Annotated in this window: 53 protein-coding genes (2 of these 53 running past the window's edge); 26 read left to right on the top strand and 27 right to left on the bottom strand. The window is 69.9% G+C overall.

The genetic code is table 11. The features are described from left to right. Positions 1–1346, top strand: the 3' portion of a protein-coding gene (locus ACGFNI_RS16960) for a YibE/F family protein (RefSeq protein WP_393684471.1). 67 nt of this gene lie to the left of the window's left edge; the window shows 1346 of its 1413 coding nt (coding positions 68–1413); its start codon lies off the left edge, out of view; it ends in the stop codon at positions 1344–1346. A 194-nt stretch (positions 1347–1540) separates the two neighbouring features. Here the strand turns inward: ACGFNI_RS16960 and ACGFNI_RS16955 are convergent, their stop codons facing one another. The 4 genes from ACGFNI_RS16955 to ACGFNI_RS16940 form a co-directional block, all read right to left on the bottom strand. After that, positions 1541–1966, bottom strand: a complete 426-nt coding sequence (locus tag ACGFNI_RS16955; RefSeq protein WP_227050771.1) for an SsgA family sporulation/cell division regulator — start codon at positions 1964–1966, stop codon at positions 1541–1543. Between the two features lie 104 nt (positions 1967–2070). Then, positions 2071–2838, bottom strand: a complete 768-nt coding sequence (locus ACGFNI_RS16950; protein ID WP_393684469.1) for an IclR family transcriptional regulator — start codon at positions 2836–2838, stop codon at positions 2071–2073. Positions 2839–3575: 737 nt separating this feature from the next. Further along, complete coding sequence (locus ACGFNI_RS16945) at positions 3576–3794, bottom strand: DUF5326 family protein (protein WP_393684467.1); 219 nt, start codon at positions 3792–3794, stop codon at positions 3576–3578. A gap of 258 nt (positions 3795–4052) precedes the next feature. After that, positions 4053–4370 carry a cupin domain-containing protein gene (locus ACGFNI_RS16940; protein ID WP_393684465.1) on the bottom strand — a complete coding sequence of 106 codons (318 nt, stop codon included), beginning with the start codon at positions 4368–4370 and terminating at the stop codon, positions 4053–4055. A 48-nt stretch (positions 4371–4418) separates the two neighbouring features. Between ACGFNI_RS16940 and ACGFNI_RS16935 the strand changes: the two genes are divergently transcribed. The 4 genes from ACGFNI_RS16935 (at position 4419) to ACGFNI_RS16920 (ending at position 7124) form a co-directional block, all read left to right on the top strand. Further along, positions 4419–4799, top strand: coding sequence for a phage holin family protein (locus ACGFNI_RS16935; RefSeq protein WP_393684463.1), 381 nt, complete (start codon positions 4419–4421; stop codon positions 4797–4799). 73 nt (positions 4800–4872) lie between these two features. Next, positions 4873–5370, top strand: coding sequence for a low molecular weight protein-tyrosine-phosphatase (locus ACGFNI_RS16930; protein WP_393684654.1), 498 nt, complete (start codon positions 4873–4875; stop codon positions 5368–5370). Further along, entirely contained in the window at positions 5367–6497 is a 1131-nt protein-coding gene (locus tag ACGFNI_RS16925) for a cystathionine gamma-lyase (RefSeq protein ID WP_393684461.1), read from the top strand. The genes ACGFNI_RS16930 and ACGFNI_RS16925 overlap by 4 nt, the downstream gene beginning before the upstream one ends. A gap of 147 nt (positions 6498–6644) precedes the next feature. Then, positions 6645–7124: an NUDIX domain-containing protein gene (locus ACGFNI_RS16920; RefSeq protein ID WP_393684459.1), complete on the top strand. Its 480-nt coding sequence runs from the start codon at positions 6645–6647 to the stop codon at positions 7122–7124. Positions 7125–7144: 20 nt separating this feature from the next. Here ACGFNI_RS16920 and ACGFNI_RS16915 read toward each other — a convergent pair whose 3' ends face one another. The 3 genes from ACGFNI_RS16915 to ACGFNI_RS16905 form a co-directional block, all read right to left on the bottom strand. After that, positions 7145–7984 carry a pyridoxamine 5'-phosphate oxidase family protein gene (locus ACGFNI_RS16915; RefSeq protein WP_393684457.1) on the bottom strand — a complete coding sequence of 280 codons (840 nt, stop codon included), beginning with the start codon at positions 7982–7984 and terminating at the stop codon, positions 7145–7147. Positions 7985–8033: 49 nt separating this feature from the next. Then, positions 8034–9815: a globin domain-containing protein gene (locus ACGFNI_RS16910; protein ID WP_393684456.1), complete on the bottom strand. Its 1782-nt coding sequence runs from the start codon at positions 9813–9815 to the stop codon at positions 8034–8036. Positions 9816–10281: 466 nt separating this feature from the next. After that, positions 10282–10917, bottom strand: a complete 636-nt coding sequence (locus ACGFNI_RS16905) for an HAD family hydrolase (RefSeq protein WP_393684454.1) — start codon at positions 10915–10917, stop codon at positions 10282–10284. Between the two features lie 149 nt (positions 10918–11066). Here ACGFNI_RS16905 and ACGFNI_RS16900 point away from each other — a divergent pair, with 149 nt between their 5' ends. Next, positions 11067–11606 (top strand): DUF2269 domain-containing protein, encoded by a 540-nt coding sequence (locus ACGFNI_RS16900; RefSeq protein ID WP_393684453.1) that lies wholly within the window; start codon positions 11067–11069, stop codon positions 11604–11606. Between the two features lie 37 nt (positions 11607–11643). Here ACGFNI_RS16900 and ACGFNI_RS16895 read toward each other — a convergent pair whose 3' ends face one another. Further along, the gene (locus ACGFNI_RS16895; protein WP_393684451.1) at positions 11644–12900 is read right to left on the bottom strand and encodes an MFS transporter; all 1257 of its coding nucleotides are present in this window, start codon (positions 12898–12900) and stop codon (positions 11644–11646) included. A 158-nt stretch (positions 12901–13058) separates the two neighbouring features. Here ACGFNI_RS16895 and ACGFNI_RS16890 point away from each other — a divergent pair, with 158 nt between their 5' ends. Beyond that, on the top strand, positions 13059–13583 hold the full coding sequence (locus ACGFNI_RS16890; RefSeq protein WP_393684449.1) for a MarR family winged helix-turn-helix transcriptional regulator: 525 nt from the start codon (positions 13059–13061) through the stop codon (positions 13581–13583). A 184-nt stretch (positions 13584–13767) separates the two neighbouring features. Next, on the top strand, positions 13768–14220 hold the full coding sequence (locus ACGFNI_RS16885) for a GNAT family N-acetyltransferase (protein ID WP_393684447.1): 453 nt from the start codon (positions 13768–13770) through the stop codon (positions 14218–14220). Here the strand turns inward: ACGFNI_RS16885 and ACGFNI_RS16880 are convergent. The 8 genes from ACGFNI_RS16880 to ACGFNI_RS16845 all read right to left on the bottom strand — a co-directional run bounded on the left by ACGFNI_RS16880 (position 14204) and on the right by ACGFNI_RS16845 (position 23308). Then, positions 14204–14923: a TetR/AcrR family transcriptional regulator gene (locus ACGFNI_RS16880; RefSeq protein ID WP_393684445.1), complete on the bottom strand. Its 720-nt coding sequence runs from the start codon at positions 14921–14923 to the stop codon at positions 14204–14206. The genes ACGFNI_RS16885 and ACGFNI_RS16880 overlap by 17 nt on opposite strands. 615 nt (positions 14924–15538) lie before the next feature. Then, a complete protein-coding gene (locus tag ACGFNI_RS16875; RefSeq protein ID WP_393684444.1) occupies positions 15539–16675 on the bottom strand; it encodes a pyridoxal-phosphate-dependent aminotransferase family protein in 1137 nt (378 codons plus the stop codon). Between the two features lie 146 nt (positions 16676–16821). Next, the gene (locus tag ACGFNI_RS16870; RefSeq protein ID WP_393684443.1) at positions 16822–18324 is read right to left on the bottom strand and encodes a serine hydrolase domain-containing protein; all 1503 of its coding nucleotides are present in this window, start codon (positions 18322–18324) and stop codon (positions 16822–16824) included. Between the two features lie 464 nt (positions 18325–18788). Further along, the gene (locus tag ACGFNI_RS16865; protein WP_393684441.1) at positions 18789–19661 is read right to left on the bottom strand and encodes a phosphotransferase; all 873 of its coding nucleotides are present in this window, start codon (positions 19659–19661) and stop codon (positions 18789–18791) included. Positions 19662–19765: 104 nt separating this feature from the next. Continuing rightward, a complete protein-coding gene (locus tag ACGFNI_RS16860) occupies positions 19766–21052 on the bottom strand; it encodes an MFS transporter (protein WP_393684439.1) in 1287 nt (428 codons plus the stop codon). Next, positions 21049–21537 carry a MarR family winged helix-turn-helix transcriptional regulator gene (locus tag ACGFNI_RS16855; protein ID WP_393684437.1) on the bottom strand — a complete coding sequence of 163 codons (489 nt, stop codon included), beginning with the start codon at positions 21535–21537 and terminating at the stop codon, positions 21049–21051. Before ACGFNI_RS16855 ends, ACGFNI_RS16860 begins: the two co-directional genes overlap by 4 nt. A gap of 110 nt (positions 21538–21647) precedes the next feature. Beyond that, positions 21648–22652 (bottom strand): NmrA family NAD(P)-binding protein, encoded by a 1005-nt coding sequence (locus ACGFNI_RS16850; protein ID WP_393684435.1) that lies wholly within the window; start codon positions 22650–22652, stop codon positions 21648–21650. After that, a complete protein-coding gene (locus ACGFNI_RS16845; protein WP_393684433.1) occupies positions 22649–23308 on the bottom strand; it encodes a polysaccharide deacetylase family protein in 660 nt (219 codons plus the stop codon). Before ACGFNI_RS16845 ends, ACGFNI_RS16850 begins: the two co-directional genes overlap by 4 nt. Positions 23309–23497: 189 nt before the next feature. On the opposite strand from ACGFNI_RS16845, the gene ACGFNI_RS16840 reads away from it, so the two are divergent. Both ACGFNI_RS16840 and ACGFNI_RS16835 read left to right on the top strand, forming a co-directional pair. Continuing rightward, a complete protein-coding gene (locus tag ACGFNI_RS16840) occupies positions 23498–23890 on the top strand; it encodes a winged helix-turn-helix transcriptional regulator (RefSeq protein ID WP_393684431.1) in 393 nt (130 codons plus the stop codon). Positions 23891–24716: 826 nt separating this feature from the next. Then, positions 24717–24962 carry a hypothetical protein gene (locus ACGFNI_RS16835; RefSeq protein WP_393684430.1) on the top strand — a complete coding sequence of 82 codons (246 nt, stop codon included), beginning with the start codon at positions 24717–24719 and terminating at the stop codon, positions 24960–24962. 12 nt (positions 24963–24974) lie between these two features. On the opposite strand, the gene ACGFNI_RS16830 is transcribed toward ACGFNI_RS16835, so the two are convergent. Then, positions 24975–25544: a TnsA-like heteromeric transposase endonuclease subunit gene (locus ACGFNI_RS16830; RefSeq protein ID WP_393684429.1), complete on the bottom strand. Its 570-nt coding sequence runs from the start codon at positions 25542–25544 to the stop codon at positions 24975–24977. Positions 25545–25833: 289 nt separating this feature from the next. Further along, positions 25834–27306, bottom strand: a complete 1473-nt coding sequence (dnaB, locus tag ACGFNI_RS16825; RefSeq protein ID WP_227047947.1) for a replicative DNA helicase — start codon at positions 27304–27306, stop codon at positions 25834–25836. A 464-nt stretch (positions 27307–27770) separates the two neighbouring features. On the opposite strand from dnaB, the gene ACGFNI_RS16820 reads away from it, so the two are divergent. Next, positions 27771–29108: an MATE family efflux transporter gene (locus ACGFNI_RS16820; protein WP_393684428.1), complete on the top strand. Its 1338-nt coding sequence runs from the start codon at positions 27771–27773 to the stop codon at positions 29106–29108. 40 nt (positions 29109–29148) lie between these two features. Further along, positions 29149–30006 carry a trypsin-like serine peptidase gene (locus tag ACGFNI_RS16815; RefSeq protein WP_393684427.1) on the top strand — a complete coding sequence of 286 codons (858 nt, stop codon included), beginning with the start codon at positions 29149–29151 and terminating at the stop codon, positions 30004–30006. A 70-nt stretch (positions 30007–30076) separates the two neighbouring features. On the opposite strand, the gene rplI is transcribed toward ACGFNI_RS16815, so the two are convergent. The 4 genes from rplI to rpsF form a co-directional block, all read right to left on the bottom strand. Next, entirely contained in the window at positions 30077–30523 is a 447-nt protein-coding gene (rplI, locus tag ACGFNI_RS16810; RefSeq protein WP_393684426.1) for a 50S ribosomal protein L9, read from the bottom strand. 18 nt (positions 30524–30541) lie between these two features. Then, positions 30542–30778, bottom strand: a complete 237-nt coding sequence (rpsR, locus tag ACGFNI_RS16805) for a 30S ribosomal protein S18 (RefSeq protein WP_003978893.1) — start codon at positions 30776–30778, stop codon at positions 30542–30544. A 105-nt stretch (positions 30779–30883) separates the two neighbouring features. Beyond that, complete coding sequence (locus ACGFNI_RS16800) at positions 30884–31483, bottom strand: single-stranded DNA-binding protein (RefSeq protein ID WP_393684424.1); 600 nt, start codon at positions 31481–31483, stop codon at positions 30884–30886. 81 nt (positions 31484–31564) lie between these two features. Then, entirely contained in the window at positions 31565–31855 is a 291-nt protein-coding gene (gene rpsF, locus ACGFNI_RS16795) for a 30S ribosomal protein S6 (protein ID WP_003978891.1), read from the bottom strand. Between the two features lie 229 nt (positions 31856–32084). Between rpsF and ACGFNI_RS16790 the strand changes: the two genes are divergently transcribed. The 3 genes from ACGFNI_RS16790 to ACGFNI_RS16780 all read left to right on the top strand — a co-directional run bounded on the left by ACGFNI_RS16790 (position 32085) and on the right by ACGFNI_RS16780 (position 34770). Next, positions 32085–32387, top strand: coding sequence for a hypothetical protein (locus ACGFNI_RS16790; protein ID WP_393684422.1), 303 nt, complete (start codon positions 32085–32087; stop codon positions 32385–32387). A 172-nt stretch (positions 32388–32559) separates the two neighbouring features. Continuing rightward, complete coding sequence (locus ACGFNI_RS16785; RefSeq protein ID WP_393684420.1) at positions 32560–33678, top strand: lipid II:glycine glycyltransferase FemX; 1119 nt, start codon at positions 32560–32562, stop codon at positions 33676–33678. Positions 33679–33738: 60 nt separating this feature from the next. After that, positions 33739–34770 carry an alanine racemase gene (locus tag ACGFNI_RS16780; RefSeq protein WP_393684418.1) on the top strand — a complete coding sequence of 344 codons (1032 nt, stop codon included), beginning with the start codon at positions 33739–33741 and terminating at the stop codon, positions 34768–34770. Positions 34771–34866: 96 nt separating this feature from the next. Here the strand turns inward: ACGFNI_RS16780 and ACGFNI_RS16775 are convergent, their stop codons facing one another. Next, positions 34867–36345, bottom strand: a complete 1479-nt coding sequence (locus tag ACGFNI_RS16775) for a glycosyltransferase family 87 protein (protein WP_393684416.1) — start codon at positions 36343–36345, stop codon at positions 34867–34869. A gap of 132 nt (positions 36346–36477) precedes the next feature. Next, positions 36478–39132, bottom strand: a complete 2655-nt coding sequence (locus tag ACGFNI_RS16770) for a transglycosylase domain-containing protein (RefSeq protein ID WP_393684415.1) — start codon at positions 39130–39132, stop codon at positions 36478–36480. Between the two features lie 361 nt (positions 39133–39493). Here ACGFNI_RS16770 and ACGFNI_RS16765 point away from each other — a divergent pair, with 361 nt between their 5' ends. The 4 genes from ACGFNI_RS16765 to ACGFNI_RS16750 all read left to right on the top strand — a co-directional run bounded on the left by ACGFNI_RS16765 (position 39494) and on the right by ACGFNI_RS16750 (position 43361). Then, on the top strand, positions 39494–40168 hold the full coding sequence (locus ACGFNI_RS16765; RefSeq protein WP_393684413.1) for a PadR family transcriptional regulator: 675 nt from the start codon (positions 39494–39496) through the stop codon (positions 40166–40168). Positions 40169–40214: 46 nt separating this feature from the next. Next, the gene (locus tag ACGFNI_RS16760) at positions 40215–41297 is read left to right on the top strand and encodes an inositol-3-phosphate synthase (protein WP_393684412.1); all 1083 of its coding nucleotides are present in this window, start codon (positions 40215–40217) and stop codon (positions 41295–41297) included. Between the two features lie 78 nt (positions 41298–41375). Then, the gene (locus ACGFNI_RS16755) at positions 41376–42653 is read left to right on the top strand and encodes an MFS transporter (RefSeq protein WP_393684410.1); all 1278 of its coding nucleotides are present in this window, start codon (positions 41376–41378) and stop codon (positions 42651–42653) included. A gap of 96 nt (positions 42654–42749) precedes the next feature. Next, on the top strand, positions 42750–43361 hold the full coding sequence (locus ACGFNI_RS16750) for a hypothetical protein (protein WP_393684408.1): 612 nt from the start codon (positions 42750–42752) through the stop codon (positions 43359–43361). Positions 43362–43477: 116 nt separating this feature from the next. Here ACGFNI_RS16750 and ACGFNI_RS16745 read toward each other — a convergent pair whose 3' ends face one another. Next, the gene (locus tag ACGFNI_RS16745) at positions 43478–44959 is read right to left on the bottom strand and encodes a CCA tRNA nucleotidyltransferase (protein WP_393684406.1); all 1482 of its coding nucleotides are present in this window, start codon (positions 44957–44959) and stop codon (positions 43478–43480) included. Between the two features lie 242 nt (positions 44960–45201). Here ACGFNI_RS16745 and ACGFNI_RS16740 point away from each other — a divergent pair, with 242 nt between their 5' ends. From ACGFNI_RS16740 to trxA, 7 genes are all read left to right on the top strand, one after another. Beyond that, positions 45202–47484, top strand: a complete 2283-nt coding sequence (locus tag ACGFNI_RS16740; RefSeq protein ID WP_393684404.1) for a DUF6049 family protein — start codon at positions 45202–45204, stop codon at positions 47482–47484. Positions 47485–47530: 46 nt separating this feature from the next. Further along, entirely contained in the window at positions 47531–49777 is a 2247-nt protein-coding gene (gene murJ / locus ACGFNI_RS16735) for a murein biosynthesis integral membrane protein MurJ (protein WP_393684402.1), read from the top strand. Positions 49778–49884: 107 nt separating this feature from the next. Next, complete coding sequence (locus tag ACGFNI_RS16730; protein WP_393684400.1) at positions 49885–51579, top strand: protein kinase family protein; 1695 nt, start codon at positions 49885–49887, stop codon at positions 51577–51579. Positions 51580–51772: 193 nt separating this feature from the next. Next, entirely contained in the window at positions 51773–52468 is a 696-nt protein-coding gene (gene sigM, locus ACGFNI_RS16725; RefSeq protein ID WP_393684398.1) for an RNA polymerase sigma factor SigM, read from the top strand. Beyond that, a complete protein-coding gene (locus tag ACGFNI_RS16720; RefSeq protein WP_393684396.1) occupies positions 52465–53382 on the top strand; it encodes an anti-sigma factor family protein in 918 nt (305 codons plus the stop codon). Before sigM ends, ACGFNI_RS16720 begins: the two co-directional genes overlap by 4 nt. Before the next feature lie 114 nt (positions 53383–53496). Beyond that, entirely contained in the window at positions 53497–54471 is a 975-nt protein-coding gene (gene trxB, locus ACGFNI_RS16715; protein ID WP_393684395.1) for a thioredoxin-disulfide reductase, read from the top strand. A gap of 48 nt (positions 54472–54519) precedes the next feature. Continuing rightward, positions 54520–54846: a thioredoxin gene (trxA, locus tag ACGFNI_RS16710; protein ID WP_227047927.1), complete on the top strand. Its 327-nt coding sequence runs from the start codon at positions 54520–54522 to the stop codon at positions 54844–54846. 75 nt (positions 54847–54921) lie between these two features. On the opposite strand, the gene ACGFNI_RS16705 is transcribed toward trxA, so the two are convergent. Both ACGFNI_RS16705 and ACGFNI_RS16700 read right to left on the bottom strand, forming a co-directional pair. Further along, complete coding sequence (locus ACGFNI_RS16705) at positions 54922–55539, bottom strand: GNAT family N-acetyltransferase (RefSeq protein WP_393684393.1); 618 nt, start codon at positions 55537–55539, stop codon at positions 54922–54924. A 306-nt stretch (positions 55540–55845) separates the two neighbouring features. After that, positions 55846–56723, bottom strand: the 3' portion of a protein-coding gene (locus ACGFNI_RS16700; RefSeq protein WP_393684391.1) for a ParB/RepB/Spo0J family partition protein. The gene runs 220 nt beyond the window's last position; only the last 878 of its 1098 coding nucleotides appear in the window; its start codon lies off the right edge, out of view — the gene reads right to left on this strand; it ends in the stop codon at positions 55846–55848.

Here is a 56723-nt window from a genome sequence, read left to right as displayed (position 1 = left end):
CGCCCGTCTCCCGGCATCTGCGCAAGGTCATCGCCGCGGTGCTGATCCCGTTCGCCGCCGCCGTGGTGGTCGGCCTCGCGGTGCTGTGGCCGGGCGGCGCGCCCGATCACCGGCCGTCCGGCGTCGGCTTCGACCAGCCGACCGAACAGGCCAGGGTGACCAAGGTGGAGGAGGTCAACTGCGCCGACGTGCACGCCGAGCAGCAGCAACAGCCGACGACTCCAGGCGGCCAGCCGACCGGGGGAGCGGAGCGGGGGAAGCCCTGCGAACGCGCGACGGTCGAGGTCACGTCGGGCGGAAACGCCGGCCGGACCTTCCAGGCGGTCGTGACACCGGACGCGCTGCGGCACTACACGACGGGGCAGGAGGTCGTCGTCGCGTACTCCCCCAAGGCGCCCAAGGATCTGCAGTACTCGATCAGCGATGTGGACCGCACCTTGCCCATGTGGGTACTGGCCGCGATCTTCGCGTGCGCCGTCGTGATCGTCGGGCGGCTGCGCGGGGTACTGGCGCTGGTCGCCCTGGCGGCGAGCTTCGGGGTCCTGACGCTGTTCATCCTCCCGGCCATCCTTCAGGGATCGAATCCCCTGCTGGTGGCGGTGATCGGCGGCAGCGCCATCATGCTGATCGCGCTGTACATGTGCCACGGACTGACGGCCAGAACCTCGGTCGCGGTGCTCGGCACGCTCGCCTCGCTGCTGCTGATCGGGCTGCTCGGCTCGGTCTTCATCGGCTGGGCGCTGCTGACCGGCAACACGGACGACACGACGGGGCTGGTGCACGGGCTGTACCCCGGCATCGAGATCCGCGGACTGCTGCTGGCAGGCATCATCATCGGCTCGCTGGGCGTGCTCGACGACGTGACGGTCACCCAGACCGCCGCGGTGTGGGAACTCAAGGAGGCCGACCCGTCGGCGGGATGGCGCAAGCTGTACGGCGCCGCCATGCGGATCGGGCGGGACCACATCGCCTCCGTCGTGAACACCCTCGTACTCGCCTACGCGGGCGCGGCGTTGCCGCTGTTGCTGCTGTTCTCGATCGCACAGAGCAGCGTGGGCACGGTCGCCACCAGCGAGGTGGTCGCCGAGGAGATCGTCCGGACCCTGGTCGGCAGCATCGGTCTGGTCGCGTCGGTACCCCTGACGACACTGCTCGCGGCGCTGGTCGTCTCGGCCGACCGCAGGCCCCAGGCCGCTCCGGGGGACGAGAGCGGAGCGGAGGACGGCACCTGGGGCACGGACGGCGCGACGGAAACCGGCACGGCCGTGGGACGGGCGGCAGCGCGACGCGGCGCACGGGCGACACGAGGGTCGCGTGGGACGCGCGGCCGGCGCCGCAAGGCATGACGGAGCCGCGGCCGGGGGCCGCACCGGCCCGCTGACGTCCACCGACCGGCGCGGAAACCGGCGCAGCAGGCATCGGGCCGACGCGGCATCCCCTGGGCGAGCGGGATCCGGCGCCCTCTTCGTCACGGACCCGCCCGGCGCACCGAGACAACGCCCGACCCGAAAGGGCCGGGGGAGGACCGGGCGGCGGTGGGTCAGCTCGCCTTGGACGCCTCCGTCAAGATGCGGTCCAGCACGGCTTCCAGGGTGTCGCACACCTCTTCCGCGCCGAGCGGCACCAGCCGGTCCGTCCGGTCGAGGAACGCCACCAACGGCGGTGCGCTGACGCGGAAGAGTGCGCGTTCGGCGCCGACCTGGAGGCTGATGAAGACGTCGCTGAGATGCCCGCCGGAGGCAGGCTCGACGCGTACGTCGCCCTCCCCCGACGGCCCGCTCAGCCCGTCGAGCAGCAGCTCACGGCTGAAGGCCCACGTGACGGGCACATCGCCGGGCAGGTCGAAGGTGAGGCGTACGGCGTACGGATCGGCGCTGTCGAAGTCCAGCTCCACCGGGATCCGGAAGGCGAGTTCCTCCGAGACGAGGAAGCTCATGATCACTTCTGCCTGAACTGTGTCGGTCATCAACCACTGCCCCGCACTTGATCGGAGATGGCCGGGATTCGTCCCCCGTAGCCCTATTGACGCCATCGTCTGTCACGTGCCAGCAGATCACAAGGAGTGAGTTTTCAGATACTGATAGAGAAGGCGAGTGTCGTTAGTGTCGCCTCCGCCATTTTCCGTAGTCGGTCCGTGACAGAGCGCAATCGGTGCAGTTCTCCGGCAGGGAGAGAAACGGCCAACGCCGCGACCGCGGAGCCGACCTGGACGGGAATCGCGGAACATACGGTGCCGAGGGCATATTCCTGATGCTCATACGCGACCTGGCCACGACGCACCGTATCCAAACGGTGCAGCAGATCGTCCTCAGTTCGTACGGAAAAGGGGGTTATCGACTGCACCGGGTAACGGGACAAATGTTCCTTACGCGCCGCCTCGTCGAGTTGGGCGAGCAGGCACTGCCCGATCGCATGCGCATGCGCGGTGGCGCGGAAGTCCACCCACTCCTCGACCGGCGGCCGGCCCGGCTCGTTGGAGACGGCCAACACCTCCACTTCACCCTCGCGGTAGACAGCGAAGTAGACGGCGGCGTTCAACTTCTTGCTCACCACGGCCAGCGCTTCGGCGAGTTGATGGCGCTGACGACGGTGCGCCCCGGCGCGGCCGATGGAGTCGGCGGCCTCACCGAACACGAAGACGCCGTTCTCCCGGCGCAAATAGCCCTCGTGCGTCAGAGTGCGCAGCAGGTGGTACGTCGTCGGCAGCGGCAGCCCGGCCTCCCGGGCGAGTTGCTTGGCCGGCGCCCCTTCGGGGTGCGCGCCGACCGCCTCCAGCAGCCGCAGCGCACGCTGTACCGATCCGATCAAGGTGGGGTGGGAAACGGATTCACCGCTCACGACTGCCAACGTCAACCCCCAGGTCCGATCGCCATGGGGCACGGGGGCCCCGGTCGCGGGATCGTTCCCGCGTCGCGCGCGTCTCCCAGGGCCGCCCCATCCTCGACGTCCGGCCCGATCTCGCTTCACTCGGTATTTTCCGGAACGTCAGCATCCGGAAGACGCCTGCGACGGCACTCTAACTCGGCGGATCGGAGTGGTAACCCGATCGGCCTGCGAGTTAACTCACCTGGCGCACTCCTTGACCGACAGTGACCATGGCGAGGGCGCCGCACACCGCCCGTGAAGGCCCAACACCCCGCTCAGGCAACGCAGTACGGGAAAAGGCCGCACATCTGCGCGAGGGCTGGGGTGGGGAGGGGGTGGGTGGGGAGGGAGGGGTCTGGGGTGAGCGGCTGGCTCCCGTTCCCTCCCCCGCCCCCACCCTCCCCACCCACCCGCTCCGACGCAGCATGGCCCCACGCTGGGCTGGCGCATGCGCCTGCACAGGAACCGGACGCCGGACGGCGGACACCGGACGCCGGACACCGGACGCCGATGCGGTCTGCTCCCCGACGCAGCACCGACGCCGTTGCCGCTCCCGCCAGTTCGTCCGTTCCGTTCAGTTCGTCCGTTCAGTTCGTCCGTTCCGTTCGCCCGTTCAGAGCGCCCGCCACGCGACGGTGCCCCGTTCCTGGAGCGGAGCGGGGCACCGGGTGCGCGGGGACGACGGCGTCGGTCGGTCGTCGGTGTGCGGTCTACCAGTCGCCCTTCGACGACGAGGAACCGCTGAACCTGCGTACCAGGTAGATCACTCCGGCGATCAGCGCCACCGCTATCAGGATCTTGAACAGCAGGCTGATCAGGAAGCCGACCGCGCTGGCGATCAGACCACCGAAGACGACGAGCAGGATCACGGGCACCACGACCCAGGTGACCCACCACGGAAGCCCTGCGAGTATCCCCTTACCAGCCACTGCTCTGCCCTGCTTTCTCTGTCTGTTGCGGTCCCCGGCCGTCCCGCGCGCTCTGCCGCGCGCTCAAGCCGTCGCCGCGCCGATGCCGGTGCGGTTCCGTACCGACTGCCGTGTGCGGTTGCCCTGTGCGGTCGCCGTGCCGTCGGCTGCGGCCCGCTCCCCTACCACCACGATGCTAGGGTTCCGCGGCTCGCTGTGGGGGCTTCGGATCCCCGGCGCTCCCCTGAGCTGTCCCCTACGGGTTCGGGGGCGCGACCCTCAGCTCTCGGGCGGAGAGAAGACCACCATGACCCTCAGGTCCTCGCTGATGTGATGGAACTTGTGCGGCACTCCGGCCGGTACGTACACCACGCTGCCACGCGCCACGGACTGCGTCTCCGAGCCGACGGTGATCGCCGCACGGCCGCTCACCACGAGATACACCTCGTCCTGGGCGTGCGGCTGTTGCGGGTCCGCGCTGCCTGCGTCGAGTGCGTACAGACCGACCGACATGTTGCGTTCCCGGAGGAACTGCAGATACGCACCGTCGTTCGCGGCCCGCTCCGCTTCCAGCTCTTCCAGTCTGAAAGCCCTCATGTCGTTCGCACCCCTCAATGATTCGGACTCGTCTGCGACGATCTCACCATGAAGAATTTTCTGGTCAAGACGATCGCCAACGCCGCGGCGCTTGCCGTGGCCGTCTGGTTGCTGGAACCGGACATCTCACTGACGGGACACAACACCGGCCGCAAGGCACTGACGTTGATACTCGTCGCGCTGATCTTCGGGGTGGTCAACTTCATCGTCAAACCCGTGGTGAAACTGCTGTCCTTCCCGCTGTTCATCCTCACCCTCGGATTGATCACTCTCGTCATCAATGCGCTGATGCTGTTGCTGACATCGTGGCTCGCCGGCACCTTCAATCTCGCCTTCCATGTGGACGGATTCTGGACCGCGGTACTGGGTGGCGTGATCGTCTCGGTCGTCTCCTGGGCGATGCACGTCCTGCTGCCCGACGAGGACTGACCGGGAGCACCGACACGTGAACGCCGTATTCCGCGTCTGCTTCGTCTGTACCGGCAACATCTGCCGCTCGCCGATGGCCGAGTCCGTCTTCCGCGCCCACGTCGCGGACGCCGGGCTCGGCGGCCTGGTCGAGATCGGCAGCGCGGGCACCGGCGGCTGGCACGAAGGGGACGGAGCCGATCCGCGTACCGTCTCCGTCCTCACGTCGGCCGGCTACTCCCTCACGCACCGGGCACGGCAGTTCACCGCCTCCTGGTTCGCCGGACTCGACCTGGTCATCGCGCTGGACAGCGGGCACCTGCGCACGCTGCGCCGGCTCGCACCCGGCCCGGACGACGCCGCCAAGATCCGTCTGCTGGGCTCGTATCAGGACGCCGACGGGCCGTGGCGGGAACGCGACGTGCCCGACCCCTACTACGGCGGGCACGACGGCTTCGAGGAATGCCTGGCGATGATCGAGGCGGCGACCGACGGCCTCCTGGAGGAGGTGCGCGCCGCCCTGGCCGCCAAGAGGCAAGGGCGCGTCCCGCTCCACTCACCGCACCACCCGCAGAAGAAGGAGGACGCATGACGGGCGACGGCACACGCGTCGTACGGGCCGGGCTTCCGGAGCCCGAGGCTTACGAACCTGCCCTCCCCGGGCCGGTCTTCGCGGCCCACTTCCACCTCCCGGGCGACGCCGAAGGCCCCTACACCTACGGCCGGGTGTCCAACCCGACGTGGACCCGCCTGGAGACCGCCATCGGCGAGCTGGAGTCGCCGGACGAGCCCGCGCACACGGTGGCGTTCGCCTCCGGGATGGCCGCGATCAGCGCCGTCCTCTTCTCCCAACTGCGCGCGGGCGACGCGGTGGTGCTCCCCAACGACGGGTACCAGCTGCTGCCCGCCGTCCGCACCCGCCTGGAGAGCTACGGCATCGAGGTCCGTACCGCGCCGACCGCGCACGACGCCCAACTCGGCGTGCTGGACGGCGCCCGGCTGCTGTGGCTGGAAACCCCCTCCAACCCCGGCCTGGACGTCTGTGACATCCGGCGGCTGGCCGCTGCCGCGCACGAACGTGGCGCCCTGGTGGCCGTCGACAACACCCTCGCCACCCCGCTCGGCCAGCGCCCGCTCGACCTGGGCGCCGACTTCTCCGTCGCCAGCGGCACCAAGGCGCTCACCGGCCACGGCGACGTCCTGCTCGGCTACGTCTGCACCCGCGACGCGGCCCTGGCCGATGGCGTGCAGCTGTGGCGCAAGACGGTCGGCGCCATTCCTGGACCGATGGAGAGCTGGCTCGCGCACCGTTCGCTGGCCACCCTCTCGTTGCGGGTCAGACAGCAGGCGGTGGGCGCCCTGGCGCTCGCCGAAGCGCTGAGCGAGCGCGACGACGTCACCGGACTGCGCCACCCGGGCCTGCCGTCCGACCCCTCGCACGCACGCGCCGCCGCCCAGATGCGTCCCGGCCACTTCGGCTGCGTGGTGTCCTTCACGCTGCCGGACAAGGAGCACGCGGAACGGTTCCTGGCGGCGCTGACGCTGGTCGACGACGCGACCAGCTTCGGAGGCGTACGGTCCACGGCCGAGCGGCGCGCCCGCTGGGGCGGCGACGCCGTTCCGGAGGGCTTCATCCGCTTCTCGGTGGGTGTCGAAGACCCCCACGACCTGATCGCGGACGTCCGGCAGGCCCTGGACGCGGCGCAGCGCGGGGCCTGAAGCGGCCGGCGGAGCGGCGGTGGCCCCGGAGTGGTCACCGCCGCCCGGCGCGCGGGCGGAATGGTGGCTACCGGTGGGCGGGCCGTTCCGGGCAGCGGTGCCGTGGCGGCGGGTTTCGCGGGGCCGTCACTGCGGCATCTGTCCCGTATGACGGTTCGGCCAGTCGTGAAACGCACCGCCCGCGCGATTCTGCTCGACGGCGCGGACCTCGTTCTGATCAAGCGCACCAAGCCGGGCCGTGCCCCCTACTGGATCACTCCGGGCGGCGGGGTGGAGCCCGGGGACGCGACCGTCATCGACGCACTCCACCGCGAGTTGGACGAGGAGCTGGGCGCCAAGGTGACGGACGTCGTCCCGGTCTTCGTCGACACCGTCGAGCACCTCAGCGAGGGCGGCGTGGACGGCGTGAAGGTGCAGCACTTCTTCGTCTGCCGGCTGGACGCGATGGATCCGTCCCGGCGGCACGGCCCCGAGGTCGACGAACCGTGCGGCGATTACGAGATCGTGCGGGTGCCGTTCACCCGCGTCGGGATCGCCTCCGTCGAGGTCGTACCGCTGTCGCTGCGGCACTACCTGGACGGCAATATCGAGGGCGTACGGGCGATGCACGCGCCCGACCTGGGCTGAAGGCCCCGGGGCGTGGTCCCTCAGCGGTCGGCGGCGCCCAGCCTGCCGCCCTCGGCGAACCAGCCGCGGAACCCGATGTCGTCCGCGGGACTGCGCTGCCGCGCCCGCGCCAGCACCCGCTCGACCTCCATCCGGAACCCGTCGTTCAGCTCCTCGACGATCCCGTCGGCTGCCCGGTGGCGACCGGCCGCCTGGCCCTCGTGCCGCGGGGCTTCGGCCTGCTCCGCGCGCCGGAACGGCGCCCGCCCTGCCGCATCGGCGGCGGCGCCGAAGAAGTCACCGCCCTTGCGCCTGTTGTCGTCGGTGCCCCAGGCCCGCGCGCTGCGCCCCTGCGCCGGCACCTTCTGAAGGTGCGGAATGTGCTTGGCGCAGTGGATGTACGCCTCCTCGACCTCGACCGTCACCCACAGCTGGGCCCGCCGCCCGGGAACCGGGTCGGCGGGCAGCCACGGGTACAGCTGCCGCATCTCCGCGTCCAGCGCCACCCGCGCCCTGCCGTTGATGTGCAGGCCGATGCGGTCGCGCAGGAAGTCGACCATCAAGATGCCGAGCTGCGGGTTCTCCGAAAGGTTGCCGACCGAGGCCATCACGCCGTTGCCGCGGTACTCGGGGTAGGCGAGCGTGCGGTCGTCCAGCACCTGGACGAAGCCCGGCGGGCCGGCCCGGAACGACGAGTCGCAGGCGCCGTGCCGGTCGGACGTGGCCAGGAACAGCATCTCCTGGCGTGCCACGAACTCCTGCATGCGCTGGTTGAGATGGTCGAGCACCTGATCCGAGTAGAACCGGTCGGCGCGCTCGGTGGTGCCGAGGCGCTGCTGGACCAGGTGCTCGCCGTCGCTGCCCGGACGTGCGTGCCGCATGTCCTGTCCCTCTCCTGACCAGCTGTTTTCGCCCTCTACTGCCAAGACCTCAATCACCCGCCGCGACCAGCTCGTCAAGGGAGTCGTGCCGTATCCGGTCGGACGGAATGCCGACCCCCACCAGTGCGTCGACGCCGCTGCGGATCAGTCCGGGCGGCCCCGACAGGTAGGCGTCGACCTCGTCCCACGGGCCGTACCGTCTGACGGCGTCCGGGAGTTCGCCGCTGACACCGTTCGAACGGCCGCCGACCGCGCCGCTGGCGACGACCGGGCGGACCGAGAGCCACGGGTGGGACTGCTCCAGGTCCAGCATGGTGTCGATGTCGTAGAGGTCGTGGTCGCTGCGGGCGCCGTAGAAGACCTCGACGGGGCGCCGGACGCCGTGCGTGGCGACGTCCTCGACCAGCGCCTTGATGGGGGCGATGCCGGTGCCGCCGCCCACACACAGCAGTCCGTTGCTGGTGCTGTGGTCGACGGTCATCGAACCGGCGGGGCCGCCGAGGCGCAGGATGTCGCCGGGACGGGCGCGGTGCACCAGCGCGTTGGAGACCCAGCCGGCCGGAACCGCCTTGACGTGGAAGGAGAGCAGCCCGTCGGAGCGGGGCGCCGACGCGAAGGAGTAATGCCGCCACACCCGGGGCCACCAGGGAGTTTCCAGGCTGGTGTACTGCCCGGCGAGGAACGGGTACGGCTGGTCGGGGCGGACCGTCACCACCGCGATCTCGGCCGTCCGCCGTTCGTGCGAGACCACCTCGGCCTGCCACCAGGCGGGCGCGACCGCTTCGTTCTCGGCCGCCGCGTCGATCATGATCTGCGAGATCGCGGTGTACGCGCGGACCCACGCGGCCTCCGCGTCCGGGCCCCAACTCGACGTCGCATAGCGCGAAAGCGCGCCGAGCAGGCACTCGCCGACCGCCGGGTAGTGCTCGGGCCGGGTGCCGTATTTGCGGTGGCCGCGCCCGAGATGGGAGAGGTAGGCGGTGAGCCGCTCGCGGTCGTCGACGTTCTGGGCCGCCGTCAGCAACGCCTTGAACAGCCGGTCGCGCTGGGTGTCCATCGCGGCGGGGAACAGCACCCGCAGCTCCGGATGCTGCACGAAGAGCATCGCGTAGAAGTACGAGGTGACCTTGTCGGCCACCGGCTCGATCTCGGCCATGGTGCGCCGGATGAGGATCGCGTCGGGGGATGCGTTGACGTCAGAAACCGCTTTGACGTCAGGAACCGCCTTGGCGTCAGGGACTGCGGGGACTGCGGGGACCGTGGAGGCTGCGGGAGCGGCGGGGGGTGCCGGGGCCGCAGGGATGGTGGGGGCAGTGGGGGCCGCTGGCGCGGCGGAGGCAGCGGGTCCGGCCTGGGGTGCCGGGGCCGCAGGTGCCACAGGTGCCGTGGGAGCCGCGGGGGCCGGGCGCTGCGCGAAGGCGGAGAACGGTGCGGGAGCCGATGCGGGTGCGGGCGGCGGCGGGACCTCGCGGGCGGCGGGGGTGCCGACGGGCCGTATCGGGTTCACCGGCCGGCTGGGTATCCGCTCCTGCTGCGGCGCGGGTATCTGCTCCGGAACGCGGCCGGAGTGCGGACCTTCGTACGCGTCGCGGACCGCCGGGCCGTCATGGGCCGCCGGTGTGCCGTGGCCGCCGTCGCCGTACGCGTCACGCGGGCCTGACTCCCGGGCCGCGGGCCGGCCGTCCTCGTGGCCGTCGCCCCCGGCGTCCGCGCCGTCCCGTCTCTCCGGCAGTTCATCGGAGGACTTTTTCGACGGAGTGAACCAACCCCAGTCGCCACTGCTGCCGCCGGAGGAGCCGTTATCGGCCGTCGCGGTGGTCGGAGCGTCCATGGTTTGCCTCGCCTCGAACGTCTTTCGTTTGTCGTCGCACTTCCACTGACCGGAACGTGCCTTGAATTCCCCCACCCTGCCCCGGAATTCTTCAACGACTCAAGTCATTCCGGCAATGCCCGGCAACGCGGACAAAACTCACATCCCGCTAATGCAACCGGGAACCGCCTGCTCAGCATGGCTCTCCGGTTCCTCACAACGGACACCCGTACAAAGTCCGGACCGCGGGAGACACTTCGCCGCCTGACCGGCCCCACATTGCCCGCGCCTCGCGGGTACGCGCGCCCTCGGCCCGCCGGACCGACTCGACCATACCGGCAGTAGTTGAAACCACAAGTCCCTGATCCGGGGGCGATCCACGCCCCGTTCGCCCGTTCTTCACACGGCACATCCGATAACAGTGACCCTTACCACAGAGGGGCAATTCGGCTCATTCGGAAGGCAAATCCGCTGCGGAATCCCGCAATTACCCATTGGTAACCACCAGTTCGTACGCCTCCCGGAGATCACGCCCCGCGTACGCGGCGGATGCCAGCTCGCTGACGTGGTGATCGGCATTCACCGCCACCGAAACCGGGACCGCGGCGAACAGCGCGGTGTCCGACATGGAGTCGCCGTACGCCACGCAGTCGGCCCTGGTCAGGCCGTACCGGACGCAGAGTTCATCGGCGATGCCAACCTTCGCGGCAGCGGAGAGGATGCCGTCGGGCCGCACCCGCTCCCGGATCGGCACGGCCGGCCAGCGCGAACCGCGCGCCACGTCGGCGCCCCAGTCCAGCAGCCGCTCGACGAAAAAGCCCGGCGACAGCGAAATCACCGCGCAGCGCTCACCGCGCGCCCGGATGTCGGCCCACACCTCCCGGATGCCGGCCAGCCACGGCGCCCCCTCGAACGCGGCGGCCACCTGCGCCTCCGTCAGCTCCGCCGCCCACAGGTCGCAGGCCCGCTGCGCGAACTGCGGCGGCGTCAGCTCGCCCGCCGCGAAACCGCGCTCCAACTCGGCGATCTCCCGGTCGAGACCGAGCTGCCGGGAGATCTCGAGGGCGGCGGCCGAGCCGTGCAGCAAGGTCCCGTCCATGTCGAACAGATGCAGCTTTCCCATGGGCCGGAGCCTAGGCCGTGCCGCTGAAGCCGGTAACCGGGTCCGCCGAAGTCCCTGGTCCACGCCCCGGGACGTACGCGCCCGCGCGTATCCGCGGATACTCCCGGCGGCAGATGCCCCGCGGGGCGCGACCCGCGATCGTGGCGGGTATGCAGCAGCTCAGCCGGCCCGCCCGCCGGGCGGTCCTCGTCGTCCATGTCGCCGTGTCCGTCGGCTGGCTGGGGCTCACCGTCGGCCTGCTGGCGCTCGGCGTCACCGGATTCACCACGGGTTCACCGGGGACGACGGCCGCCGCCTACCGGGCCATGAAGATCTTTGCGGACTGGCTGGTCATCCCCGTCGCGCTGATCGCCCTGCTCAGCGGCCTCGTGCTGTCCCTGGGGATGCCGTGGGGGCCGGCCAGGCACCGCTGGGTCGTCACCAAGTTCTGGCTGACGCTCGCCACGACGCTGCTGTCGGCCTTCGCGCTCCGCCCGGAGATCGGCCGGCTCGCGGCCGAGGCGGCGGCCGGGCGCCCGTCCGACGGGATCGGTCTTGTCGTCGCGCCGTCGGTGGCGACCGCCGCCTACCTCTTCGTCACGGCGATCTCGGTGCTCAAGCCGTGGGGCCGCACCCGGCGCGGCGGCCGGACGCGGCCCGCAGGCGGCCCCTCGGCGGAGCGGGAGACCCCCGCGCCGACCGCCGAGTGACGCTGCGGGCCGCCGGGCCCGGCCGCGCGCGGCCCCGTCAGGACCGCGCCGCCGGAACCGGAGCCTCCGCCGCCGTTCCGGTGGACGTACCGGTGGTGTCCGTGGCCGCCACGGTGCCGCCGCCGGAGGCCACAACCGTGCCCCGACCCCCCGTACGCCGCTCCAGGACGGAGGCGAGGACGGCCACACCCAGCGCCGCCACGGTCATCACCGCGCCGACCCAGTTGGGTGCGGTGTAGCCGAGACCGGCCGAGATGACCAGGCCGCCCAGCCAGGCGGCCAGCGCGTTGCCGAAGTTGAAGGCGGCGATGTTGCCGGCGGAGGCGAGGGTGGGAGCCGAAGCGGCCTGGTCCATCACCCGCTTCTGCAGCGGCGGTACGGTCGCGAACCCGAAGGCACCGATCAGCGCGATGGAGACGGTGGCCGCCACCTTGTTGTGCGCGGTGACGGTGAATGCGGCCAGCACCAGCGCCAGGCCCGCCAGCGACACGTACAGCATCGGCATCATCGCCCGGTCGGTGAAACGCCCCGAGACCAGGTTCCCGGCGACCATGCCGATGCCGAAGACGGCCGTCAGCCAGACGACGGACGACGGGGCAAAGCCGGTGACCTCGGTCATCATCGACGCGAGGTAGGTGACGGCGGCGAAGACACCGCCGAAGCCGAGGACCGTCATCAGCATCGCGAGGCCGACCTGCGGGTTCCGGAAGACCGCCAGCTCGCTGCCGATCCGGGCCGCCGCCTTGGCGCGCTGCGCCGGTATCAGCTTGAGGATGCCCAGCAGGCCGATCACGCCGAGCGCGGCGATGCCGAAGAAGGTGGTGCGCCAGCCGAACTGCTGGCTGATCATGGTGCCGGCCGGCACACCCACCACATTGGCGACGGTCAGGCCGCTGAACATCAGCGAGATCGCGGCGGCCCGCTTGCCGGGGGCGACCAGATCGGCGGCGACCAGCGCCCCGATCCCGAAGAACGCGCCGTGCGCGAAGGCGGCCACGATCCGGCCGGCCAGCAGCACGCCGAAGGCAGGCGCCAGCGCGGTGAGCACGTTGCCCACCACGAACAGGCCCATCAGCAACGTGAGCATCTGCTTGCGCGTGAACCGCGTGCCCAGGAGGGTCATCAGCGGAGCGCCGAGGACCACACCCAGGGCGTAGACGGTGGTCGCGTAGCCGGCGAGCGGAATGGAGACGCCGAAGTCGGCCGCCATGTCGGGCAGCAGGCCCATGACCGCGAACTCGGTCGTTCCGATCCCGAAGGCACCGATGGCAAGAGCCAGGAGTGCGAGAGGCATGACGGATCCCTTCGGATGGTGCGTCATCGATGGCGTGCGGCATCGATGGCGCACCGCCCTTACATGCGCATACATTAATTGCAGGCGCACTTACATGCAAGCGCTGTATATTTCATATATGGCCTACCCTGGTGCGTACGCCCCCGAGGAGGTCTTCGATGACGCAGCAGACGCACGAGACACCGCAGGCAGCACAGGTCCCGCAGGCGACACCCGCCGCCGCAACCGGCTGCCCGCCTGCTCCCTCGCGCGGGCTCGCCCAGGGCTGGTGCGCGCTCTCCGCCCTGCACGGCCGGATCGAGTCGCACATCGAGCGCGCCCTCCAGGCAGGTCACGACCTCAGCGTCCGCGAGTTCTCGGTGCTCAACGTCCTCAGCGAGCAGCACGACGGACCGGGCGGCCACCTGCGGATGCACCAGGTCGCCGACTCCGTCGTGCTCAGCCAGAGCGCCACCACCCGCCTGGTCACCCGGCTCGAAGCGCGCGGACTGCTCTCGCGCTACCTCTGCGTCGACGACCGCCGTGGCATCTACACCGACGTCACGGCCGACGGACTCACGCTCCTCGCCGAGGCCAGGCCGACCCACGACACCGCCCTGTGCGAGGCGCTCCAGGAAGCGGCGAAGCGACCTGAGCTGGCCCCCCTGGTGAAGGCCGTCGAGACGCTCGCCCCGTCCGCGTAACGGCGGACGCCGGCCCGTGCGCGTGGGCGGCCGAGATCCGCGAGGCGGACAAGGGTGGTGGCCGGACGCCGGCCCGTGCGCACAAAGGCGGGGTCCCGGAAGGACCGCGTCCGGAGCCCCGCCGCCACCACTCGCCTACGCCCCGTCAGGCCGCGTCCCGCACGCACCGCATAAGGTCCCGCCCATGAGCGATATCGAGATACGCCGCGCCGCCCCGACCGACCTCCACGACATCGTGGCGCTGCTGGCCGACGACCCGCTGGGCGCCACCCGCGAGTCCCCGGACGACCTGACCCCGTACCGCGCCGCCTACGAAGTGCTGGCCGCCGACCCGCACCAGCACCTGGTCGTCGCGGTCCGCGAGGGCCGCGTCGTCGGCACCCTCCAACTCACCGTCATCCCCGGCCTCTCCCGCCGCGGCGCGACCCGCTCGATCATCGAAGGCGTCCGCATCCACGCCGACGAGCGGGGCAACGGCCTGGGCACCCAGCTCATCGAGTGGGCCGTCGCCACCTCCCGCACCCTCGGCTGCCACCTCGTCCAGCTCACCTCGGACGCGACCCGCATCGACGCCCACCGCTTCTACGAGCGGCTCGGCTTCGAGGCGTCCCACCTGGGATTCAAGCTCCAGCTCTGACCCCGCCCGCAGCGCCGCCGCCGGAACCCGCGCGCCGGGCACGGTACGCCTTCTGCCGACAGGCGCCGCCACAGAAGCGCGCAGGACGGCCGGTGCGCGCCGCCACGACCTGCGCCCCGCACACCTCACACCCCGTTTCGTTACGCTCCCCGGCCGCATCCGGCAGTTTCGTCACAGCGCGGCCGGCCCGCAGCCCGTCACACATCAACGCCGTCATCCGGCCCTGAGCGTCTTCGGAGCCCGCCGCGCGCAGCCGCCGCTGCTCCATCGACACGCACCCGGCCAGCAGCGACCTGACGTCGTCCCCCGTCACGTCCTGCCGTACGGCTCCTGCCTCTTGGGCCCGTGCCAGCAAGGCGTCCAGCGCCTCGCCGAAGTCCCGCCCGGCCGCCGACCGCGCGCCGGAACCGCCATCGGCCACCCCGGCGAGCGCCTCGCACAGCGCCTTGCTGCCCGCGGCCAGCCGGACCACCGAGGCCAGGAAACGGAAGAACACCTCGCCGGGATCCTCGACATCGGCCAAGTCCCTCGCGGTATCGGCGAAGAGCCCGATCCGCTCCTCGACCACGGCGTCGAACAAGGCTTCCTTCGAACGGAAATGACGGTGGACGGTCCCGGCTCCGACCCCGGCACGACGCGCGATCTCCTCGACCGAGGCCGCCAACCCCCGTTCGGCAAAGGCGAATCGGGCCGCCTGGAGCACCAGCGCACGATTGCGCCTGGCATCCGCACGAGGCACCGCCACACCCCCGCCCACCATCCACTCCGTCACCCACGGCCTCCCGAAAACGCGGTACGCACCTGTCTTGCGCACCCCGATTTTAAACGGGTTAGTCATTCCGTTTTCGATGGAGGCCCAAAACACGCCTGGCGCCGACTCTGCGACCGGGCCGCCGGGCGAAGGAGAAGCGGGAGAGGCGGGAGCGGGAGAGGGAGCGGAGAAAGAGCGGGAGCGGGAGAGGGAGCGGGAGCGGGGCGGAAGAGGAGCGGGAGCGGAGAGCTGAGGAGCGGAAGGGCTGAGGGCACACGCGCGCTACTGGTGGGGCACCAGGGGCCGGGCAGCCGTCCGCGCGGCACCATTCCCACCTACCCAGCCGCCACCCACGTCAACTCCCATGGGACACAGGGAAGTTGGCCGCAGGACGGGCAAGCCCGCCGGCCACGGAAGGGACAAGGCACGGTCGATCGTCATTCCAGCGGGCCCGGTCGGCCGGAGAACGGCTATTTCGCACATGTCAAAGGGGTGGGGCCGTGTTTCACGTGAAACACGGCCCCACCCCTTTGGCCCTAACGACGCCGCTCCCGGTCGGCGGCATTCTCAACCGGCGAGGGTTTCCGCCCACGCCACGGCAGCCGCGTCCGCCGCGTCATCCGCGGCGGTCTCCGCGCCCAGCGCCCGCATCGCCTGCGCGAGGGCCGCCAGCGAGGCCAGCACCACACCGCGATCCGCGGCCCTTCCGTAGTGATTCACCCGGATCATTTCCTGGGCCGGCCCGCCCGCGGCGGCCAGCAGCGGAACCGAGCCGTCGACGGCGAGCGCCGCGGACACCACGTCGCCTGCGTCCAGACCGGCCGGCACGCGCAGCGTCGTCGCCGCCGGAGCCGCGTCCTCGTCCCGGATCACGTACGGGGTGAGCCCGCCGAGCGCCCGCACACCGGCGCGGACCGCGGCAGCCGCCGCACGGTGCCGGGTGATGGCCGCGTCCAGCCCTTCCGCCTCGACACGGTCGACCGCCTGCTCCAGGGCCAGCATCTCCAACTGGGCCGGAGCGTGCGGCAGCGCGGTACGGCCACCGTCGATCCAGCGCTGCTTCCAGTCCAGCAGCGAGAGGTACGAGCGCCGCGGCGCCTGCTCATTGGCGGCGATGCGCTCCCAGGCGCGGGCGCTGACCGACACCGCCGAGACACCCGCCGGGCCGGCCAGCGCCTTCTGCCCGCCGATCACGCACAGGTCCACTCCCCACTCGTCGGTGAGCAGCGGCTCGGCGCCCACCGACGCGACCGCGTCCAGCATCAGCAGCGCGCCGTGCTCCCGCACCACCCGGCCGATCTCGGCGACCGGGTTGGTGTTGCCGGTCGCCGCCTCGGCGTGCACCAGGCTGACGAAGTCGATCGCCGGATGCTCCCGCAGCGCATCGGCCACCTGCTGCGGGTCGACGGCCCCGGTGAACGGCGCGGTGAGGGTCACGACCTCCGCGCCGCAGGACCGCAGCCAGCCGCCGAAGGTCTCGCCGTACGGACCGGTGATGATGTTGAGCGCCGTGCTGCCGGGCCGTACCGCCGAGCGGATGCATGCCTCCAGCGGCAGCAGCGCCTCGCCCTGGGTCGCCACCACATCGCAGCGGGTGCGCATCAGCGCGGCGACCTTGTCCTCGATCCGTGCGAAGTGGGCTGCGTCGAGCGGCGGCAGATCGAGCAGGACCGGGGCATCAGAATTCGCAGTCACGGCAGTCACAGTGGCCTTCCAGCGGTAGCGAGCCGCGCGGTGGGGCGGCTCCTGATATCTGGCACGACTGTACGTCCGCGCCCACCGCCGCCGCCCTACGGCCCCGGCTGCCACAAGGCCGGTCCCGTCCGGCCGTTCAGACCCAGCCTGGCCGTTCAGACCCGCCAGCCCTCCGGGTCCACCCCGCCCGGCACCGGCCCCGCCGGATCGTACGGTCCCCGGGTGAGGACGAACGTCCCGAGGTCGAGATGGCTGACCGTGCCGTCCGCCGCCCGCACCACGCGCAGCGTCTCCCCGGCGTAGTAGCCGTCCAGGCCGGTCCAGGTGCCGTCGGCCTCCGCACGGAACCGCGAGGCCCGCCCGGTACCGGTCAACGGCGTCAGATCCAGGGCGCGTTCGGCCAGCAGCCGCAGCGCGAACGGCTTGGCGCCCCAGTACCAGGGCCCGGTGAGCGCCAGCAGCGCTTCGTCCGGCGGCCCCGGCAGCGGACGCCACGGAGCCGGGATCCGCGGTTCGCGGTCGGCCACGATTTCCAGGAGATCGGCGGCGATCCCGCCGATCGCCGGGCCCGATGTGCAGTTGGCCAGGGCGATCCCGGCGAGGTCCTCCTCGGGGTCGAGCCAGAGGGACGCCAGAAATCCGGGCATCGAGCCGGTGTGCCCCGCCAGCACACGGCCACTGGACCGCTGTTCCGCACCGGACCGCTGTTCCGCACCGGGCAGCGGTCCGCGCCGCACGAGCTGGATTCCCAGACCGTAGCCCCCCTCCCAGCCCTCGTCCTCGGGCGGCACGGCGGGCGTCCGCATCTCGGCGACCCCCGCCGCGGACAGCACCCGGTCGTCACCCCGCAGCAGAAACGCGGCCCACCGGCACAGATCGTCCACCGTGGACCACAGCTGTCCCGCCGGACCCATGAGGCCGGTGTCCTGGGCCGGTTCGGGAAGCAGCACATCGGCCCACGGATGCACCGCCCAGCCCTGCGTGTGCGGCGGCACCGGCAGGGCCGTCGTACGGGACATGCCCAGCGGCTCCAGCACCTCGCGCCGCAGCACCTCGTCCCACGGCCGGCCGTCCCGCAGCCGTTCGACGAGCGCGCCCAGCACGGCGTAGCCGAGGTTCGAGTAATGGTGCCGCCGGCCTGCCGGAAGGCGCTGCGGGCGCTCCCCGAACAGGTCGGAAGGCTCCGGCCGCAGCGTGCCCGCGGTCCGCTCCCACCACGGCCCGCGCGGCTCGGCCGCCAGCCCGGAGCTGTGCGCGAGCAGCTGCGCGATCGTGGCGTCCGGGACCGGAGTGGCTTCCAGATGCCTGCCGACCGGATCGTCCAGGCGGAGCCGCCCCTCGTCCCGCAACCGCATGACCAGCACCGCAACGAAGGTCTTGGTGAGCGACCCGATCCGGTACTGCACCGCGCCGCACGACTCCGCATCGCCGACGGGCTCCCCGCCCGCGTCCGGCCCGTCCACGGCCGCCGACCTGACCTCCGCCCACACCTGCCGCCCGTCGCGCACCACCGCCCCGGTCATCGACGGCGCCCGGCCGTCGGCCTGCCCGACCGCGAGCCGCCGCAGCAGCGCCCGCCGCGTCCCGGGCAGCAGACCGGGCACGGAAACGGAAGCGGATACGGGTTCGGCGGGCCCCTCGGACGGTGCGGTGGTCATGGCGCTCCTTGACGGCCGATCAGCTCAGCAACGGGCTGCTGCCCGCCGCCGATCACTCTCCCCCGACGGCCGGCAGGACGCCAGTGCCCCACCCGGCGGCTGCCGCCCCACCCGATACGTCCGAGCGGTGCGGCGGGAGGGGCGGCTCGTTCCCGGCCGTCACGTCGGACCGATCGGCACGCTCATCCGGGCTCCAACGGGACGTGCCCCGGGGCGAGTTCGGCACCTGTCCGGAACGCGCATGCGCCCCTGCCCACCGCGGGTTCAGCCCTCCTCGCCGTCCGCCCTCTCCTCAGCGGCACAGGGGGCGCCGCCGTCCTCCCGCACCGGCATCACCAGCGTGCTGAAACTGCCCTGATCCGCGGAGCGGACCACGACGGGCTGCCCCGCCGAGGCGGCCCGCCTCCGTACCGCGGTTCCCCGGCCGCATCCGAAGGGATCCGCACTGCCGCACGGACGCCGGCTCACACCCGCTGTTCGGCCAGGTCCAGCCAGTGCTCCACGTCAGCCGGGCCGAAGTGCCTGATGGCCCAGTCGGCCATGCGGAGGCTCATGTGGGCCCACGCGGGACGCAGGACCTCCTCCGGAAGCGCATCGAGAACGGCGTCGAGCCGCTGCACCACCCCAGGGCCCGGCTCCTTCGCGTGGAGGCCGAAGCGCAGGGTGACCAGGTCGAATCGACGGTCACCACGGGCGGCGCCGTCCCGGTCGACGACGCCGGTGATCGAGCCGTCGGCCGCCAGCAGGTTGCCGGGCTGGAAGTCCATGTGCACGGCGTCCTGACCTGCCGGCCGGGCAGGGAAGTCGGCGCCGACAGCGGCGACGCGGCGTTCGAGCGCGGCACTGCGCCGGTTGTGCCGACGCAACGGCCCGTGCAGGCAGTACCCCGCGCCGTCCGCACGCAGGTGCAGCTCCACCGCCGGAACGCCGGGGCGGTCGGCCAGCCGGCCCGCCTGCAGCCGGTTGAGTTCCAGCGCCTGCTCCAGAAAGCGCTGGTCGAAGCGGTCGATCTCGGTGCCGGGCAGCAGCTCTTGCACCATGACCACGGCGTGGCCGACCTGGGCGATCAGCTCCGTGGCCGGCGCCGGACAGCCGGCCGACCGCAGCGCATCGACGACCGCGAGCGGCCCGGCCCGCAGGTCGGCCACCAGGCTGTGCGGTCGCCACTTGAGAACGGACCGGCGGCCGTCGGGCCCGCGCACATACGCCGCCCCGACCTGCCCTCCGGGACAAGGACCGTCCAGCGCCAGCCGGACGCCGGTCCGGGTACGAAGGGCCGCCACCATCCCGGCGGCATCGAGCCGCTCGGCACGCGCCCAGCCCTGCGGAGAAGTCACCGGCCCGAGTATCGCAGTGGCGGCAACGCGACGACGCGGCAAGGAGAACCGGGACCTGGCGCCCGTGCCTCCAAGCCGAGGCCCGAAAGGTCGGCGGCGACTGCCTACCCTGCGGTCGTCGCCGCGTCGGCGGCCCCGGGCGCGGACGGCTCGGCGGCGCCCGACGGCGTGCGGTAGGCGCGCAGGGAGGCGTTGGCCGCGGCCACAACCGCGACCACCAGGGTGGCGGACAGGCCGCCGACGACCAGGGAGAAGGGGGCCGAGGTGGCCGACGCCAGCAACCCGCCCCGGAAATTGCCGAGTTCGGGGCCCGCGACACCGATGACGTGTTCCACGGACGAGACCCGCCCCCGGTACGCGTCCGGGGTCTCCCACTGGACCAGGGCACTGCGGGTGACCACCGAGACGGTGTCGGCGGCACCGGCCACGGCCAGGCAGCCGAGCGCCGGCCACAGCGGCCCGGCCAGGCCGAAGCCGGCCAGCGCAAGGCCCCAGACGCCGGCCGCGACCAGCTGCACCAGGCCGCCGCGGCGCCAACGCGTCACCGTGCCGGAGAGCAGGCCGGCGGTGATCCCCCCGACCGCGACGGCCGAGAGGAACAGGCCGAGTGTCTGCGGGTTGCCGTCGAAGCGGGCCTCGTTGACCAGCGGAAAGAGCGCGATCGGCATGGCGAGCAGCGTCGCGGACAGATCGGTGGCCATCGAGCCCCACAGCGTCGGACGGCGCAGCACGATCCGCCAGCCGCCGCGCTCCGGCCGGCGCCCGACGCCCGCCGCGTCGGCGCCCTCGGGCCTCATGGCCGGGAGGCGGACCACCCCGAGCACGGCGACCGCGACGGCCACGGCCTGCGCGGCGTAAGCGGCAGACACGCCCCAGCGGGCGATGATCAGCCCGGCCAGCGCGGGCCCGGCCAGCATCGCCGCCTGGAAGGAGACGTTGGTCAACGCGAGCCCGGCCGCGACCTGGTCGGCCGGCAGCAACCGGACCGGGAAGGTGCGCCGGGCGGGCGCGCCGAGCGCCCCGCACGCGCTCCCCATGGCGACCAGGGCGAGCAGCAACAGCACGTTCCGGTTGTCCATCAGAGCCTGGGCACACAGCCCCGCGGCGGCCAGCAGCTGGCCCGTGGTGGTGGCCCGCACCACCGCACGGCGGTCAACTGCGTCGGCCAACGTGCCGCCGAGCAGCCCGAACAGCACCATCGGCAGGCCGGTGGCGAGCCCGATGGCGCCGGTCCCCACCGGACTGCCGGTCAGGTCCCAGACCTGGGCCAGCACCGCCACCGTGGCGATCTGCCCACCGAGTTGGGAGGCCGAGGTGCCGATCCACAGGTCACGGAACGGCCGGCTGCTGCGTAAGGGGCGGGTGTCGAGGAACCGGACACGCACCCTCATCGCGGTGGTTCAACGAGGTGGTCGAGGACCCGCTGCCGCATCGACCGGTGTGCCAGCGCCCGTTGCAGCTCCTCGACGACGCCGGTCAGCGCGTGCGGGACCTCGCCGTCCAGCTCGGCGACCGTCGCGTGCGTGGCGCGCCACTCGGCCTCCAGGAACGGCACCAGCGACCGGCCGCGCTCGGTCAGATCGATCCGCCGGGTGCGGGCATCGGGCCCCGGCTCGGAGGTGACCAGACCCTCCTTGCGCATGGCGGCGACGGTCTGGCTGATCGCGGAGTGCGAGCGGTTCAGGGACTGCGCCAGCTCACGGATGGTCAGGGGACCGGTGTGGGCGAGCCGGATCAGCGGATAGGCGAACCGCGGTCGCACCCCCTCGATGCCACGCGCGACGTAGACCTGCTCGATCTCGGCGTCCATGGCGGCCAGCAGCTCGTGCAGCGACTGCCAGGGATCGGGCAGCGCCGTGGGATCGGAAGATGTCACAGCGCTAATATAACAGTGCTGCGATAACGGGTCGGAGGGCCTCGGCCTGCGACTTTCCGCGCCCCGTGCCACGTGTAGGGTCGCGCCGCGCACGCCAGGTTTGCCAGATCTCAGGCCGACGTCGGCCCCGGTCCGGAGCGGCGAGCCCTGCCGTGTGTGCCCGCGTTCGGACGTGACGTGGTGGGTGGTCGTCCCGTCCATCCGGTGTGGTGCAGCCAGTCCTCGAAGGTCATCAAGCCGGGGTGCAGGCGGCGCAGGAGGTTGATGTCCCGGTCCCGGGCGTAGAGATCACGGTCGGCGAAGAACTGGAACATCGCTGCGTAGTCGTGGCTGAAGTCGGGGACGGCGGCACGCAGGTCGTCATGCGGCATCGGGATGTAGGTGCTGGGGGTGCCCGTGACCTGAGCGAAGGTGGCGGCGATCTCGTCGCCGGTGAGGCTGTCGCCGATCACCGCGAGGTCGCGGGCGCCCCAGGACTGCCAGTTGTCGAACATGTGGCAGGCGAACCAGGCGATGTCGTCGAGAGCGACGAGCGGGTAGGGGGCGGCGCCGAGGGGGAGCCTGAAGGTCAGGCCGCCCCGGCCGTCCGGTCGGGGAGTGAGCCGGTCGCGCAGGTTCTCGAAGTACGGCGCCGTGGTCAGTACCGAGACGTGGCCCGTGTACCAGCCGTCGGTCTCCTTGCGGAGCATTTCCTCCGACCGCATCAGGTCGATGTGGGCGGCGACGGCGGCTTTGCTGTCGAAGTGCGGGACGGGGTGGCCGGTCAGGGACACCGCGCTGTCCAACGAGGACCAGATGAAACGCTCCACGCCGGCCCGCTCCGCGGAGGCCAGCAAGTGCAGCCCTTGCTGATACTCGCCCACGGCGCTTCCCGTCGCGAAGAAGTCGGTGTTGGCGAACACGCGGTCGGCCTGCCCGATCAGGACCTCTAGGGCCGCCGGGTCGGAGCGGACCAGTCGCACGCGGTCGGGCGCGGTGGCGGCGAGTTCGGTGGCGTGGGCGGACTCCGGGTGGCGGGTGGGGACGGTGACGGTGGCGTCGGTGGTGGCCAACAGGTGTCGGATCACGTGGCTTCCCATGGCTCCGGTGCCGCCGACGACGAGGACGTGGGTCATGACGTTCTTCCCTGGTGTGTCAGGACGTGCTCGGCCACCTGGGCGTGGGTGGCAACCCGGACATCGCCGGACTCACGGATGCGGTCGAGGATCTGGCCGGCCATGCCCGCGAGGAGCGGTCGGCCTCCGACGTGGGCGTGGATGGTCAGGCGGAAGACGCCTGGGCCGGGGGCGGCGAGCATCTGGTCCAGTAGCTCACGGTGCAGGTCGCGGTAGGCGTACGGGCCGGCCGCAGCGTCGCGGACGTCGGAGTGGTCGCTGTGCATGAGGGAGACCAGAGGAGCGTGAGCGGTGGACAGGACCTGCGGGAGGTCGTGGTCGCCGTGGTCGCCGTGGTCGCCGTGGTCGCCGTGGTCGCCGTGGTCGCCGTGGTCGCCGTGGTCGCCGTGGTCGCCGTGGTCGCCGGTCCAGCGGTAGCCGGCCTCGGCGAGCAGGTCGTCAGTGTGCCTCGAACCGGTGGCGCGTGGGCTCATCCACCCCGTCGGGCGAACGCCGGTGGCCCTGCGAAGGACGTCGGTGCAACGACGGATATTGGCCCGCTCGGCATCGCCATCGAGCAGCGCGGGCACCACGTCCTGGGCCCAGGAGTGTGCGGCGATCTCGTGACCCGCCTCGTGCACGGCCATGACGGTCTCGGGATGCCGCTCGAGGCGCATAGGCGGGCCAGTGCCCTGGTGACCACAGCTCCAACGCGACGGTGACCAGCGCGACGACCTTGTGCCCACCCGGCCATTCGGTCTCTGCCCTCATTCGGCTCCCCTGCTCAGTAGCTTCCGCCGTGGACCGTGGACGCTAGTGAGGCGGTAGGTACCTCCAGGTTCCTGGCGGCGGGCTACCGTCGGGGCATGCGTGAGTACTCCGGCAGCGTCTTCCTCGCCGACTGCCCGGCTCGGCTGGCGATCGAGATCATCGCCGACAAGTGGGCGGTGGTCGTGCTGTTCGCGTTGAGCCGGGAACCGTGCAGGCACGGCGAGTTGGTCGACCTGATCGGCGGAATCTCGCGGAAGGTGCTGACCCAGACGCTGCGGCGGTTGCAGGGGTACGGCCTGGTCGACCGCCACGCCGAGGCCGGGAAGGTCGAGTACGTGCTGACAGACCTGGGCCGGACGCTGGTGAAGCCGATCGCCGTGCTGACCGAGTGGGCCCACGAGCACGGCGCGACCGTGGTGGAATTCCAGGAATCCACAACGGACCGAGTTCACCCGGCCTCCCCCTCGCGTCCCGCCACCGCCGTGTGAGCGCAGACGGTGCTTGACGTGAGACGCGGGCGACAGAACCCCTCACGGTCTGGCGCGGGACGATCGGCCAGTTCGCCGAAAGGGATCTGCGGGACGCGCGGCTCGCCGGAGAGGAACCGCTCCTCAGCCCGACGCCACGAGGCGCCCGGCTGGCGCGGTTGCCCTCGACGCGGCCCCTCGCGTCCCGGGGGGGGGCCGGACGGCAGCGGCGTCGCGCGCGTGGGGGCTGTCGTCGTCGCGGAGTTGACGAACCACGCCGCCGCGCCTGGGCTGGTGTCCGGACGTAGCTTCCGGTTATGGATGTCGACGGGGCCGGAGCTGCTGTTGCCGGGCACGCTGCGCATCGGAGTCGCGGACCTGTGGGCGAACGGCGACCCGACCTGTCGGCTCCGGTGCCGCCGGCCGCCGAAGGCTCCGGGCGAGGCCACGGGCCCGTTCTCGTCACGTACTTCGTGGCGCGCTGCGGCGTACTGGATCGGCCGCCTTCGGGCCGGACGGTGTGTGGGCGGAGATCGGCCTCTGAACTCCCGGAGCAGTCGTGCGGGTTCCGCTTCGGCCTCGGGCCGGCACGCGGGGAATCGACTCCGGCTGGTCTGTTGTAGCCCTGTAACAGGGACCGCGAGCACTTGGAGTGCCACCCGTTCGTGTGATCCACTCTTCAGTGCCCGAGAGGAACTCGAAGCGCAACGCGACGCTTTGCCACGGTCGGACACGACTCCGGCCGACCGCGGGGCCGGTCTGCCAGCCGCGCTCCGCGAGTAGCGGGCCCGTGCGCCGCAGAGGCGCGCACGCACCACTGCACGTAGGCACGTAAAGGAGAGAAAACATGCGCAAGTTCCAGCGCGCAGCAGTCGCCGCCGCCAGCATCCTGGCCTTCTCCGGCCTCGGCATCGGAGCCGCCCAGGCCGCCGAACTCCCCTCGGTGGACACGCAGGGCGACGCCGCGACGGACTGCTTCACACAGGAGACCCAGAAGCTGATGGACGAGGGAGTGGGCCACCACGTCACGATCGTCCACTGCGAACGCGAACCCCAGAGCCCGGGCAGCATGCTGGTCTTCTACCGGGGCTGAGTCCGAGGCGGGTCACCTCCGGCCCTCTCCACCGAGGCCCGGTCTCCTTGGCCGCGCGCACGTCGGAGAACCGGACGCCGCACCCGTACCGGACGTTCCGTCGACGTGACGGACGAAGGCGGCTCCTCCACCCCCTGCGCGGGGGCCGGAGGGGCCGCCTTCGTGTTGCTCGGTGACGGCGATGGTCGGACGGTGGGCGACGGCCACGGCACGTACCCGTGTCCGGTGGCTCGTTCCACACCTCGTGGCGCCACCCACGTGACTCCACCGCCCGGCGGGTCCATGCGAACGTGAAAGCCACCACCGGCTTCGACAACCGATCACGCGGTTTGACGTCCTGACGACCGGGCCGCCCTCGGTCGTCAGGAGGTAGTCCGGGATGTGCTTGCGGACCTTCCCCGCCACCTCGGCCTTCAGCAAGAACGGCTGGGCCACGATGCCGCGTACCGAGGAGTCGAAGTCGGCGAACAGCAACCGTGCAAGCTCCAGACGCGACTCGTAGATCACGTGATCTCGAACCGTCGCCGACCAGTACGTTCCCGAATAGTGCTTCTGCCCGCTGTACCAACGAAACGCCGCCACGGGACGGCCGACTGGAGCGACAGCGCTGCAACAGAGTCCCAGGACCGGGCTTCAACTTCCCCGCCCTGCCGCCGGAAGCAGACCTCCGCCTCCATCCCACCCCCAGGTCGGACTGCCGTCCACAGCACGATGCCCCCGCCGACACACCGACAGGGGCACCCCACCACGACTTCGCCCGAACGGACGACGGTCGCGATCTGCGGATCTCAGCACCGTGTCGGCTCCGACTCCGATCCGACATCGCACCTGAGAATCCGACACGAAATGTGAGAACCTACACCGCTCCGCATCACGTCTGCGCCATGTCCACGAACCGCGAATAGTGGCCCTGGAACGCCACCGTGATCGTCGCCGTCGGGCCGTTACGGTGCTTGGCGACGATCAGGTCGGCCTCGCCCGCGCGGGGGGATTCCTTTTCGTACGCGTCCTCGCGGTGCAGCAGGATGACCATGTCGGCGTCCTGCTCGATCGAACCGGATTCACGCAGGTCGGAGACCATCGGCTTCTTGTCCGTGCGCTGCTCGGGACCACGGTTCAGCTGCGAGAGCGCGATAACGGGGAGTTCGAGCTCCTTGGCCAGCAGCTTGAGGTTTCGGGACATGTCCGAGACCTCCTGCTGACGGCTTTCGGCGCGCTTGGATCCGCCGGACTGCATCAGCTGCAAATAGTCGATGACGACCAGCTTCAGTTCGTTGCGCTGCTTCAGGCGGCGGCACTTCGCGCGGATCTCCATCATCGAGAGGTTCGGCGAATCGTCGATGTAGAGCGGCGCGGCGGAGACGTCCGGCATCCGGCGGGCCAGCCGCGTCCAGTCCTCGTCCGTCATGCTGCCGGAACGCATGTGGTGCAGCGCCACCCGGGCCTCCGCCGACAACAGGCGCATCGCGATCTCGTTGCGTCCCATTTCGAGGGAGAAGATCACGCTCGGAAGGTTGCTCTTGATCGAGCAGGCACGCGCGAAGTCCAGTGCGAGAGTCGACTTACCCATGGCGGGACGGGCCGCGATGACGATCATCTGGCCCGGGTGCAGGCCGTTCGTCAGGGAGTCGAGGTCGGTGAACCCGGTGGGCACACCCGTCATCTGGCCCTGGCGGGAGCCGATCGCCTCGATCTCGTCGAGTGCGCCCTCCATGATGTCGCCGAGCGGGAGGTAGTCCTCGCTGGTGCGCTGCTCGGTGACGGCGTAGATCTCCGCCTGGGCGCTGTTGACGATCTCGTCGACGTCGCCGTCGGCCGCGTATCCCATCTGCGTGATGCGGGTGCCGGCCTCGACCAGACGGCGCAGCACGGCCCGCTCGTGGACGATCTCCGCGTAGTACTCCGCGTTCGCGGCGGTCGGCACGGACTGCACGAGGGTGTGCAGATACGACGCGCCGCCGACCCGGGCGATCTCCCCGCGCTTGGTCAGCTCCGCCGCGATGGTGATCGGGTCGGCCGGCTCGCCCTTGGCGTACAGGTCGAGAATCGCCTGGAAGACCAGTTCGTGGGCCGGCCGGTAGAAGTCCTCGCCCTTGAGGACCTCGACGACGTCCGCGATGGCGTCCTTGGAGAGCAGCATGCCGCCGAGCACGGACTGCTCGGCGTCCAGGTCCTGCGGAGGCACCCGCTCGAAGCCGCCGCCCCAGGAGCCCTGGCCGTCGTCCTCACGGTCCTGGCGGTCGCCCCGGCCACGGCCCTTGCCGTCACCTCGACGGAAGCGGCCGGCCGGCAGCCGGTCGCTCGGACCGGAGTCCGCCCAGGGGTCCTCCACGGGTTCGGCCATGCTCACCCTGGCACCTCCTCCCGTCCGCGACGCGGACCTCACTGTGCCCCTCTTTCTTACGGCACAGCTCTGACAATCGAGACGCCCGACTCCGGTTATGGTGCGTCGAGTTCGGATGACTTCCGGGCCGGAAACAGGTGGCGGGCGCCGGACCACGGTAGGCCCGCGCGCACCGTCCGCCAATCTGGTTATCCACAGGCCGTGTGGATGACTGGCCTCCAGCTGTGGAGAAGTCCCCCGAACCTGTGCACGGCCCGGGGGAAACATCTGTGGACAAGCACACAATCACGCCGCCGACACCTGCCTGACCTGCACTTTCCTCATCCATAGGCTGTGGGGGAGAAAAACTTCGGCAACCTGTTCATGATCGCGACAAACGGCACGGAGAAGGTAACTCCACACAGCGGAAAGTAAGGACTGCAAGCCACTTGCATCACTTACCTGTGGAAGATTAGATTGTGCGCATGACACAGGCTCCCGCGACGCCACGGCGCACCGCCCGCCGCCACGACCGCGAGATCCTCGCCCTCGCCCTGCCGGCCTTCGGATCCCTCGTCGCCGAGCCCCTGTTCGTCATGGCCGACAGCGCCGTCATCGGCCACCTCGGCACCCCCCAGCTGGCCGGCCTCGGCGTCGCCGCCGCCCTGCTGACCACCGCCGTCTCCGTCTTCGTCTTCCTCGCCTACGCCACCACCGCGGCGGTCGCCCGCAGGGTCGGCGCCGGCGACCTCTCCGCAGCCGTCCGCCAGGGCATGGACGGCATCTGGCTCGCCCTCCTCCTCGGCGCCGCCGTCATCGCCGCCGTGCTGCCCACCGCCCCATGGCTGGTGGAACTCTTCGGCGCTTCCGGCACCGCGGCCCCGTACGCCGCCACCTACCTGCGCATCAGCGCACTCGGCATCCCCGCGATGCTCGTCGTGCTGGCCGCGACCGGCGTGCTGCGCGGCCTCCAGGACACCAAGACCCCGCTGTACGTCGCCATCGGAGGATTCTCCGCCAACGTCGTCCTCAACGTCGCCCTCGTCTACGGCGCCGGCCTCGGCATCGCCGGCTCCGCCTGGGGCACGGTCATCGCCCAGTGCGGCATGGCCGCGGTCTACCTCGGCGTGGTGATCCGCGGCGCACGCCGGCACGGCGCCTCGCTGCGCCCCGACGCGGCCGGAATCCGGGCCAGTGCCCAGGCCGGCGTCCCCCTCCTCGTCCGGACCCTCTCGCTGCGCGCGGTGCTGATGATCGCCACCGCCGTCGCCGCCCGCCTCGGAGACGCCGAGGTCGCCGCCCACCAGATCGTGCTCAGCCTCTGGTCCCTGCTCGCCTTCGCCCTCGACGCCATCGCCATCGCAGGTCAGGCGATCATCGGGCGCTACCTCGGTGCCGGCGACCGGGACGGCGCCAGGGCGGCCTGCCGCCGCATGGTGCAGTGGGGCATCGCCTCCGGCGTGGTGCTCGGCGTTCTGGTGGCCCTGGCCCGGCCGCTGTTCATCCCGCTGTTCACCTCCGACCCCGCCGTGCGCGGACCGCTGCTCACCACTCTTCTGGTGGTAGCCCTCACCCAGCCCGTATCCGGCGTCGTCTTCATCCTCGACGGCGTGCTGATGGGCGCCGGCGACGGACCGTACCTGGCCGGGGCGATGCTGGTGACGCTGGCCCTGTTCGCGCCCGTGGCACTGGCCGTACCCGCCATCGGCGGCGGGCTGACGGCCCTGTGGTGGACCATGGGCCTGATGATGGCCGTACGCCTGCTGACCCTGTGGCTGCGGACCCGCTCGGGCCGGTGGATTGTGACCGGAGCCTCGCGCTGAACCACCTCCGCAATTCCGGAGCGTTGTTGATAATGACGGCGTGCGCTCACTTGCCAGGAAATCCGTCCTGCCCCTGACGCTCCTCGTCATCGGGGCAGGCGTCCTCGTGGGCTACTCCACCGAGGAGAGCCACACCGTCCTCGCCGGTCGTGACGGCTTCGGCAAGTCCGGCGGGCCGGGGGAGCCCCAGGACCAGGACCCCGCCGCGACGGCCCCCGCATCCGACGGCAGCGCGTACACGCCGCGCCGGACGGAGGAGAACGCCCGCATCGGCACGGTCTTCGAGAAGGACGACTCCGGTGACCACTTCTGCACCGCGAGCGTGGTGCAGAGCCCCGGCCGGAACATGCTGGTCACGGCAGCCCACTGCGCTTTCGACAGCGACGCGGGAAAGCCCGTCGACGACCTCGTCTTCGCCCCGGACTACCGCGACGGCGACGAACCGACCGGCCTGTGGAAGGTCAAAAAGGTCGTCGTCGACACCCGCTGGGCCAAGTCCAACGACCCGGACCTCGACGTCGCCTTCCTCACCCTGAACGGCAAGGACGGCAAGCAGATCCAGGACGTCCTGGGCGGCAACACCCTCGGCATCGACCGCGGCTTCGACAACGAAGTCAAGATCACCGGCTATCCGTCCAGCCGCGACACCCCGATCTCCTGCCAGAACCGCACCACGAAGTTCAGCAACACGCAGATGCGCGTCCACTGCACCGACTTCGCGGGCGGCACGAGCGGCAGCCCCTGGCTCGCCGACTACGACCCCAGAAGCCAGACCGGAACGGTCATCGGTGTGCTGGGCGGCCATCAAGGCGGCGGCGACGAGGACGACATCTCCTACGCCGCCTACTTCGACGACGACATCGCCAACCTCTACCGCCGGGCCCAGAACGAGGACTGAGCCCCGGGTACGGCGAAGGGCCGCACTCCGTTTCCGGAATGCGGCCCTTCGGCGTGGTGCTGCGATGCGATTACGCGGCGACGACCTCGACGCCGAGCTTCGCAACGACCTCGGCGTGCAGACGCACGGAGACCTGGTGCGCGCCCAGGCTCTTGATCGGCGAGCCGAGCTCGACGCGACGCTTGTCGACGTCCGGACCACCGGCGGCCTTGATCGCCGAAGCGACGTCGGCCGGGGTGACGGAGCCGAACAGGCGGCCGGCCTCGCCGGCACGGACCGCGAGCTTCACCTTGACGCCCTCGAGCTGGCCCTTGACCTCGTTGGCCTGCTCGATCGTGGCGATCTCGCGGATCTTGCGACCGCGACGGATCTGCTCGACGTCCTTCTCGCCACCCTTGGTCCAGCGGATCGCGAAACCACGCGGGACCAGGTAGTTACGGGCGTATCCGTCCTTGACGTCAACGACGTCGCCGGCGGTGCCGAGGCCGGAGACCTCGTGGGTGAGGATGATCTTCATGATTCGGTCACCCTTCCCTTATCGCGCGGTGGACGTGTAGGGCAGCAGCGCCATCTCACGGCTGTTCTTCACAGCCGTGGCGACGTCACGCTGGTGCTGAGTGCAGTTGCCGGTGACCCGGCGGGCACGGATCTTGCCGCGGTCGGAAATGAACTTCCGCAGCAGGTTCGTGTCCTTGTAGTCGACGTAGGAGATCTTCTCCTTGCAGAACACGCAAACCTTCTTCTTAGGCTTGCGAGCAGGCGGCTTCGCCATTATCTCTCTCCAGTGAGTTCAAGAAGTTTGTGCTGACGCCCTCAGGCCGCAGGCCGTGACACGACGCCTGTTTCACGTGAAACAGGCGCAGCCGGCCGTACGGACCTAGAAGGGCGGCTCGTCCGAGTAGCCGCCGCCGGAGCTACCGCCCCAGCCACCGCCGCCGCCACCCTGCTGCTGGCCGCCGCCGGCCGGACCGCTGGTCGCCCACGGGTCGCCGGCGGGAGCCCCGCCGGCGCCCTGCTGGCCGCCGCCGGGGCCGCCGCCCCAACCGCCGCCACCCTGGCCGCCACCGCCCTGCTGACCGCCGCCGAAGCCGCCGCCACCCTGACCACCGCGACCACTGGTCTTGGTGATCTTGGCCGTGGCGTTCTTGAGACTCGCGCCCACTTCCTCGACGTCGAGCTCGTAGACCGTGCGCTTCACGCCCTCGCGGTCCTCGTACGACCGCTGCTTCAGGCGGCCCTGCACGACGACACGGGTGCCCCGTGTGAGGGACTCGGCGACGTTCTCCGCCGCCTGACGCCACACCGAGCAGGTCAGGAACAGGCTCTCGCCGTCCTTCCACTCATTGGTCTGACGGTCGAAGGTGCGGGGAGTGGACGCGACGCGGAACTTCGCGACCGCCGCACCGGACGGGGTGAAGCGCAGCTCGGGGTCGTCGACAAGATTGCCGACGACCGTGATGACGGTCTCGCCTGCCATTAGGGGAACCTCTCGGCGGGTGTGCTGCTGGCTGCTGGTGTTGCTACTGCTCGGACCCGGTTACCGCTGGCGCTGACGCGCTCAGTGGGTCTCGGGACGGAGGACCTTGGTCCGGAGGACCGACTCGTTCAGGTTCATCTGACGGTCGAGCTCCTTGACGACCGCAGGCTCGGCCTGCAGGTCGATGACCGAGTAGATGCCCTCGGGCTTCTTGTTGATCTCGTACGAGAGACGACGACGGCCCCAGGTGTCGACCTTCTCGACCTTTCCGTTGCCCTCACGGACGACGGAGAGGAAGTTCTCGATCAGCGGGGAGACAGCGCGCTCCTCGAGATCGGGGTCGAGGATGACCATCACCTCGTAGTGACGCATGTGGAACCCACCTCCTTTGGACTCAGCGGCCACGGTCGTTCCGTGGCAGGAGGGTCGTGATGCGTTCCGCGCCGACGCTGCCGGAGGATCCGGACAGACAAGGGCGCAGACCGTACAGAGTACCTGCCTGAGTGCTTCCGGTTGAAATCCGACGGCAGGACCCCCCAATCTGGAACCCATCGGGTGTGAGCGGCGTTACAGTTCGCCGCCCTGTCATGGGAGGTGCCGCATGGCACAGGCCGTAAGGACCCAACGAAATCTGCTCTCGCTCCTCAACAGCGACGGCAAGGCGCATCCAGTGGAGAACACTCTCGCCGCGGTGACGGTGGTACTCGGCGCGATCGCCGTCCTCACCACCCTGTCGCCCGGCTTGCACCTCGTGAGTTCCTGGGTCGGCCTGATCGGCATCGGCACGGGCCTCTGGGGCCAGTTCATCTCGTCGACGACGGGCGAACGCTTCCTGCTGATCATCGGCCTCGGGGCGGCGGCCCTGGGCTTCTACATCGGCCTGGCGCACGGCGGCCTTTTCTAGCGCGTCCCCGCGGGCCGCGTCCGGTGGCGGACGCGGCCCGCTCCGTCGCCTCCCCGCGGCGGACGGGCGTGCGCCCGGCTCCCGTACGCCCGAACGGAGCGCTCCCCAGTAGGCTTCGGCGCGAGAGCCGGAGCCCCGACCATGGGGACACACCTGCCGAGGAGCGCCCCGCATGAGCCTGACCCTGAGGACCATCAGCCGAGAGCAGCATCTGGCATATGTCCAGAGCCTGCCCGCGGCGAGCCACATGCAGGTCCCGGCCTGGGCAGACGTCAAGTCCGAGTGGCGCTCGGAGAGCCTGGGATGGTTCGACGCCACCGGCGAACTGGTCGGCGCGGGCCTGGTCCTCTACCGCCAGCTCCCCAAGATCAAGCGCTACCTCGCCTACCTCCCCGAGGGACCGGTCATCAACTGGTTCGCGCCGAACCTGGAGGAGTGGCTGCGGCCGATGCTCACGCATCTCAAGCAGCAGGGCGCGTTCTCCGTGAAGATGGGCCCGCCGGTCATCATCCGCCGCTGGGACGCCACCGCCATCAAGGCCGGCATCCAGAACCCGGACGTCAAGCGCCTGCGCGACGTCGAGGCGACGCACATCGAACCGCGCGCGTTCGAGGTCTCCGACCGGCTGCGCCGCATGGGCTGGCAGCAGGGCGAGGACGGCGGCGCCGGATTCGGTGACGTACAGCCCCGCTACGTCTTCCAGGTGCCGCTGGCCAACCGTTCCCTGGAAGACGTCCACAAGGGCTTCAACCAGCTCTGGCGCCGCAACATCAAGAAGGCCGAGAAGGCCGGCGTCGAGGTGGTCCAGGGCAGCTACGAGGACCTCGCCGAGTGGCAGCGCCTGTACGAAATCACCGCGGAGCGCGACCACTTCAGGCCGCGTCCGCTCGGCTACTTCCAGCGGATGTGGGCGGCCCTCAACACCGAGGACCCCAACCGCATGCGGCTCTACTTCGCCCGCCACGAGGGCGAGAACGTGGCCGCCGCCACGATGCTGATCGTCGGAGGCCACGTCTGGTACTCCTACGGCGCATCGGCCAACCACAAGCGCGAGGTACGGCCGTCCAACGCGATGCAGTGGCGGATGCTGCGCGACTCCTACGCGCTCGGCGCCACGGTGTACGACCTCCGCGGCATCAGCGACTCGCTGGACGAGAGCGACCCCCTGTTCGGCCTGATCCAGTTCAAGGTCGGCACGGGCGGGCAGGCGGCGGAGTACCTCGGCGAGTGGGACTTCCCGCTCAACAAGCTGCTGCACAAGGCGCTCGATATGTACATGTCTCGCCGCTGACCACCTCACCGTTCGTTCCTCTGTCACACCCCAGCCACGAGAAAGGTTCCGGGCCCGGCCATGGCGCTCACCCTCTACGTCGACACCGCGCGCTGGCGGGCGCATCACCAGAGCGTTCTCCAGCAGTTCCCCGGGCTGGTCCCGGTCTGCAAAGGCAACGGCTACGGCTTCGGCCATGAGCGCCTCGCCGACGAGGCCACCCGCCTGGGATCCGACATCCTCGCCGTCGGCACGACCTACGAAGCAGCCCGCATCAAGGACTACTTCAGCGGCGATCTGCTCGTCCTCACCCCGTTCCGGCACGGCGAGGAGCCGGTGCCGCTGCCCGACCGCGCCATCCGCTCGGTCTCCTCGGTCGAAGGCGTGGGCGGCCTGGTCGGCGCCCGGGTCGTCATCGAGGTCATGAGCAGCATGAAGCGGCACGGCGTCACGCCGGAGGACCTGCCGAAGCTGGCCACGGCCATCGAGGACGTCCGGCTGGAGGGCTTCGCCATCCACCTGCCGCTGGACCGCACCGACGGATCGGACGCCGTCGACGAGGTCATCGGCTGGATGGACCGCCTGCGTGCCGCCCGCCTCCCGCTGCACACGATGTTCGTCAGCCACCTCAAGGCCGATGAACTCGCGCGTCTCCAGCAGCAGTTCCCGCAGACCCGCTTCCGCGCCCGGATCGGCACCCGGCTGTGGCTCGGCGACCACGACGCCACCGAGTACCGCGGTTCGGTCCTCGACGTCACCCGCGTCTCGAAGGGCGACCGCTTCGGCTACCGCCAGCAAAAGGCCGCGTCCGACGGCTACTTGGTCGTGGTGGCGGGCGGCACCTCGCACGGCGTCGGCCTGGAGTCGCCCAAGGCGCTGCACGGTGTGATGCCGCGGGCGAAGGGCGTGGCCCGCGCGGGTCTTGCGACCGTCAACCGGAATCTCGCACCGTATGTCTGGGCCGGCAAGCAGCGCTGGTTCGCGGAGCCCCCGCACATGCAGGTGTCGATCCTCTTCGTGCCGGGTGACGCACCCGAGCCGCAGGTCGGCGAGGAGCTGGTGGCCCATCTGCGGCACACCACCACGCAGTTCGACCGCATCGTCGACCGCTGACGCCACCGGCAGGGCACGCCAGGACCGGAAGGGGCCCGGTGTCCGCAGAACTCCTCTGCGGACACCGGGCCCCTCGTCGTTCCACGGGTCCTGGAGTCACTCCCGGACGGCGCCCCAGCGGACGGGCGGCCCTTCGAAGTGCGCCGCGTGCCGTGGTACGTGGTACGCCTGCCCGAGCGCGAAGACGTCCGGCGCGTGGTCCAGGACGCCGCCCGACGGGTCGTCGTCGCCGTCCCTGCGGACCACGTCCCGTTCCGGCATCAGGATGTCCCTGAGAACGACGGCGCAGAGGTAGAGCGTGCCCAGCAGGTGCAGCACGATGGTCAGCTGGTACCCCTCCAGCGGCAGTCCCTGATGCTTGTCGCCGCTGCCCGTGTAGGCCAGGTACATCCAGATCCCGAGGTAGTACATGACCTCGCACGCCTGCCAGATCAGGAAGTCCCGCCAGCGCGGCCGGGCGAGCGCGGCCAGCGGGATGAGCCACAGCACGTACTGCGGCGAGTAGACCTTGTTCGTCAGGATGAAGAGCGCGACGACGAGGAACGCGAGCTGCGCGAAGCGGGGCCGGCGTGGCGCGTAGAGGGTCAGCAGGCCCAGACCCGCGCAGCCGACGATCATCAGCAGCGTCGCGTAGAGATTGGCGTTCTCCAGTGGGTTGCCGGTGCGCTGCGAGATCAGCAACCAGACCGACCCGAAGTCGATGGGACGCTCCTGGCTGAACGTGTAGAACTTCGCCCAGCCCTCGCGCAGGTGAAAACCGGCCCCGTTGTACGAGATCATCACGGGCAGATTCACCACCAGCCACGCGGCCACGGCCCCCGTCAGGCACCGCCCGTACGCGCGCCAGGTCCCGGACCGCCAGCAGAGCATCAGCAGCGGCCCCAGCAGGAGTACGGGATACAGCTTCGCCGCGGTCGCCAGCCCGATCAGCACCCCGGCGGCCAGTGGACGGCTGCGCGACCACATCAGCATCCCCGCGGCGGTCAGCGCGACGGCCAGCAGGTCCCAGTTGATGGTGGCGGTGAGCGCGAAGGCGGGTGCCAGGGCGACGAGCAGCCCGTCCCACGGACGCCGCCGGTGCGTACGGGCCACGCAGACGGCGATCACGGCCGCGCACACCATCAGCATGCCGGCATTGACCAGCCAGTAGATCTGCTCACGCTGCTGGATGCCGCCCCCGTGCGGGGTCATCCAGGAGGCGACCTCCATGAACAGCCCGGTCAGCACCGGGTACTCCAAGTACTGCATGTCGCCTGGCAGGCGGTTGAAGTACGGGATGAGCCCGTCGGCGAAGCCGCGCCCTGCGTAGAGGTGGGGGATGTCGGAGTAGCAGGCGTGGGTGTACTGCGTCGTGGCGCCGAAGAACCAGCCGCCGTTGTAGCACGGCAGCTTCTGCACCATGCCGAGCGCGAACATGCCGAGGGCGACCAGCGCGATGACCCGTACCGGCGTCAGACGGCTCAGGCCCAGCAGTGCGTGGCGTCCGATCGGGCCTCCGATCAGCTCGCTCCCGCCCGCCGCCACCTCGTCCCGTCGCGTAGGCCGTACGGACTCGTCCTGTCGCACGCTCGTCATGGCCCCATCCTGCCGCACACTCCTGAGCAGAACGTGGCGAAGCCCCCGCCCGGTCAAGCCGGGTCGGGGGCTTCGGATTTCCGCGGTTTCACGTGAAACGGACGCTGTTCCACGGGAAACCGAGCGGTTTCGTCAGGGGCGTTCCCCACTGGGCCCGCCCCAGAAGCCGCCGCCGGTGTCGGTCTCCCCTGGGTCGGGGGTCGGGCTGGTGTCCCCGCCCGTATCGCCACCGGTCTCACCACCCGGATCACCGGTCGTTCCGCCGCTGTTCTGGCAGTTGATGTCCCAGTCCGCGCAGGTCTCCGTCGGCGTCGGGCTCGGCGAATGCGACGGAGTGGCGGTCTCGGACGGCTTCTCGGACGGGGTCGGAGTCGGCGTCGGAGTCGGCGTCGGAGTCGGGGTCGGCGTCGGCATGCCTTCCTCGTCCGTGCGCTGTCCGATCGGGTCGGCGGCCGGGAACTGCCGCACGGGCATGCCCTTCATCGCCTGCATCATGTACTGGGTCCACACTTCGGTCGGCAGGGCACCACCGTGGATCGAGTCAAAACCACCGACGCCGTTCATGGAGAGCTGGCGGGGGTTCTTGGCGTCCTCACGGAACATGGTGACCGCTGTCGAGAGCTGCGGGGTGTAGCCGACGAACCAGGCCGACTTGTTCTCGTCGGTGGTACCGGTCTTGCCGGCGGCCGGCCGGCCCAGCTTCTGCGCCTCCTTCGCCGTACCGTTCTGGATGACGTTCTCCAGGGCCTTGGTGACGTTGTTGGCGATGTTGGGATCCATGGCCGACTCCTTCGACGGCTCGTCGATCCCCTCGACGGTTTCTCCCTTGTGCGTCACCTCGGTCACCGAGTACGGCTCGACCTTGGTGCCCGACTTCGCGAAGGTCGCATAGGCATTGGCCATGCGGATCGCGCTGGGCGTGGAAGTACCCAGTGCGAAGGACGGGTTGAGGTTCTTGTCGAAGCTTCCCTCGGAGATGCCCGCCGCCTGGGCCATGTCGCGGACCTTGTCCATCCCGACGTCCATACCGAGCTGGACGAACGGGGTGTTGACGGACTGCTCCATCGCCTTCATGAGGCTGATGTAGCCCCATGGGTGATTGCTCTCGTTCACTTGGTAGAACGGCGAGCCGTCCTGCTTCATGACGTAATTTCCGTCTGCGTCCTTCACCTTGAGGTGGTCGTTGCCGTTGTAGCGGCTGTCGGGGGAGATCCCCTGGCCGTCACTGTGCTTCGTGCCGTACTTCATCGCTGCGGCGAGGACGAACGGCTTCCACGTCGAACCGACCGGCACGCCGAACGTGTCGGCGTTGTTGCTGAAGTGGCCCTTGTCGTAGCCCTCACCGCCGTAGAGCGCGACGACCTTGCCAGTGCCGGGCTCCACGGAAGCGCCACCGAACTGGACGTATTTGTCCTTGGCCCGCTTCTCCGGGTCGATATAGCGCTTGTTGACCTTCTTCACCGAAGCGGCAAGGTCCTCGACCTTCTTCTTGTCGAAGGTCGTGTGGATCTGGTAGCCGCCCTTGTCGAAGGCCGCCTCGCTGATGTCGGTGTTCTTGAGGACGTACTTCTTCGCGGTGTCCATCAAGTAGCCGATCTGGCCGCCCTTGCTGGCCACCGGCTTCGGCTCCTGCGGCTGGGGGAACGTCTTGTACTTGGCCCGCTCGGTCTTCGTCATGCGGCCGACCTCGACTTCACGGTCGAGGATCCACGACCAACGCGACTGCGCACGGGCGGTGTTGGCCTTCCGCGTGGAGTGCGGACCACTGCCGCCGGCGGGGTCGTACAGGTCCGCGCCCTTGAGGACGGTGGCCAGCAGAGCGCTCTCGTCCGGCTTGAGGGCCTTGGCGTCCTTGCCGTAGTACGCCTGCGCGGCGGCCTGGATGCCGTAGGCGTTCCGGCCGTAGTAGCTGGTGTTGAGGTAGCCCTGGAGGATCTTGGGCTTCGGGACCGTCCCGCCCACCTTGATGGAGATGAAGAGCTCTTTGAACTTGCGGTCGAGCGTCTGCTCCTGCGAGAGCATGGCGTTCTTGACGTACTGCTGGGTGATGGTCGAGCCGCCCTGGGTGTCGCCGCCCTGGGCCATCTTGACCACGGCGCGCAGGATCCCCTTCGGGTCCACGCCGGAGTCCTTCTCGAACGACGCGTTCTCGGCGGAGATCGCCGCGTTCTGCATCGACCGCGGGATATCACTGATGTCGACGATCTGACGGTTCGTCTTGCCGTCGCGGGCCATGATGTCGCCGTTGGCCCAGTAGTAGACGTTGTTCTCCTGACGCGCGGCGGCGCTCTCAAGAGGTACCTGCACCAGTGCGAGCGCTATGCCGGATACGCCGACGATCAGCCCGATGAAGCCGACGCACAGCGCCGTGACCTGCTTCCAGGACGGCACGAACCGCTTCCAACCGACCTTGTTCGCCCGCGGGTAGTCGATGAGACGCTTCTTCGCCGGCCCGTCCCCGCCACGGCCGCGGCCCCGGCCGCGTCCTCCCTCCGGCCCGCCGCCACCGGTGCGACGCCCCCGGCCGCCATGGCCGCCGCTTCCCGCGCCCGATCCCACGGCGGTGTCGGGCGCCCGCCGACGGCCACCGCGCTGGGCGGCACGGCGCGCTTCGGCCCGTCCGCCCGTCGGCCGTTCCTGACCGTGCGCGGCGGAAGAAGGCGTGGCGTCGTCAGCAGCACCACGCGAAGGCGACCCGCGCCGTCCCGATGACTGCTGCGCGGCACGTCGGGCCGCGGCGCGTCCACCACCTTGTGGCTGTGGTGGTTTGCGACGGTGCTCGCTCATGGAACGGCTACTCCTCGGGCAGGCGCGCTATCTCGTCGCCTGAAGGCGGCAGTTGACTTCAGGTCCCCCCGATGCACGACCCGTTCCTGACGCGCGGGTCGCACTGCACCGAGCACGGGGACGCCACGTATAGGCCCACAGTTCCCGGCAGTCTGCATGCCGCACAGACTACGCAGGGCCAAAACCTGCCCACCGTCGAAATTCACTCCAAATCAGGCAGGTTGGGTAGTAAGAATCGGTGATGTGACGCCGTTCACCGTCCCCTTGCTTGTTCCGTCCTGGTGCCCGTTCTATCGTCTGGATGTATCGAGTCGATACATCAGCACGAGATAAAGAACGCACGAGGCCGAGGAGGTGGAGGATGAGCAGACGGTCCGGCATCCTCGAATTCGCCGTCCTGGGCCTGCTGCGCGAGTCCCCGATGCACGGCTACGAGCTGCGGAAACGGCTCAACACCTCGCTCGGGGTCTTCCGTGCGTTCAGCTACGGCACCCTCTACCCCTGCCTCAAGGGGCTGGTCGCGACCGGCTGGCTCATCGAGGAGACGGGCGGCGCCCCTGAGGGCGCCCCCGCAGCGGCAGGACGCCGGGCAAAGATCGTCTACCGATTGACCACGGCGGGGAAAGAGCACTTCGAGGAGCTGCTCTCCCACTCCGGGCCGGATGCGTGGGAGGACGAGCATTTCGGCGTCCGCTTCGCCTTCTTCGGCCAGACGTCACGGGACGTACGGATGCGCGTGCTGGAAGGCCGCCGCAGCCGGCTGGAGGAGCGCCTCGAAAGGATGCGCACCTCACTGGCCCGCACTCGCGAGCGGCTGGACGACTACACCCTCGAACTACAGCGCCACGGCATGGAATCCGTGGAACGCGAGGTCCGTTGGTTGAACGAGCTCATCGAAAGTGAGCGCTCCGGCCACGATCGGCGTGCGCCGGAGTCCGCAGCACGGGACAAGCAGGATCAGTCAGGAGATACGGGCGGCCTGCCCCGGCACCGGGGTGGTACCCGGCCGGACCCGTCCGATGACACCACCACATGAGGGCCTGCCCAGCAGGGCCTCAGCGAGCACACAGGGAGCAACCGGAATGGGTTCGGTTCGCGTAGCCATCGTCGGCGTGGGCAACTGCGCCGCCTCGCTGGTACAGGGCGTCGAGTACTACAAGGGCGCCGACCCGGACACTCGCGTGCCCGGTCTCATGCACGTGCAGTTCGGCGACTACCACGTGCGTGACATCGAGTTCGTGGCCGCCTTCGATGTCGACGCCAAGAAGGTCGGCCTCGACCTCTCGGACGCCATCGGCGCCAGCGAGAACAACACCATCAAGATCTGCGACGTGCCGAACGCCGGTGTGCAGGTCCAGCGGGGCCACACCCTCGACGGTCTGGGCAAGTACTACCGCATGACGATCGAGGAGTCCGAGCAGGCTCCGGTCGACATCGTCCAGGTCCTCAAGGACAAGCAGGTCGACGTTCTGGTCTGCTACCTCCCTGTCGGCTCCGAGGACGCCGCGAAGTACTACGCCCAGTGCGCCATCGACGCCAAGGTCGCCTTCGTCAACGCCCTTCCGGTCTTCATCGCCGGCACCAAGGAGTGGGCGGACAAGTTCACCGAAGCCGGTGTCCCGATCGTCGGTGACGACATCAAGTCGCAGGTCGGCGCCACCATCACGCACCGTGTGATGGCCAAGCTCTTCGAGGACCGGGGCGTCGTCCTGGACCGCACGATGCAGCTGAACGTCGGCGGCAACATGGACTTCAAGAACATGCTCGAACGCGAGCGCCTGGAGTCCAAGAAGATCTCCAAGACGCAGGCCGTCACCTCCCAGATCAAGGACCGCGAGCTGGGCGAGGACAACGTCCACATCGGGCCCTCCGACTTCGTGGCCTGGCTCGACGACCGCAAGTGGGCCTACGTCCGCCTCGAGGGCCGCGCCTTCGGCGATGTGCCGCTGAACCTGGAGTACAAGCTCGAGGTCTGGGACTCCCCCAACTCCGCGGGCGTCATCATCGACGCGCTGCGTGCCGCGAAGATCGCCAAGGACCGGGGCATCGGCGGCCCGATCCTCTCCGCGTCCTCCTACTTCATGAAGTCGCCGCCGGTGCAGTACTTCGACGACGAGGCGCGCGAGAACGTCGAGAAGTTCATCAGGGCCGAGGTCGAGCGCTGACCCACCCGGCATCACGCCTCCCCGCGGGCCTCCGGATATGACTCCCGGAGGCCCGCGGGCTGTGTGAAGCTGTGCGCCATGGCTGCCGTGCGCGATCTCCGCGTATTACTCAAGCTGCGCGACTTCCGTTCACTTCTGGCCGCACGGCTGCTCTCGCAAGCAGCCGACGGCGTCTTCCAGGTGGCGCTCGCCACCTTCGTCGTCTTCTCCCCGGAGAAGCAGAGCTCGCCCGCCGCCATCGCCTCCGCCATGGCGATCCTGCTGCTTCCCTACTCCCTCCTCGGCCCGTTCACCGGTGTCCTGTTGGACCGCTGGCGGCGACGCCAGGTCCTGCTCCGCGGCAACCTGCTGCGCACCCTCCTCGCCGCCGCGACCGCGGCCCTGATCCTCATCGGCGTTCCCGACTGGCTGTTCTACGTATCGGCGCTGTCCGTCACCGCCGTGAACCGCTTCGTACTGGCCGGCATCTCCGCCGCGCTGCCCCGAGTGGTGACGGGCGAAGAGCAACTGGTCGTCGCCAACTCCCTTTCCCCTACGGCCGGAACGCTCGCCGCGACGGCCGGCGGAGGGCTCGCCTTCGCGGTCCGGCTCATCGGTCCGCAGGCGGACGCGCTCGTCGTGCTGCTCAGCGCGGCCCTCTATCTGTGCTCGTCCCTCACTGCCCTGCGGATGGCGCCCGACCTGCTCGGCCCCGACCCGTCTCTACTCCAAGGGCGCCTGAAAGAAGCCCTGTTGAACACCGCGAGGGGCCTGCATGACGGCCTGCGGCACCTCGTACAGCGGCGTGTTCCTGCCCGCGCGCTGATCGCCATGACGGTGGTGCGGTTCTGCTACGGCGCGCTGACGGTCATGGTGCTGATGCTGTGCCGCTACGCCTGGTCGGCAACGGAGTCCGAAGGGCTGGCGCTACTCGGGATCACCATCGGCGTCTCGGGGGCGGGCTTCTTCGCCGCGGCGCTCGTCACTCCCTGGGCCATCGCCCGGCTCACGCCGTTCGGGTGGATCGCCTGCTGCGCCGCAGCGGGCGCGGTGTTGGTGCCGGCTCTGGGGCTGCCGTTCACTCCCGGCCCGATGCTGGCCGCCGCCTTCGTGCTCGGCCTCAGCACCCAAGGGACGAAGATCGCCACCGACACGGTCGTCCAGTACACGGTCGACGACGCCTACCGCGGCCGGGTGTTCGCCGTCTACGACGTGCTGTTCAACGTCGCCTTCGTCGGCGCCGCCGCGGTCTCGGCGCTCATGCTCCCGCCGGACGGAAAATCGGTCGAATTGTTGGTCGTGGTGGCCGGGCTCTACGCGGCGACCTTCGCGGGGATGGTCCACCTGGGTGCCGTACAGCGCCGCTCCTCCGGCTGACGCAGCACCAACCGCCGCTGCGACGACGTCATGAGACCCGGTACCTTACGGGCGTCATACACGCGCGCCTGCGCAGATCAGCATCGGGGGACTCTCATGACCACACCACCGCACGGCCAGAACCCACATGGCCAGAACCCATACGGCCAGGGCCCGTACGGACAGGGCCCGTACGGACAGCAGCCCCACGGCCAGCCGCCGTACGGTCAGGCCCCCTACCCGCAAGCGCCGCAGGCTCCGTACGGTCAGCCCCAGGGCGGCTATGCCCACCCACCGCAGCAGGCGCCGTACGGGCAACCGCCGCAGCAGGGTTACATGCCGAACCCGCAGCAGCCGTACGGGCAGGGCGGCGCGCCCGTTCCCCCGCCGCGCCCGTCCCGCAACGGGCCGTCTGCCAGGACGATCCTGAAGGGCATCGGCGTCGTCATCGCTCTGGTCACGTTCGGTGTCTTCTGGCTGATGAGCCTGGACGACGCCGAGAACGCCGAAGTCGGCGACTGCATGCACAACAGCGGCAGCACGATCGACGGCGGTTTCGAGGTCGTCGACTGCGGTTCCGCGCAGGCCGAGTACAAGGTCGAGGAGGTCCACTCGGACACCAGCGACATGTCCGTGTGCACCAAGGGCACCCTCGCGTATGCGAAGACCGTTGAGCAGCGGAGGCGTTCGGACACTCACTTGGTCCTGTGCCTGTCGAAGACGAAGTAACGCCTCAGCGGGATCGCGCACGGTGTTTCACGTGAAACAGGTCAGGATTCCGGCCCGTTTCACGTGAAACCCGCGCTCCGGACGGGTGTGTTTCACGTGAAACACACCCACCGCCGTCAGCCCTGGCTCTGCGTGGCCCACCATTCCTTGAGCGCGGCGACGGCCTCCTCGCGCTCCATCGGCCCGTGTTCCAGCCGGATCTCCAGCATCTGCTTGTACGCCTTGCCGACCTCAGGCCCGGGAGCGATGCCGAGAATCTGCATGATCTCGTTGCCGTCCAGGTCCGGCCTGATCGCGTCCAGCTCCTCCTGCTCCTGGAGCCGCGCGATGCGGTCCTCCAGGCCGTCGTAGGCCCTGGAGAGCGCATTGGCCTTGCGCTTGTTGCGCGTGGTGCAGTCCGAGCGGGTCAGCTTGTGCAGCCGCTTCAACTGCGGGCCGGCATCGCGGACGTACCGCCGGACGGCCGAGTCGGTCCATTCGCCCGTCCCGTAACCGTGGAAGCGCAGATGCAGCTCCACCAGCCGGGAGACGTCCTTGACCATGTCGTTCGAGTACTTCAGCGCGGTCATCCGCTTCTTGGTCATCTTCGCCCCCACCACCTCGTGATGGTGGAAGGAGACCCGGCCGTCGCTCTCGAACCGGCGCGTCCGGGGCTTGCCGATGTCGTGCAGCAGCGCCGCCAGCCGCAGCACCAGGTCCGGCCCGTCCTCTTCGAGGTCGATCGCCTGCTCCAGGACCGTCAACGAGTGCTCATAGACGTCCTTGTGACGGTGATGCTCGTCACGCTCCAGCCGCAGCGCGGGAAGCTCAGGCACCACCTTGTCGGCGAGACCCGAGTCGACGAGCAGCTTCAGCCCCTTGCGCGGGTGCGGCGCCAGGATGAGCTTGTTCAGCTCGTCCCGTACGCGCTCCGCCGACACGATCTCGATGCGGTCCGACATCGCCGTCATCGCGGCAACGACCTCGGGGGCGACGTCGAAGTCCAGCTGCGCGGCGAAGCGGGCGGCGCGCATCATCCGCAGCGGATCATCGGAGAACGACTCCTCCGGCGTCCCAGGCGTCCGCAGCACCCGGGCGGCCAGGTCCTCCAGGCCGTCGTGCGGGTCGATGAACTCCTTCTGCGGGAGGAACACGGCCATGGCGTTCACCGTGAAGTCCCGGCGGACCAGATCTTCCTCGATGGAGTTGCCGTAGGACACCTCGGGCTTGCGTGAGGTCCGGTCGTACGCCTCGGAACGGTAGGTCGTGACCTCGATGTCGAACGAGCTCTTCTTGCAGCCGACGGTGCCGAAGGCGATGCCGACCTCCCAGACCGCGTCGGCCCACGGCCGGACGATCTTCAGGACGTCCTCGGGCCGTGCGTCGGTGGTGAAATCCAGGTCGTTGCCGAGCCGGCCCAGGAGCGCGTCCCGTACCGAGCCGCCGACCAGGGCAAGCGTGAACCCGGCCTCCTGGAAACGGCGGGCCAGGTCGTCCGCCACGGGGGACACCCGCAGCAGTTCGCTCACGGCACGTCGCTGTACGTGGCTCAGCGCGTTCGTCGACTGCGGAGTCCGCTCGGGCTGCGGGGCGGGGATGTCATTGTTGGCGTTCGGCACAACAGGACAGGGTACGTGCCCGTGCCGTATCAGACGTCACGTTGCCCACGCCGTCGCATCCCCGACCCCTTAACCGATCATGTGGAGCACTCCGCGGCACCACGCCACAGCGAGCCTCGTTACCATTCGTGGACGCACATTCCGACGACCACTGACGACGACGAGGGACGGGCGAGCGCGTGGCCGATGCGGCAAGGTTCCAGTGGACTGAACGGCCGCGTGGTCGATGGCTACGACGCACCGTGGCACTGTTCACCGGAGTGCCCCTTCTCGTGGGGCTGCTGCAGATTCCGCACGCCCCCGCAGCACACGCGGCTCCCAGCGGGTCGCGCACGGTGGACGTCAGCATCGACTCCCTGTCGCCGTCCGCGCCCGCCAAGGGCGATACGGTCACCGTCTCCGGGACGCTCACCAACAAGGGCAGCTCCGCGGTCACCGGCGCCCACGTCGCCATGCGCCGTGGCCCTTCGCTCAGCGGACGCAGCGACCTCGGCACCGTCTCCCACCGCACCGGCTTCTCGCCCGGCGCGGACGGCGAAGAGGTCGACGGGCACACCGCGAAGGTCCCCGCGCTGGAGCCGGGCATCAGCCGCCCCTTCTCCCTCAGCGTGCCGGTCAAGGATCTCGACCTCGGCGACGACGGCGTGTACCAACTCGGCGTCTCGCTCTCGGGGAAGACGCAGTCCGCGCCCGTCGAACAGGTCCTCGGCATCGAGCGGACCTTCCTGCCCTGGCAGGAGAAGGACGCCGGCAAGAAGACGCAGCTCACCTATATGTGGCCGCTGATCTCCTCCACCCACCTCACCGCCGAGACCGACGCCGACACCGAGCAGACGCCGGTCTTCCGCGATGACGACCTCGCGGCGGAGATCGCCCCCGGCGGGCGCCTGCAGCAGATGGTCGCGCTCGGCAAGAACCTCCCCGTCACCTTCGTCATCGATCCCGACCTGCTCGCCACGGTCGACGCGATGACCAGGACGTACAAGGTGCAGGGTCCGGACGGTCCCGCGGGCAAGAACCAGGCGGTCGCCAAGCAGTGGCTGAACCAGCTCGAGGACGCGGTGAAGACCCACGAGGTCGTCGCGCTGCCGTTCGCCGACCCTGACCTGGCGTCGCTGGCGCACCACGGCAAACGCGTTCCCAGCTCCCTCGGCCACCTCGGCCCGGCCACCGAACTGGCCTCCAGGACCGTGGACACGATCCTGGGAGTGAAGCCGCGCACGGACTTCGCCTGGCCCGTCGACGGGGCAATCGACTCCTCGATCGTCGACGTCGCCACCTCAGCGGGCGCGCACAACGTCATCACCCGGAGCGACAGCCTTCAGGAGACCGGTGGGCTGCCGTACACGCCGACGGCGGCGCGGCCCATCGGCGGCGGCAACACCGCGATCGTCGCGGACGAGCAGCTCTCCCGGGCCTTCGAAGGCGACATGTCGCGCGCCGGCAACTCCACGCTGGCGATCCAGAACTTCCTCGCCCAGACCCAGATGATCAGCCTGCAGGACCCGGGCCGGCAGCGCAGCGTCGTGGTCGCACCGCAGCGCATGCCGACCGCCGGGCAGGCGCAGACCATGGCGTCCGCTCTGCGAAGCCTGGATTCCAGCCGCTGGACCCAGCCGCTGAACCTCAGCGGAGCCGCCAAGGCGGAACCGGATTCCGCGGCCACCCGCCGCATTCCGAGCAGCGCTTCCTACCCGGCCGCCCTGCGCCGCCAGGAACTTCCCACCGCGGCGTTCCAGCAGATCCAGGACACCCAGTCCGCGCTGGACGGCTTCCGGGTGATCCTGGACCAGCCGGAGCGCGTGGTGACCCCGTTCGGGAACGCCATAATGCGCGAGATGTCGACGCAATGGCGCGGCAACCGGACCGGCGCCGGCACGTTCCGCACCTCGGTCCGGAGCTATCTCGCCAGCCTGACCAAGAAGGTCCGCCTGATCCAGAAGTCGGAGGCCACGCTCTCCGGCCGCAGCGCGACGATTCCGGTGACGGTGCAGAACAACCTGCTCCAGGGCGTCGAGGGCATGACGCTGGAGCTGACGTCTTCGCAGCCCAACCGGCTGGACGCGGGCACACCGCAGCGGATCAAGGTCGACGGCGGACACAGCCAGTCGTTCAAGTTCGACACCACGGCGAACGCAAACGGCCCGGTGCGGGTGAAGGCCCAGCTCTACACCGCGGACGGGACGCCGTACGGTAACGCGATGACGTTCGTGGTGAACGTCACCGAGATCACCGCCACGGTCATGCTCGTCATCGCAGGCGGAGTGCTGCTGCTCGTCCTGGCCGGCGTGCGGATCTACCTCCAGCGCAAGCGGGCTGCCGCCCGTCGGGCCGAGGACGGCCCCGAATCCGCTGACGGTCCCGATGGCGAGGACGGCACGGACGGCCCTGGCGGCAAGGGCGACGACAGCGGCGGCAGCGGCGATGCGGGCAGCGATGAGGCCGAGCAGCCGGGTGACCCCGCGCCGGAAACAGGTTCGGGAAACACGGGCGCGTCCGGCTCAGGTGAGAAAGTGGACCGTTGATATATGGCGGGGCCGGATGGCCGGCGACGGATGAGGTGGGGCAGCGATGAACGCGCCGTATGACGGTGACCGCGGCCGGGGCGCCAATGGCGAACCCGCGGGGCCGGTCCCTCCGACGCCGCAAGCGCCCGGGGCCCCGGATCCTTACGCCCAGAACCCCTACGCGCAGGACCCGTATGTCCAGGACGCGTACGGCTACGACCCGCACCGTGCGCACGATCCGGCGGTCCAGGACCCGGTCACCGAAGCGCTGTACGACCGCGCCTCGCACCCTCCGCCTCCGCCGGGACCGACGCCCGAGCAGCCGCTCTACCAGCAGCCGCCCGCGGGGCAGCACGCTCCCGACCCGCAGTTGTGGGCCGCACCACCGGCACCCGAGCCGCAGGGTCCGGGCCGCAATCTTCCGTACGGCGACGCCACTGGAGCGACGCAGTTCGTAGGGGTCGACGATCTGGTCACCCAGGCCGCCGACGAACGGCCCGAGCCCGACGCCTTCGCGCACCTCTTCCGCGATCAGCAGCAGTCGTACGAACCACAGCGCCGTCCCGTGACGCCCGAGCCGGCACCGGTGGTGGCCGGGGAAGCTCCGGGCCCGGAGTCCGCTCCTGAGCAGCCGGCGCAGGAAACCGGCCCGGTGGCGGCTGCCGGAAAGCCGTCCGGTGGCCGGGCCTCCGGCCTGCTCAAGTCCAGCGCGGTGATGGCGGCCGGCACGATGGTCTCCCGGCTCACCGGCTTCGTCCGCTCCGCGCTGATCGTCGCCGCACTCGGTGGCGCCGTCCTCGGCGACTCCTGGCAGGTGGCCTACCAGCTCCCTACGATGATCTTCATTCTGACCATCGGCGGCGGACTGAACTCGGTGTTCGTCCCGCAGCTGGTGCGCGCGATGAAGGAGGACGACGACGGCGGCGAGGCATACGCCAACCGGCTCCTCACCCTGGTGATCGTGGTCCTCGGCATCCTCACCGTCGCCGCCGTCTTCGCCGCGCCACTCCTCGTGAAACTGGTGTCGTTCGACATCTCCCGCGATCCCGCGGCCAACGAAGTCGCCGTCGCCTTCACCCGCTACTGCGTGCCCACGATCTTCTTCATGGGCCTGCACGTCGTGATGGGACAGATCCTCAACGCCCGCGGCCGGTTCGGCGCGATGATGTGGACCCCGGTCCTGAACAACATCGTCATGATCGCCACCTTCGGCCTGTTCATCTGGGTGTACGGCACCGCCGAGACCTCCAACATCGGCGTCACCACCATCCCCACGGACGGCATCCGACTGCTGGGCATCGGCACGCTGCTCGGCCTCGTCGTCCAGGCGCTGGCGATGATCCCGTACCTGCGGGACGCCGACTTCACCTTCCGGCTGCGCTTCGACTGGCGCGGCCACGGACTGGGCAAGGCTGCCAAGCTCGCGAAGTGGACGGTGCTGTTCGTCCTCGCCAACCAGGCGGGCGTACTCGTCGTGACCCAGCTCTCCACCTGGGCCGGCAACACCGCCGACCGGCAGGGCCACCCCGGCACCGGCTTCATCTCCTACGCCAGCGCCCAGCTGATCTGGAACATGCCGCAGGCCATCATCACCGTCTCCGTGATGGCGGCGCTGCTGCCCCGCCTGTCCCGCTCGGCACACGACGGAGACACCGGAGCCGTCCGGGACGACATCTCCCAGGGCCTTCGCACCTCCGCCGTCGCCATCGTCCCGATCTCCTTCGGCTTCCTCGCCCTCGGCATTCCGCTGTGCACCCTGGTCTACGGCTCGTCCGGCGCCGGCGTACCGATGGGCTACATGCTGATGGCCTTCGGCGTGGGCCTGATCCCGTTCTCGGTGCAGTACGTCGTGCTGCGCGCCTTCTACGCGTACGAGGACACCCGGACGCCCTTCTACAACACGGTGATCGTCGCCGCCGTCAACGCCGCCGCATCGGCCGCCTGCTTCCTGGTCCTGCCCGCGCGCTGGGCCGTGGTCGGCATGGCGGCTTCCTACGGCCTCGCCTACATGATCGGCGTCGGCGTGGCCTGGCGGCGTCTGGGCAAGCGGATGGGCGGCGACCTGGACAGCGCCCGCATCGTGCGCACGTACGCACGGCTGGCGGGTGCGAGCATTCCGGCCACCCTCATCGCCGGTGCCGCCGTGTACGGCATCATGCAGGGACTCGGCAGCAACCTCATCGGTTCGCTGGCTGCGCTGATCGTCGGCTGTGTCGCTCTTCTGGGGGTCTTCTACGTGGCCGCACGGAAAATGCGGATCGAAGAGCTGACCGCGCTGGTCGGCATGGTCCGCGCCAAGCTGGGGCGCTGAGGACGCACAACCATCGACCGCCACCGCGTGTCGTGCATAGTGGCGGACTGTGGGCACAATTGTCTTGGCTCATTGAGCCTGCAACGGATGGGGAGGCAGGAACGACGGTGGCGGAACGGAGCACGGCTGCCGTCGACGTGGCCGACACAAGCGGTGAGGAACCGCTGACCGCCAAGGCGGGTAAGGCCACGGACGACGGTGCGAAGGCCGACAAGGTGTCCGACGCGGAGCAGGATGCCGCCGGCACCGATGACGCGACGGCGGCGGCCGAAACGGAGCCGCCCGAGCTGCACAGCGGCCACAAGCTCGCCAGACGCTACCGCCTCGAGGAGTGCGTCACCCGTCTGGAGGGGTTCAGCAGCTGGCGCGCGGTCGACGAGAAGCTGCGCCGGGCCGTGGGCGTGCACATCCTGCCCGCCGACCACCCGCGCGCCCGCCCCGTCCTGTCCGCCGCACGTGCCTCCGCGCTCCTCGGGGATCCCCGGTTCGTGCAGGTCCTCGACGCGGTCGAGGAGAACGATCTCGTCTACGTCGTCCACGAGTGGCTGCCGGACGCGACCGAACTGTCCGCCGTGCTCGCCGGCGGGCCGCTGGAGCCGCACGACGCCTACCAGCTCGTCAGCCAGGTCTCCCAGGCCATGGCCGCCGCGCACCGCGAGGGCCTGGCCCATCTGCGGATCAACCCCGGCTCGGTGCTGCGCACGGAATCCGGCCAGTACCGCATCCGCGGCCTCGCGGTCATGGCCGCGCTGCGCGGCATCACGTCCGACGAGCCGCAGCGCACCGACACCGAAGCCATCGGCGCGCTGCTCTACGCCGCGCTGACCCAGCGCTGGCCCTACGAGAACGACGCGTACGGCCTGTCAGGGCTGCCGAAGGGCGTCGGACTGATCGCCCCTGACCAGGTGCGGGCCGGCGTCCACCGCGGGCTGTCCGAGCTCGCCATGCGCGCAGTGGTCAACGACGGCGCCACCGCATCGCGCCAGGAACAGCCGTGCACCACCCCGGACGAGCTGGCCAAGGCAGTCGCCGCCCTGCCGCGCATCCGCCCCCCGGAGACCTCCTTCACCACTCCGCCGCCGTATCAGCGGACTCAGTACCAGCAGGGCAGCTACGGCCAGTCCGCGGCGCGCAACGGCCAGATGAACCGGGCCGCACAGCCCGTCCCCAGCCCCCCGCCGCCGTTGCAGAGCCGTACCGGCAAGGCCCTGAAGTGGGCTGTCTCCGCTCTGCTGATCGCGGCTCTGGGGCTCGGCAGCTGGCAGCTGGCGGACACCCTGCTGAAGGGCGAAAAGCAGGAGCCGCAGCCCAACTCCCAGCCGGCCCCGAAGAGCAAGGACAAGCTGACGGGCAAGCCCCTCAGCATCGTGACCGCGAAGGATTTCGACCCCGAGGGATCGGACGGCGGCGAGAACCCCGAAGAGACCGGCAAGGCGTACGACTCCGACCCGAACTCTTACTGGCCCACGTCGTCCTACCGGAACTGGCCCAACTTCGGGCGCCTCAAGAGCGGCGTCGGACTCATCCTCGACCTGGGCAAGAAGCAGCGCATCGGCAGCACCGACGTCACCTTCATCGGCGACACCTCCGTCCAGCTGCTGGCGGCGTCCAAGGACGCGACCGAGATGCCGACCACCCTCGACGCCTTCACCAAGGTGGCGGAGGGCTCCGGCAGCAAGGTGAACCTCAAGCCATCGAAGCCGCTGGAGACGCGGTACGTCCTGGTCTGGCTGACCAAGCTCCCGCAGGACACCGGTGGCGACTACCGCGGAAAGGTCACGGACATCAAGGTCATCGGCTGACGCCCATACCTGGCGCGCTGCGATCCGCCTCAGCCGACGCAGGCATCGTTTCGCGCCAGGTATCGCGTCGGCACCACGCCATCCCCCGCGTCTGCATCAGCTCACGGCAGAGAGCCGACAGCCACTCTCATTTACATTCCCTGTGCCGCAGGATTCAATGGAGCGAGATCACGCAGCTACGGCCGGGGGGCCAGTGTCCACCGAGAGCGACGAGGCTTCGCCACCAACCGACGCCGACCTCCTTGCCCTGCATGTGAAAGGCGATCCCGATGCCTTCGGGGAGATCGTCCGGCGGCATCGCGACCGTCTCTGGGCAGTGGCGATCCGCACCCTGGGTGACCGCGAAGAAGCGGCCGATGCCGTCCAGGACGCCCTGGTCTCCGCGTACCGAGCGGCCCACACCTTCCGCGGCCAGTCCGCCGTGACGACCTGGCTGCACCGGATCACCGTGAACGCCTGCCTGGACCGGGCCCGCAAGGCCGCCTCCCGGCGCACCTCTCCCATCGCCGAGACCGAGCACCTGGACCAACTCCTGGAGCCGGAGGAATCGGCCGCGCTTCCCGCGGAACGCGAGGACCTGCACCGCGAACTCCTCGGCGCTCTGCGCACGCTCCCCGAGGAACAGCGGGCCGCGCTCGTCCTCGTCGACATGCAGGGATACCCCGTCGCCGAGGCCGCGGAAATCCTGGATGTGCCCACCGGCACGGTGAAAAGCCGCTGCTCACGAGGGCGCGCCCGGCTCCTTCCCTTGGTCAGTCACCTTCGCACCGATGACGGCGACGGAAGAACGAAGGGCACGGCAAGGAACCAGGTGCCGGGGACATCCGTCCCACCGACGTCAGGACCGGAAGACACAGGTGCCGTGAAGGGCGGAGGTGGGCGAGCATGACGTCGTCAACCGGCACGGATGAGCACCCGGAGGTCGCAGAGATCTCCGACCTCACGGACGGGCTTCTTTCTCCGTCCCGCACCGTCGAACTGCGCGAGCATCTCGCCACATGTGCACTGTGTGAAGACGTCCACGCCTCTCTGGAAGAGATCCGCGGACTGCTCGGTACCCTGCCCGGACCTGTGCGGATGCCCGCGGATATCGCCGGCCGCATCGATGCCGCGTTGGCGGCCGAGGCGCTGCTCGACGCCACCTCGCCCGTCGCGGAAGCCGATGTTTCACGTGAAACGGCAGATGGCTCGGACGCTGTTTCACGTGAAACAGCCACCGAAGCCTCCCCCGCCGGCGGCTCGAGCCGACCTGCAGGGCACCCACGAGGCTCCTCAGGCCCCGGGCGGCGGCCCGGTGGCCGGACGCCCCGGGCCCGCCGGTGGCCCAGGATCCTGCTCGGCACCGCCGCAGCCGCGGCAGTGTTCAGCGTTGGCGGACTCCTCGTCCAGAACTCCACCACCACTGCCGACCACGACGGCGGACAGGACCGACCCACAACAGCGACCGGAGGCGGCAATGACGGCCTGACGTCCGCGACTCTCGGGGCACGGGTCCATGAGCTGCTCGCCTCCAAGGGCGCGCAGAAGTCTCCTGAGATCGGAACACGCAGCGAGCCGGAGACCCCGATGCGCGGGGGCGCCGACACCGTCCCCTCCTGCGTCAGCCGGGGCATCGGCCGTCCCGAGACGCCGATCGTCTCTCGCCAGAGCCGGTACGAGGGCAAGGACGCCTATCTCGTCGTGCTGCCTGCCCCTTCGGACCCCAAGCGCGTCACGGCGTACGTCGTCGACTCGTCCTGTGTCTCCGCCACGCCCCCGTCTCCCGGCAAGGTCCTGCTGACCCACTCGTACCCGCGAGACTGAACGACGGTACGTGCGCTGCGGCACGGCGGGAATGCTCGACCCGTAGGATCCGTTGGGTGGGGTGAGAGTTCCCAGAGCCCCAGCAAGCAGTCGGCAGAGACAAGGAAGACACCCGTGAGCGACGTCCGCAACGTGATCATCATCGGCTCCGGGCCCGCGGGTTACACCGCAGCGCTCTACACCGCCCGTGCGTCCCTGAAGCCGCTGATCTTCGAAGGTGCCGTCACCGCAGGCGGTGCGCTGATGAACACCACCGACGTGGAGAACTTCCCCGGCTTCCGCGAGGGCATCATGGGCCCGGACCTGATGGACAACATGCGGGCACAGGCCGAGCGCTTCGGCGCCGAGCTGGTGCCCGACGACATCGTCTCGGTCGACCTCTCCGGAGGGATCAAGACCGTCACCGACACCGCAGGCACAGTGCACCGCGCGAAGACCGTCATCGTCACCACCGGCTCGCAGCACCGCAAGCTCGGCCTGCCCCGTGAGGACGAGCTGTCCGGCCGTGGCGTCTCCTGGTGCGCCACCTGCGACGGGTTCTTCTTCAAGGACCAGGACATCGCCGTGATCGGCGGCGGCGACACCGCGATGGAGGAGGCCACCTTCCTCTCGCGCTTCGCCAAGTCGGTGACGATCGTGCACCGCCGCGACACCCTCCGGGCAAGCAAGGCCATGCAGGAGCGTGCCTTCGCCGACCCGAAGATCAAGTTCGTGTGGGACAGCGAGGTGGCCGAGATCCACGGCGACAACAAGCTGTCCGGGCTGACGCTGCGCAACCTCAAGACCGACGAGACGTCCGAGCTGCCGGTGACCGGCCTGTTCATCGCGATCGGTCACGACCCGCGCACGGAGCTCTTCAAGGACCAGCTGAAGCTGGACGACGAGGGCTACCTCAAGGTGGACGCGCCCAGCACCCGCACGAACCTCGAAGGCGTCTTCGGTGCCGGAGATGTCGTCGACCACACCTACCGTCAGGCCATCACCGCGGCCGGCACCGGCTGCTCCGCGGCACTCGACGCCGAGCGCTTCCTCGCGGCGCTGGCGGACGACCAGGCCACGCCGGAGCCCGAGAAGACCCCGGCCGTCTGACCCCTCACTTCCCCAGCTTTTCACCACCCACCCAGTAAGGAGATTGCCATGGCCGGCGCCACGGTAACCGTGACGGACGACAACTTCGAAGAGGTCGTCCTCAAGAGCGACAAGCCCGTTCTCGTGGACTTCTGGGCCACCTGGTGCGGCCCGTGCCGCCAGGTCGCCCCGTCCTTGGAGGCCATTGCCGCCGAGCACGACGAGATCGTCATCGCCAAGCTGAACACCGACGAGAACCCGGGAACCACCGCCAAGTACGGCGTCATGTCGATCCCGACCATGAACGTCTACCAGGGCGGCGAGGTCGTGAAGACCATCGTCGGCGCCAAGCCGAAGGCCGCCATCGAGCGCGACCTGTCGGATTACCTCGCCTGAGGCACGCCGTAACGTTTCACGGGAAACGGGCCCACCCCCTTGAGGGGGCGGGCCCGTTCTCTGTTCCGGCTCGTTTCACAAGGGCCGCAGTGCAGGTTCCTTCTGGACGGCGCCCAGCAGACGGTCGAGAGCCATCTCCACGTCTTCCTTCCACGAGATGGTGGATCTCAGTTCCAGCCGGAGCCGCGGAAACCGCGGGTGCGGCCGGACGGTCTTGAAGCCCACCGCGAGGAGATGATCGGCCGGCAGTACGCAGGCCGGCTCCGACCACTGGGCATCCCCGAACGCCTCGATGGCCTTGAAGCCGCGCTGGATGAGGTCCTTGGCGACCGTCTGGACCATCACCCGCCCCAGCCCTTGCCCCTGAAAGCCGGGGAGCAACCGGGCGGTCAGCAGCTGCACAGCGTCCGCGGACACCGGGCTGGTGGGGAATGCCGTGGAACGGGGCACGTAGGCGGGAGGGGCGTACAGCACGAAGCCGGCAGGCACGTCATCGACATAGACCACCCGCCCACAGGAGCCCCACTCCAGCAGCACCGCTGAGATCCAGGCTTCCTTTTCCAGGTCGGGCCGGCCTGCCTTTACCGCGGCCTCGCCGCTGACGGGGTCCAGCTCCCAGAACACACAGGAGCGGCAGCGCTTGGGGACGTCCGGAAGGTTGTCCAATGTGAGCGGTACGAGTCGACGGCCCATGGAGCCAGGTCCTCACTTCCCTCGCCTGCCGCACTGCGGCGGGCTGCCGACGCCGCCCGCTCGCCGAGCAGACCGCCGACGAACCCTCCGACGGCTGCCAGGCCGAACCCCGCGGCCAACAGTCCGGTGCGGCTCACCGATCGCATGGCTCTCTCCTGATATGAAGCGTCTCCACGTGGATGTGCCATACCGATCGCATCGTATCCACCCTTTACGGGCGCGGGTACCGCGAGAACGCAAAGGACGGGCCGTGTCCCGGTGTGTCTTCCGGACCACGGCCCGCCCTCCGAGCTCGGGTCGGCCAGCTCAGCCTTCGTCGTCGTTTTCCTCGGACGGCGACGTTCCCAGAACAGGCCCCTCGTCGGGAGCCAACGTGCCCAGGATCCGCTCCAGATCCTCCATCGAGGCGAACTCGACGACGATCTTTCCCTTCTTCTGCCCGAGGTCGACCTTCACCCGCGTCTCGAAGCGATCGGACAGCCGGGAAGCGAGACCGGTGAGCGCGGGGGAGACCCGGGTTCCCGCGCGGGGCCCCTTGGCCTTGCTCGCGCCGGCCGGCTGCGAACCCATCAGCGTGACGATCTCCTCGACCGCACGGACCGAGAGGCCCTCCGCCACGATGCGGCGGGCAAGCAGATCCTGCTCCTCCGAATCGCCGACCGACAGAAGCGCACGGGCATGCCCCGCGGAGAGCACGCCTGCCGCAACCCTGCGCTGCACGGTGGGCGACAGCTTCAGAAGGCGCAGCGTGTTGGAGACCTGCGGACGCGAACGCCCGATCCGGTCCGCCAACTCGTCATGCGTGCACTTGAAATCCTTGAGCAACTGGTCGTAGGCAGCTGCCTCTTCCAGCGGGTTGAGCTGAGCCCGGTGCAGGTTCTCCAGCAGTGCGTCGAGCAGCAGCTTCTCGTCGTTCGTTGCCCGCACGATGGCCGGGATCTTCTCCAGGCCCGCCTCACGGCACGCACGCCAACGGCGTTCGCCCATGATGAGCTCGTACCGCTCCGGTGCGGCCTGACGCACCACCACCGGCTGCAGCAGCCCCACCTCCTGAATGGAGGTGACCAGCTCCGCGAGCGCGTCCTCGTCGAAGACCTCACGCGGCTGCCGGGGGTTCGGTGTGATCGAGTCCAGCGGCAGTTCGGCGAAGTGCGCGCCGGGCACATCCTGTTCGGCAGCCGGCT

Origin of the sequence: Streptomyces sp. NPDC048644, from assembly GCF_043199105.1 — a bacterium.
Lineage (GTDB): Bacteria > Actinomycetota > Actinomycetes > Streptomycetales > Streptomycetaceae > Streptomyces.
The sequence above is the reverse complement of the archived record's forward strand: the minus strand, read 5'-3'. Positions and strand labels throughout refer to the sequence as shown.

Bases quoted from the DNA above. Each gene is read 5' to 3' on its own strand.
- ACGFNI_RS16955 (WP_227050771.1), bottom strand. From the start codon at position 1,966: ATGACCGACACAGTTCAGGCAGAAGTGATCATGAGCTTCCTCGTCTCG.
- ACGFNI_RS16940 (WP_393684465.1), bottom strand. From the start codon at position 4,370: ATGAGGGCTTTCAGACTGGAAGAGCTGGAAGCGGAGCGGGCCGCGAAC.
- ACGFNI_RS16935 (WP_393684463.1), top strand. From the start codon at position 4,419: ATGAAGAATTTTCTGGTCAAGACGATCGCCAACGCCGCGGCGCTTGCC.
- ACGFNI_RS16930 (WP_393684654.1), top strand. From the start codon at position 4,873: ATGGCCGAGTCCGTCTTCCGCGCCCACGTCGCGGACGCCGGGCTCGGC.
- ACGFNI_RS16925 (WP_393684461.1), top strand. From the start codon at position 5,367: ATGACGGGCGACGGCACACGCGTCGTACGGGCCGGGCTTCCGGAGCCC.
- ACGFNI_RS16920 (WP_393684459.1), top strand. From the start codon at position 6,645: ATGACGGTTCGGCCAGTCGTGAAACGCACCGCCCGCGCGATTCTGCTC.
- ACGFNI_RS16915 (WP_393684457.1), bottom strand. From the start codon at position 7,984: ATGCGGCACGCACGTCCGGGCAGCGACGGCGAGCACCTGGTCCAGCAG.
- ACGFNI_RS16910 (WP_393684456.1), bottom strand. From the start codon at position 9,815: ATGGACGCTCCGACCACCGCGACGGCCGATAACGGCTCCTCCGGCGGC.
- ACGFNI_RS16905 (WP_393684454.1), bottom strand. From the start codon at position 10,917: ATGGGAAAGCTGCATCTGTTCGACATGGACGGGACCTTGCTGCACGGC.
- ACGFNI_RS16900 (WP_393684453.1), top strand. From the start codon at position 11,067: ATGCAGCAGCTCAGCCGGCCCGCCCGCCGGGCGGTCCTCGTCGTCCAT.
- ACGFNI_RS16895 (WP_393684451.1), bottom strand. From the start codon at position 12,900: ATGCCTCTCGCACTCCTGGCTCTTGCCATCGGTGCCTTCGGGATCGGA.
- ACGFNI_RS16890 (WP_393684449.1), top strand. From the start codon at position 13,059: ATGACGCAGCAGACGCACGAGACACCGCAGGCAGCACAGGTCCCGCAG.
- ACGFNI_RS16885 (WP_393684447.1), top strand. From the start codon at position 13,768: ATGAGCGATATCGAGATACGCCGCGCCGCCCCGACCGACCTCCACGAC.
- ACGFNI_RS16870 (WP_393684443.1), bottom strand. From the start codon at position 18,324: ATGACCACCGCACCGTCCGAGGGGCCCGCCGAACCCGTATCCGCTTCC.
- ACGFNI_RS16860 (WP_393684439.1), bottom strand. From the start codon at position 21,052: ATGAGGGTGCGTGTCCGGTTCCTCGACACCCGCCCCTTACGCAGCAGC.
- ACGFNI_RS16850 (WP_393684435.1), bottom strand. From the start codon at position 22,652: ATGACCCACGTCCTCGTCGTCGGCGGCACCGGAGCCATGGGAAGCCAC.
- ACGFNI_RS16845 (WP_393684433.1), bottom strand. From the start codon at position 23,308: ATGCGCCTCGAGCGGCATCCCGAGACCGTCATGGCCGTGCACGAGGCG.
- ACGFNI_RS16840 (WP_393684431.1), top strand. From the start codon at position 23,498: ATGCGTGAGTACTCCGGCAGCGTCTTCCTCGCCGACTGCCCGGCTCGG.
- ACGFNI_RS16835 (WP_393684430.1), top strand. From the start codon at position 24,717: ATGCGCAAGTTCCAGCGCGCAGCAGTCGCCGCCGCCAGCATCCTGGCC.
- dnaB (WP_227047947.1), bottom strand. From the start codon at position 27,306: ATGGCCGAACCCGTGGAGGACCCCTGGGCGGACTCCGGTCCGAGCGAC.
- ACGFNI_RS16820 (WP_393684428.1), top strand. From the start codon at position 27,771: ATGACACAGGCTCCCGCGACGCCACGGCGCACCGCCCGCCGCCACGAC.
- rplI (WP_393684426.1), bottom strand. From the start codon at position 30,523: ATGAAGATCATCCTCACCCACGAGGTCTCCGGCCTCGGCACCGCCGGC.
- rpsR (WP_003978893.1), bottom strand. From the start codon at position 30,778: ATGGCGAAGCCGCCTGCTCGCAAGCCTAAGAAGAAGGTTTGCGTGTTC.
- ACGFNI_RS16800 (WP_393684424.1), bottom strand. From the start codon at position 31,483: ATGGCAGGCGAGACCGTCATCACGGTCGTCGGCAATCTTGTCGACGAC.
- rpsF (WP_003978891.1), bottom strand. From the start codon at position 31,855: ATGCGTCACTACGAGGTGATGGTCATCCTCGACCCCGATCTCGAGGAG.
- ACGFNI_RS16790 (WP_393684422.1), top strand. From the start codon at position 32,085: ATGGCACAGGCCGTAAGGACCCAACGAAATCTGCTCTCGCTCCTCAAC.
- ACGFNI_RS16785 (WP_393684420.1), top strand. From the start codon at position 32,560: ATGAGCCTGACCCTGAGGACCATCAGCCGAGAGCAGCATCTGGCATAT.
- ACGFNI_RS16780 (WP_393684418.1), top strand. From the start codon at position 33,739: ATGGCGCTCACCCTCTACGTCGACACCGCGCGCTGGCGGGCGCATCAC.
- ACGFNI_RS16775 (WP_393684416.1), bottom strand. From the start codon at position 36,345: ATGACGAGCGTGCGACAGGACGAGTCCGTACGGCCTACGCGACGGGAC.
- ACGFNI_RS16770 (WP_393684415.1), bottom strand. From the start codon at position 39,132: ATGAGCGAGCACCGTCGCAAACCACCACAGCCACAAGGTGGTGGACGC.
- ACGFNI_RS16765 (WP_393684413.1), top strand. From the start codon at position 39,494: ATGAGCAGACGGTCCGGCATCCTCGAATTCGCCGTCCTGGGCCTGCTG.
- ACGFNI_RS16760 (WP_393684412.1), top strand. From the start codon at position 40,215: ATGGGTTCGGTTCGCGTAGCCATCGTCGGCGTGGGCAACTGCGCCGCC.
- ACGFNI_RS16755 (WP_393684410.1), top strand. From the start codon at position 41,376: ATGGCTGCCGTGCGCGATCTCCGCGTATTACTCAAGCTGCGCGACTTC.
- ACGFNI_RS16750 (WP_393684408.1), top strand. From the start codon at position 42,750: ATGACCACACCACCGCACGGCCAGAACCCACATGGCCAGAACCCATAC.
- murJ (WP_393684402.1), top strand. From the start codon at position 47,531: ATGAACGCGCCGTATGACGGTGACCGCGGCCGGGGCGCCAATGGCGAA.
- ACGFNI_RS16720 (WP_393684396.1), top strand. From the start codon at position 52,465: ATGACGTCGTCAACCGGCACGGATGAGCACCCGGAGGTCGCAGAGATC.
- trxA (WP_227047927.1), top strand. From the start codon at position 54,520: ATGGCCGGCGCCACGGTAACCGTGACGGACGACAACTTCGAAGAGGTC.
- ACGFNI_RS16705 (WP_393684393.1), bottom strand. From the start codon at position 55,539: ATGGGCCGTCGACTCGTACCGCTCACATTGGACAACCTTCCGGACGTC.